Here is a 57217-nt window from a genome sequence, read left to right on the forward strand (position 1 = left end):
CTGCTGCTGACCAGCAGGGACGAATCGGGAGCGGGCCGGTGCGCGAGGTACCAGAACAGGTCCGCGCGATGGCGCAGCGCCTTGTCGCCCTGGAAGAGATCGCCTGTCGTGGCGTCGATCGGGGCCTTGTAGTAGGGCGACAGCCCCGCCCCGGCGGCGTACACATCGGGATGGTGCAGGGCGATCTTCAACGCGCAGTATCCGCCCGTGGAGTTGCCGATGATGCCCAGACCGCCCGGCTTTTCGGCCACCCTGTAGTGCGTGCGCAAGGCGTCGGGGAGATCCTTCGCGAAGAACGACTCGGTCTGCGGACCGCCCGGGATGTCGACGCACTCCGTGTCCCGGGGCGGCGCCACCGTCGGCCGCAGCATCACCAGGATCATCGGCTTCGCCCGGCCCGCCCGGGCCAGTTCCAGCGCCGTACGCGGATAGCGGAGCTTCTCCACCAGCGCCGACGCCGTGCCCGGATAGCCCGTCAGCACGACGGCCGTGGGGAAGCGGTGGGTGCGGTACCGCGGCTGGAAGTACTCCGGCGGCAGATAGACGTAGGCGGGAGAGGCGATGCGCGTCGTACGGCCCACGACGTCGATCCGCTGGATCCGGCCGCCGGTCCCCGGCAGCGCACCCCCCGACCCCGGCACCCGGCGCGAGCCGACCACCTCCAACGGGCCCCCGCCCGGCGGATGGTCGACGACGACACCCTGGTCCTTCTCCTGCCCGAACAGGTCCGCCCAGCTCGCGTAGAAGCCGAAGGACTGGTTGGCGGCGAGGCCCACCGCGGCGAACAACGCCAGCTGGGTGCCCAGCAGCAGCCCGATCCGCCCGCCCACGGCACGCAGACTCCGCCGGGCCAGCCGCGGCCACAGCCAGACCGTGCCGCTGAACAGCAGCACGGCGGACAGCACCGCCACCACCAGCACGTTGTCGCTCGTCAGACCCATGGATCGGTCACCTGTCCGCGCTCTCCGCCCCGGACCGCCCCGCGTTCACACCTTCGCGAGGGCTTGTCCCGGACTTTCCCCTGCCTTTGAAACGGCTTTGACGTGGGGAGTGAACCTCTCTCCCCGAGACACCGTCCTAGAGGGCGCAATGTCGCCGGATGCCCGAATCGGCACCGGATCCAAGGTCTCTCGCGGAACTACGGGATGCGATGTCTGTCAGGACAGATGAGGAAATGTCGGGCGGGGTTCCGCCTCGCGGCAGCGGCACGGCCCGCCCGGGCCGGCTGAGCCGGATACTGCGCGGGCCGCGCCCCGAGGCCGTCCCCGTCCTCGTCGGCAGAGCCTGCGCCCTGGTGGGCGTCCTGGACATCGCCGCGGGCGTCTTCCCCCGGTTCCGGCACAGCAGGATGCACACCCTCGCCGAGGTCCTGCCCGGCGCGCTCGGCCCGTTCGCGGCCGCCCTGTCCCTCAGCACCGGCGTGCTGTTGCTGCTGCTCGCCCACGGCCTCAAGCGCGGAAAGCGCCGGGCCTGGCGGGCCGCGGTGGCGCTCCTGCCGGCCGGGGCCGTCGCCCAGTTCACCTACCGGCACTCGCTCGTGGGCGTGCTGATCTCCCTGGCACTGCTGGCCCCCCTGCTGCGCCACCGCGACCAGTTCAACGCCCTGCCCGACCCGCGCAGCCGCTGGAAGGCCCTCGCCAACTTGGTGCTGATGAGCGCCGGTTCGCTCGCGCTCGGACTGCTCGTCGTCAACGTGCACGACGGACGCATCGTCGGCGACCCCAGCCTCGCCGACCGCATCACCCACGTCATCTACGGCCTGTTCGGCTTCGAGGGCCCGGTCGACTACCGGGGCGACACCTCCTGGACCGTCGCCTTCTCGCTCGGCGCCCTCGGCCTGCTCACCGCCGTCACCACCGTCTACCTGGCATTCCGCCCCGAGCACCCGGCCGCACGGCTCACCGAGGAGGACGAGGCCCGGCTGCGTGCCCTGCTGGACAAGCACGGGCGCCGCGACTCCCTCGGCCACTTCGCGCTGCGCCGCGACAAGGCGGTCGTCTTCTCCCCCAGCGGCAAGGCGGCGGTGACCTACCGGGTCGTCTCCGGCGTGATGCTCGCCAGCGGAGACCCGATCGGCGACGTCGAGGCCTGGCCCGGCGCCATCGAACGGTTCATGGACGAGGCCAGGGCCCACTCCTGGACCCCCGCCGTCATGGGCTGCTCCGAGACCGGCGGCGAGGTGTGGACCCGCGAGACCGGTCTCGACGCCCTCGAACTGGGCGACGAGGCGGTGGTGGACGTCGCGGATTTCTCCCTCGCCGGCCGCGCGATGCGCAACGTGCGCCAGATGGTCAAGCGCATCGAGCGGGCCGGTTACCAAACCCGGGTACGACGGGTCCGTGACCTCGGCGAGGCCGAGCTGGAGCGTATCCGCCGGGCCGCCGACGACTGGCGCGGCACCGACACCGAGCGCGGCTTCTCCATGGCCCTCGGCCGCGTCGGCGACCCCGCCGACGGCGACTGCCTCATCGCCACCGCCCACAAACAGGACGAGCACCCCGGCCCCTACGGCGACCTGAAGGCGATCCTGCACTTCGTGCCCTGGGGCACCGACGGCGCCTCCCTGGACCTCATGCGCCGCGACCGCTCCGCCGACCCCGGCATGAACGAACTGCTCATCGTGGCCGCCCTCCAGGCCGCGCCCCGCTTCGGCATCGCCCGGGTCTCCCTCAACTTCGCGATGTTCCGCGCGGCCCTGGCCCGCGGCGAGAAGATCGGCGCCGGCCCGGTGCTGCGCGCCTGGCGCGGCCTGCTGGTCTTCCTCTCGCGCTGGTTCCAGATCGAGTCCCTGTACAAGTTCAACGCCAAGTTCCAGCCGCGCTGGGAGCCGCGCTTCGTCGTCTACCGCGCCTCCGCCGACCTGCCCCGCATCGGCATCGCCGCCATGCAGGCCGAAGGTTTCGTCACCCTCGCCCTGCCCCTGCCGCGGTTCCTGCGCGGCCGCCGCACGGCCGCCCCGCGCCCCTGCGCCCACCGCACCACGGCCGAACGCGACGTCCGGGCGGCGTGACCCCCGCCCGCACGGGCCCGCCCGCCCGGGCCCGTCGCCCGGGCCCGTCGCCCGGGCCGCAGCGCCTGACGGCCCCCGCCGGGGCCTACGCTGAACATATGAGCAACCAGAGCGGACGCGGGCGCGTGGCGGGCCTACCGGAACGGGACCGCTGCGCGGTCATGGGAGTCGTGAACGTCACCCCCGACTCCTTCTCCGACGGCGGCCGCTTCTTCGACACCACCGCCGCCGTCAAACGCGGCCTCGGCCTGGTCACTGAGGGCGCGGACCTGGTCGACGTCGGCGGCGAGTCCACCCGCCCCGGCGCCACCCGGGTCGACGAGGACGAGGAACTGCGGCGCGTCGTCCCCGTCGTGCGCGGCCTGGCCTCCGAGGGCGTCACGGTCTCCGTCGACACCATGCGCGCCTCCGTCGCCGAACGGGCCCTCGCGGCCGGCGCCGCCCTCGTCAACGACGTCAGCGGCGGCCTCGCCGACCCCCGCATGATCCCGGCCGTCGCCGACGCCGGCGCCCCCTTCGTCGTCATGCACTGGCGTGGCTTCCTCCAGGGCGGCAACGTCAGGGGCGAGTACGCCGACGTCGTCACCGAGGTCGTCGACGAACTGCACGCGCGCGTGGAGGCGGTCCTGGCCGGCGGCATCGCCCCCGACCGCGTCATCGTCGACCCCGGCCTGGGCTTCTCCAAGGACGCCGAACACGACCTCGCCCTCCTCGCGAGCCTCGACCGCGTCCTCGACCTCGGCCACCCGCTGCTCGTCGCCGCCTCCCGCAAACGCTTCCTCGGCCGGGTCCTCGCCGGCCCCGACGGCCCCCCGCCGCCCGCCCGCGAACGGGACGCGGCCACCGCCGCCGTCTCCGCGCTCGCCGCGCACGCCGGCGCGTGGGCGGTGCGCGTCCACGAGGTGCGCGCCACGGCCGACGCCGTCCGCGTCGTCCGCGCCATCGCGGGCGCCCGCCCGGCCGGAACCAGCGCAGAGGGAGCCCGGTGACCGCCCCGCACACCGACGTCGAACAGGTCGAGGCCGCCAACACCGCCTTCTACGAGGCACTCGAGCAGGGCGACTTCGAGGAACTGGCGTCGCTCTGGCTGACCCCCTCCGACCTGGGCGTCGACGAGTCCTACCACGACCCGGCCGACACCGGCGTGGTCTCCTGCGTCCACCCCGGCTGGCCCGTGCTCACCGGCCGCGGCGAGGTCCTCAGGTCGTACGCGCTGATCATGGCCAACACCGACTACATCCAGTTCTTCCTGACCGACGTGCACGTCTCCGTCACCGGCGACACCGCCCTGGTGAACTGCACCGAGAACATTCTGAGCGGCGGCCCCGCCCCCGAGGGCGCCGGCGAGGAGCTCGGCCCGCTCGTCGGGCAGCTCGTGGTCGCCACCAACGTGTTCCGGCGCACGCCCCAGGGGTGGAAACTCTGGTCGCACCACGCTTCCCCCGTCCTGGCCGAAACCGACGACGACGAGGACGACGACACCCCCGCCTGAGTGGGTAGGCGCCAGGAAGTGGTTGGAATCACCTACGCCCGGGTAAGGGCGGCTACCAGCCTGTGCACCGACGGATTCCCCAGGGGAAACGCTGGATGAATCCTGCCGGGCCCGGCCGCGGCCGCCGCCCCGTGGCCCGGGCCCGTCCGCGCTCGCAGGTAGATTCGACCGAGGCCGGTGTGCCGACCGCACACGGCACCGACCGGCCCTGACCGACGATTGCAGGAGTGATTCGCGTGGATCGTGTCGCGCTGCGCGGCCTCAAGGCCCGCGGGCACCACGGTGTGTTCCCCGAGGAACGCGCAGAGGGCCAGACCTTCGTCGTGGACCTCGTCCTCGGCCTGGACACCCGACCGGCCGCGGCCGACGACGACCTGGCGAAGACGGTGCACTACGGCATCGTGGCGGAGGAGGTCGTGGCCGTCGTCCAGGGCGAGCCCGTCGACCTCATCGAGACGCTCGCCGAGCGCATCGCCCAGGCCTGTCTGCGCCACGAGGGAGTACAGGAGGTCGAGGTCTGCGTCCACAAACCGAAAGCCCCGATCACCGTCCCCTTCGACGACGTGACCGTCACCATCACCCGGAGCCGAGCATGACCGCGCCCTTCATCAAGGGTCCGACCGACCCGACCGTCCAGCCGGTGCCCGCCTCCGTCGTCGAGAAGGTCGACGCCGCCGACACGACCCTGTCCAACCCCAAACGGGCCGTGGTCGCCCTCGGCTCCAACCTCGGCAACCGGCTGGAGACCCTCCAGGGAGCCATCGACGCCCTGGAGGACACGCCCGGCGTCCGCGTCAAAGGCGTCTCCCCCGTCTACGAGACCGAGCCCTGGGGCGTCGACCCCGGCAGTCAGCCCGCCTACTTCAACGCCGTCGTGGTCCTCAAGACCACCCTCCCGCCGTCCTCGCTCCTGGAGCGCGCACACGCGGTCGAGGAGGCCTTCCACCGCGTCCGGGACGAGCGCTGGGGCCCCCGCACCCTCGACGTCGACATCGTCTCCTACGCCGATGTCGTCTCCGACGACCCGCGGCTCACGCTCCCCCACCCCCGCGCCCACGAGCGTGCCTTCGTCCTGGCCCCCTGGCACGACCTGGATCCCGAGGCGCAGCTGCCCGGCCGCGGCCCCGTCGCCGGTCTCCTCGACGCCGTCACCCGGGACGGGGTGGCGGCCCGCGCCGACCTGGAACTCCGGCTGCCCGAATAGCCGTTAAGGTCAAGACGGCCGCGAACCGGGCCGCCAGAGCCGGGGGAACCGAAGGGACACCGTGAGAGAGCTGCGTATCCGGGTGCTGGCCGGCGTGTTCGTCGTGGCCGGAGTCCTGTCCTGGGCGGGCGCCCGCCTGTGGAACTCGGTCGGAACCCTCCCGAGCGTCCCGCTGGCCGCCCCCATCGTCCTGGCCGTGATCGCCGTGGTCCTGCTGGCCACGGCGCTCTCGATCCGCGCCCGGCTCAAGGCCCAGCGCGAGCGCCGTCCCGAGGCGAAGGGCGTCGACCCCCTCATGGCGGCCCGCGCGGTCGTCTTCGGCCACGCCAGCGCCCTGGTCGCCGCCCTCGTCGCCGGCATGTACGGCGGCACCGGCGTCTTCCTGCTGGAGTCCCTGGACATCCCCGCCCGCCGCGACCAGGCCATCTACGCCGGCCTCTCCGTCCTCGCGGGCATCGGTGTCATAGCGGCCGCCATGTTCCTGGAGCGCGTCTGCAAGCTCCCGGAAGACGACGAGAACGACGGCACGGGCGTGGCCCCGACGGTCTGACGCCGGGGGTCAGCGCGCCATGATGAGGCTCATCGCCTCGTTCCGCGTCGCCATGTCCCGCAGCTGACCGCGCACGGCCGAGGTCAGCGTCTTGGCGCCCGGCTTGCGTATCCCCCGCATCGACATGCACATGTGCTCGCACTCCACGACGACGATGACGCCGCGCGGCTCCAGGATGTCCATCAGGGAGTCGGCGATCTGCGTGGTGAGGCGTTCCTGCACCTGCGGACGACGGGCGTAGACGTCCACGAGCCGGGCCAGCTTGGACAGTCCGGTGATCTTTCCGCTGGTCGACGGGATGTAACCGACGTGAGCGACGCCCCGGAACGGCACCAGATGATGCTCACAGGTGGAGTACACCTCGATGTCCTTCACCAGGACCATCTCGTCGTGCCCCAGATCGAACGTCGTCGTCAGCACGTCCCCGGGCTGCTGCCACAGCCCCGCGAATATCTCCTTGTACGCCCGCGCCACGCGCGCCGGTGTCTCCCGGAGGCCCTCGCGGTCCGGGTCCTCGCCGACCGCGATCAGAAGCTCGCGTACGGCGTTCTCGGCGCGCTTCTCGTCGAACTCGCCGATCTGGCCGTCGCCGTCGAGCGATACGGGGTCGGTCATCTGCTGCCTCGTTCCTGTGTCCGTCACGGGGCGGCCTGCACAGATGGCGAAAAGCCGCGCCCCCCAGGCTAAAACCTGGGGGGCGCGGCATCCATTCCGGGGCGGTGGCCGCCGGGAGAGCCCGGTCAGCTCTCGGGGCGGTCCTCCGGGGTCCGCTCGGGCGCCGGGGCGGGCTCCGCCGCGGTGCTCTTCGCGGTGGAGATGGCCGGCGTCGCGCCGTTCGCACCGTTCGTCAGGGCCAGCTCCTTGGGAGAGAGGACCGGCGGACGGGTCGACGGCGTGCGGCGGGAGGAGCCGGTCCAGGCGGGCCTGGGCGGACGCTTGACGATCGGGGCGAAGATCTCGGCGATCTCCTCCTTGCCCAGCGTCTCCTTCTCCAGCAGCTGCAGCACGAGGTTGTCGAGGACGTCGCGGTTCTCGACGAGGATCTCCCACGCCTCGTTGTGCGCCGTCTCGATGAGCTTCTTGACCTCTTCGTCCACGAGCGCGGCGACCTCTTCCGAGTAGTCGCGCTGGTGAGACATCTCACGGCCGAGGAACGGCTCGGTGTTGTCGCCACCGAACTTGATCGCGCCGAGACGCTCGGTCATGCCGTACTGCGTGACCATCGCGCGGGCCAGGCCCGTGGCCTTCTCGATGTCGTTGGCGGCACCCGTGGTCGGGTCGTGGAAGACGAGCTCCTCGGCCGCGCGGCCGCCCAGCATGTAGGCCAGCTGGTCGAGCATCTCGTTGCGCGTGGTCGAGTACTTGTCCTCGTCCGGCAGCACCATCGTGTAGCCGAGGGCGCGGCCTCTCGACAGGATCGTGATCTTGTGGACGGGGTCGGAGTTGGGCGAGGCCGCCGCGACCAGGGCGTGTCCGCCCTCGTGGTACGCGGTGATCTTCTTCTCCTTGTCCGACATGATCCGGGTCCGCTTCTGCGGGCCCGCGACCACACGGTCGATCGCCTCGTCCAGCATGTGGTTGTCGATCAGCTTCTGGTCGCTGCGGGCCGTCAGCAGGGCGGCCTCGTTCAGCACGTTGGCCAGATCGGCACCCGTCATGCCGGGCGTACGGCGGGCGACGGCCGACAGGTCGACGTCCGGCGCGACCGGCTTGCCCTTCTGGTGAACCTTGAGGATCTCCAGACGGCCCTGCATGTCCGGGCGGTCGACGGCGATCTGCCGGTCGAAGCGGCCGGGGCGCAGCAGCGCCGGGTCGAGGATGTCGGGCCGGTTCGTCGCGGCGATGAGGATCACGCCGCCCTTGACGTCGAAGCCGTCCATCTCGACGAGGAGCTGGTTCAGGGTCTGCTCGCGCTCGTCGTGACCACCGCCGAGGCCGGCGCCGCGGTGGCGGCCGACCGCGTCGATCTCGTCGACGAAGACGATCGCCGGGGCGTTCGCCTTGGCCTGCTCGAACAGGTCACGGACACGGGAGGCACCGACACCGACGAACATCTCGACGAAGTCGGAACCGGAGATCGAGTAGAAGGGGACGCCGGCCTCGCCCGCGACGGCACGCGCGAGCAGGGTCTTGCCGGTGCCGGGAGGCCCGTAGAGCAGGACGCCCTTGGGGATCTTGGCACCGACGGCCTGGAACTTGGCCGGCTCCTGGAGGAACTCCTTGATCTCGTGGAGCTCCTCGACGGCCTCGTCCGATCCGGCGACGTCGGAGAAGGTGGTCTTGGGGGTGTCCTTGGTGATGAGCTTGGCCTTGGACTTCCCGAAGTTCATGACCCGGGAGCCGCCGCCCTGCATCTGGTTCATCAGGAACAGGAACACGACCACGATCAGCACGAAGGGCAGCAGGGAGAGCAGGATGCCGACGAACGGGTTCTGCTTGGACGGCGAGACCGTGTAGCCGTCCGGGATCTGCTTGTCCTGGTACTTGTTCTGCAGCGTGTTGGCGATGTCCACGCCCTGGTCGCCGATGTAGCTCGCCTGGATCTTCGAGCTGCCCTCGACCTTCACGCCGTCCTTGAGCGTGGCCTTGATGGTCTGCTCGTCACCGGTGGTGAGCTTGGCCGACTCCACCTTGTTCTGGTTGATCGCCTGGACGACCTGGCCGGTGTCCACCGTCTTGTAGCCGCCGGACGAGCCGACGACCTGCATCAAAACGACCACGGCGAGGACGGCCAGCACGATCCACATGACCGGCCCACGGAAGTATCGCTTCACGTCCATCCATACGGAGCGGTGCCGCCCCGTCCCTCCTGCCATAGTGAGTTTGATAAAGACTGTTCTTCGGACGGTACCCCAGCATTGTCACCTGAAGCCGCGTGGGACGGCTGGCGATCCGCCTACGCCTGCTCCAACGGCGGGACGCCCGCTGGGGTTCCCGATCACCGTGACGGCACTCCGGCCGGGGTGTCAGCCGCCGTACACGTGAGGCGCGAGCGTACCGACGAACGGGAGGTTCCGGTACTTCTCGGCGTAGTCGAGTCCGTATCCCACGACGAATTCGTTGGGGATGTCGAAGCCGACCCATTCCACGTCGATGGCCACCTTCGCGGCCTCGGGCTTGCGCAGCAGCGTGCACACCTTGAGGGAGGCGGGCTCGCGCGAGCCGAGGTTGGAGAGCAGCCAGGACAGGGTCAGGCCGGAGTCGATGATGTCCTCGACGATCAGGACGTGCCTGCCCTTGATGTCGGTGTCGAGGTCCTTGAGGATCCGCACCACACCGGAGGACTGGGTACCGGCCCCGTACGAGGATACGGCCATCCAGTCCATGGTGACGGGGGTGGACAGCGCCCTCGCGAGGTCGGCCATGACCATGACCGCGCCCTTGAGGACTCCGACGATCAGCAGGTCCTTGCCCGCGTACTCCGCGTCGATCTTCGCGGCCAGTTCGGCCAGCTTGGCGTCGATCTCTTCCTTGGTGATGAGCACCTTCTCGAGGTCGGCACCCATGTCTTTCGCGTCCACCCGCATCACTTTCGGTCGTCCCACCGGCCGAGCGGCCCCTCCGCCGGCTGCGGGGAGGGGTCGTGCTTCAGCCTTGCCGAATCACCAGTCTGCCACCCTGGCGGCGGGCCACGACCTTGCCGGGGAGGTTGATGGCTCCCTGACCGCGCCAGCCGGTGATCAGCCGGTCGACTTCCTCGATGTGGCGGGCGAACAGCGAGCCGGCGGGCGCACCGGCCGCGACGGCGGCCCGGCGCAGGACGCGGCGGCGTACGGCGGGCGGCAGAGCGTAGAGCTTGGCGCACTCCAGCTGCCCCGTGGCGTCGCGGACCGTGGCCTCGGCCTGGCCGGCCCAGGAGTCGAGGGCGTCGGCGTCGTCGCGGGAGAGCTGGGCCGTCCGGGCGAGGGCCTCGACGACGCCTTTGCCGAGGGCCTTCTCCAGGGCGGGCAGGCCCTCGTGGCGCAGCCGGGAGCGGGTGTAGGCGGGGTCGGCGTTGTGGGGGTCGTCCCACACGGGCAGGGACTGGACCATGCAGGCCTTGCGGGCGGTCTGCCGGTCGAGCCCCAGGAAGGGGCGCCGGTAGCGGCCGCCGGCCCCCGAGACCGCGGCCATTCCGGACAGGGAGCGGATGCCGGAGCCCCGGGCGAGGCCGAGGAGGACGGTTTCGGCCTGGTCGTCGCGGGTGTGGCCGAGCAGGACGGCGGCGGCGCCGTGGCGTTCGGCGGCGGTGTCGAGCGCGGCGTAGCGGGCGTCGCGGGCGGCGGCTTCGGGCCCGCCGGTGCGGCCGACGGTGACGGCGACGGAGTCGACGGGGTCGAGGCCGAGTTCGCGCAGGCGCTGGACGACTTCCGCGGCGCGGGCGTCGGAGCCCGTCTGGAGGCCGTGGTCGACGGTGACGCCGCCGGCCCTGACGCCGAGCTTGGGGGCTTCGAAGGCGAGGGCGGAGGCGAGGGCCATCGAGTCGGCGCCACCGGAGCACGCCACGAGCACGAGCGGCGGGGGCTCGTGCGAGAGGGCGTGCGGGACCGCGGCGGGGGCGCGGTGGTGTTCGGTGAGGAGGTCGTGGAGGACGCGGCGTACTGCCAGACGTATCGCCGCGACCGCAGGATGGGGACCCATGTCCGGTTCCCTTCATGAAGTTTTCGGGGGGTGAGCCCGCGTGTCGGTCACGCAGAGTGTGTAGATGGTGACAGAACCGGGCCGTTCCCCGAGCATTGCACGCCTACCCCTGCCTCACGGTCCCTCGGACGGGTGATTGGAGGGGCGTTCGCCTGCCGTCGGCCTGTTTCCCTTCACGACCTTCCCGTGATGTTCACTACTCGGCCCTGCGGTGCACCCGCGCGACCCAGTCCGCCGGTTTGGCGATCTCCGACTTGGTGGGAAGGGTGTTGGGCGAGGTCCACACGCGGTTGAAGCCGTCCATGCCGACCTCGTCGACGACGGCCCGCACGAAGCGTTCGCCGTCCCGGTACTGGCGGAGCTTGGCGTCCAGGCCGAGCAGCTTGCGCAGGGCGAGGTCGAGGCGGGAGGCGCCCTTGGCGCGGCGCTGCTGGAACTTCTCGCGGATCTCCCCGACGGTCGGCACGACGGACGGGCCGACGCCGTCCATCACGTAGTCGGCGTGGCCCTCCAGCAGGGACATCACCGCGGTGAGGCGGCCGAGGATCTCGCGCTGGGCGGGGGTCTGGACGATCTCGACGAGGGAGCGGCCGCCGTCGTCCTCCTCGGCCTCGGGGCGGCCCCCGGCGAGGCTCTGGGCGGCTTCCCGCACGCGTTCCAGGACGGTCATGGGGTCGACGTCGGTCTCCTGGAGGAACGACTGGATTTCACCCTCGAGGTGGTCCCGCAGCCAGGGCACGGCGGTGAACTGGGTGCGGTGCGTCTCCTCGTGCAGGCAGACCCACAGCCTGAAGTCGTGGGGGTCGACATCGAGTTCGCGCTCGACGTGGACGATGTTCGGGGCGACGAGCAGGAGCCTGCCGCCGCCCGGGGCGTCGGAGGAGCCGCCGGAAGGGAGGTCGCCGGTGGCGGGGGCGAAGGTCTCGTACTGGCCGAGGACGCGGGAGGCCAGGAAGGACAGCAGCATGCCGACCTCGACGCCGGTGACCTTGCCGCCGACCGCGCTCATGACGGCGCCGCCCGGGCCGGTGCCGCGCCGTTCCTGCATCTTGTCGAGCAGGGGTCGCAGGATCTCCCGGAACCCGGCGACGTTCGCCCGGATCCAGCCCGGGCGGTCGACGACGAGGACGGGGGTGTCGTGCCCCTCCTCGGTGCCCAGCCGGGTGAATCCGCGGACGTGTTCCTCCGAGGCCTTGGCGTGCCGGCGCAGCTCCGCCACGACGGCCCGGGCCTCGTCGCGACTGACCTCGGGGCCCGGCCTCACGAGCCGGGTCGCGGTCGCCACCGCGAGGTTCCAGTCGACCATGCCGGTTGAAGCACCACCGATGCTCGTCATGCGTCAACCGTACGTGAGGGCCGCCCGCGCGGGCAGGGCGGCGACGGCCGGGCACCGCTCCGCCCGGCCACGGACGGCTCCCCGCCCGTCACGTGCACCCGCACGCCGCGAGGGCGCTGGCGACCCGGTCCAGAGCCGCGGAACGGACCGCGCCCGTCACCTGCACCCGCACGCCGCGAGGGCGCCGGCCGCCCGGTCCGGAGGCCGCGGAACAGTCCCCGTCCGTCACCTGCACCCGCACGCCGCGAGGGCGTCGGCCACCCGGTCCGGAGGCCACGGAGCGGTCCCCGTCCGTCACCTGCACCCGCACGCCACCGGGGCGGTGGCGCCCCGGGCCAGAGCCGCGGAGCGGTCCCCGTCCGTCACCTGCACCCGCACGCCGCGAGGGCGGTGGCCACCCGGTCCAGGGCCTGCTGGGACTCCGTCGGTCTGCCGGGGTCCGTGCCGGAGGCCATGAACGCGAAGGCCAGCAGGCGGCCGTCCTCGTCGACCAGGGTGCCCGCGAGGGCGTGGACGCCCGACAGGGTGCCGGTCTTGGCGCGGACGACGCCGGCCGCCCCGTCCGTGTAGCGGCTGGTCAGGGTGCCGGTGAAGCCGGCGACGGGCAGGCCGGTGAGGGCCGGGCGGAACTCGGGGTGGGCGGGGTCGGCCGCCTTGGCGAGCAGCGCCGTGAGCAGGTCGGGGGTCAGCCGGTCGGCGCGGTTCAGGCCGCTGCCGTCCTTGAAGGCGGCGCCCTTGAGGGGGAGGCCGAGCTTGCCGAGCCGGGAGCCGATGGCCTTGCCGACCCCGGCGAAGTCGGCCCGCTCGCCGGTGGCGATCGCGGTCTGGCGGGCGAGGGCCTCGGCGATGTCGTTGTCGCTGTTGGTCAGCATGCGCTCGACGAGGGCGGACAGCGGCGGCGAGGAGACGGCCGCGAGGGTCTCGGCCCGGGTGGTGGCCTTGGACGGGCCGGGGCTGCTGGTCTTGACGCCGTGCGAGGTCAGGAGGTCCCCGAACCGGCGGGCGGCGTCGGCCGCCGGATCCTTCACGCGCTCGGCCGGGCCGCTCGCCGAGTCGTTCTTGCGGCCTTCGTCAGCCATCAGGGGGCTGACGAGGGCGAGGTTGGGGTTGTCCCCGATCGGGTGTTTTTCGTCGCCGGCGTAGAGCGTCGTGTCGTAGGAGAGGGTCACCTCGCGCAGGCCCCGGTCGGCGAGCGCGGCGGCCGTCCGGGCGGCGAGGGTGCGCAGGCTCGCCGCACCCCCGGTCTTCTCCCGGGCGGTGAGCGTGGGGTCGCCGCCGCCGACCAGGACGACCTCCTTGGTGTCGGGTTCCAGGGCGGCGCGGGTGGTGAGGCGGTGCTCCGGTCCCATCGCGGACAGCGCGGCGACGGCCGTGGCGATCTTCGTCGTGGAGGCCGGGGTGAGCGCGGTGTCCGCGCCGGAGCCGAACAGGCGCCGTCCGGTGGTCACGTCCAGGACCGCCCCGGCGGGCCGCGGGCCGAGCGCCGGGTCCTTGAGCAGGGGGCCGAGGGCGTCCGCGAGCATCTTGCCGTCCGGGGCGGACTTGACGGTGCTGACGCCGCCGAGGCCGGTCAGCACGGGTCCGGCGCTGGGGGCGGGCCGGGGGCGGCCGGGCGCGCCGGGGGCACTGCCGTGATCTGTGCCACCCGCGCGGCCCAGGGCCACTGCCCGGTCCCGCTCGGCCGTACGCTGACCCGTGGAGTCCCAGGGACCGGTGGCGGTCACCACACCGGCCGCCAGTGCGAGCCCGGCGGTGGCGGCGCCCGCGGTGTACTGCCAGGTCTTCGGCGGCATCACATGCGTGAGCTGCGGTTTCCCGGCTCGGGCGAGCCGCGCGAGCCGTGGTTTCGCGGCCGTCGCGGCCCGGGCCAGGCGCGGTCGTACGGCTTCCGCGAGCCGCACCACGTGCGGTTTCGCGGCCTGCCAAGGCCTCAGCTCTGGCACGACCACCAGCCCCTTTCGCGATCACACACCTGCGTGAGGGACACTTAATCACCAGAACTATGTGTTGATCATGGAGGAGCCACCGGTGGAGTTCGACGTCACGATCGAGATTCCGAAGGGTTCGCGCAACAAGTACGAGGTGGACCACGAGACCGGTCGTATCCGCCTGGACCGGCGACTCTTCACCTCGACCGCCTACCCGACCGACTACGGCTTCGTCGAGAACACCCTCGGCGAGGACGGCGACCCGCTGGACGCGCTGGTCATCCTCGACGAGCCGACGTTCCCGGGCTGCCTGATCCGCTGCCGCGCGATCGGCATGTTCCGCATGACGGACGAGGCCGGCGGCGACGACAAGCTGCTGTGCGTGCCGTCGACGGACCCGCGCGTGGAGCACCTGCGGGACATCCACCACGTGTCGGAGTTCGACCGTCTGGAGATCCAGCACTTCTTCGAGGTCTACAAGGACCTGGAGCCCGGCAAGTCGGTCGAGGGTGCCGACTGGGTGGGCCGCACCGAGGCCGAGGCCGAGATCGAGCGGTCCTACAAGCGTTTCAAGGACCAGGGCGGTCACTGACCTCCCGTTCCTGATGCCGACGGGCCGCACGCCTGCGCGTGCGGCCCGTTCGTCCGTCTGTGCGCATACTGAGGCTGTGGGGGGTACGAGGCGGACGTGTCGTACAGGGAGCGCCAGGCAGTGACGGACGCGGAGGACCGCAAACCGAAGTCGGACGAGGCAAGGAGCGCCTTCCTGCCTCCGGCCGGGTCCGGCGTCGACGGGGACATGTCGACGACGTCGGAGTTCGCGATCCCCGAAGGGCTGGCCCTCCACAGATCGGCCGGCGCGGAGTCCGAGACGACGTCCGAGTTCGCCGTGCCGCAAGGCCTCGACGTCCACGCGGCGCCCGCGGGGGAGCAGGAGGGGTCGGCGTTCACCCCGCCGAGCACCTACAGCTCGAAGCACGCGCCGACGGCCTTCACGCCGCCGAGCGGGATCCCCGTGGTCAGCCTGACGAAGGACGTGCCCTGGCAGGACCGGATGCGCACGATGCTGCGCATGCCGGTGGCGGAGCGGCCCGCTCCGGAGATCAGCCACCGCGGCACCGACGAGAGCGGGCCCGCGGTGCCCCGTGTGCTCGACCTGACGCTGCGTATCGGCGAGTTGCTGCTGGCGGGCGGCGAGGGCGCCGAGGACGTGGAGGCGGCGATGTTCGCCGTGTGCCGGTCCTACGGCCTGGACCGCTGCGAGCCCAACGTCACGTTCACGCTGCTGGCGATCTCCTACCAGCCGTCCCTGGTCGACGACCCGGTCACGGCGTCGCGGACCGTGCGGCGCCGGGGTACGGACTACACGCGGCTGGCGGCCGTGTACCAGCTGGTGGACGACCTCAGCGACCACGAGGCGGCGGTCTCCCTGGAGGAGGCCTACCGGCGGCTGGCGGAGATCCGCCGTAACCGGCACCCCTACCCCGGCTGGGCGCTGACCGGGGCGAGCGGCCTGCTGGCCGGTGCGGCCTCGGTGCTGGTGGGCGGCGACCTGATCGTGTTCGTGGCCGCGGCGCTGGGCGCGATGCTCGGTGACCGGCTGGCGTGGCTGTGCGCGGGGCGCGGGCTGCCGGAGTTCTACCAGTTCACCGTGGCCGCGATGCCGCCGGCCGCGATCGGGGTCGCGCTGACGCTCGGTCACGTGGACGTGAAGGCCTCCGCGGTCATCACCGGTGGGCTGTTCGCGCTGCTGCCCGGGCGGGCGTTGGTGGCGGGGGTGCAGGACGGTCTGACGGGCTTCTACATCACCGCGTCCGCGCGCCTGCTGGAGGTCATGTACTTCTTCGTCGGCATCGTCGCGGGTGTGCTGCTGGTGCTGTACTTCGGCGTGCAGCTGGGCGCGCGGCTCAACCCCGACCAGGCGCTCGGCGCCTCCGACGACCCGGTGATGATGATCGCGGCGTCGATGCTGCTGTCCCTGGCGTTCGCGGTGCTGCTCCAGCAGGATCGTTCCACCGTGATGTGGGTGACGCTGAACGGCGGGGTCGCGTGGGTCGTCTACGGGGCGATGCACTACGTCGGGGACATCTCGCCGGTGGCGTCCACGGCGGCGGCCGCGGGGCTGGTGGGGCTGTTCGGGCAGTTGCTGTCCCGGTACCGGTTCGCCTCCGCCCTGCCCTACACGACCGCGGCGATCGGGCCCCTGCTGCCCGGTTCCGCGACGTACTTCGGACTGCTGGCGATCGCGCAGAGCGAGGTGGACGAGGGGCTCGTGTCGCTGTCGAAGGCGGTGGCGCTCGCCATGGCCATCGCCATCGGGGTGAACCTCGGGTCCGAGATCTCCCGGATGTTCCTGAGGATCGGCTCGGCGGAGAAGCGGCGGGCCGCCAAGCGCACCAGGGGTTTCTAGCGCCGAGTGCCTATGGCGTCGGGGCGGTGGGTACGTCGGCGGCCGCGGGCCGGTGGGGGTTTTCGCGCGGTTCCCCGCGCCCCCGGGACGGTCGGCTCAGTAGCCGTTGTTGTGAGGCCCCTGCTGCGTGCCGTACGGCTGTTGCGGGGTGCCGTAGGGCTGCTGCTGGGTGCCGTAGGGGTGCTGCGGGTGCTGCGGGTGCGGCTGTCGGCCGTAGCCCGGGTCCTGCGGGTACTGGCCGTAGTACTGCTGGTCGTCGTAGCCGTTGTGGTCGCCGTACGGGGGCTGCTGCGGCTGCCGGCGGGGCGGCTGGTCGTCGGGGGTGATGCGGCGCAGCTGGGTCGTCGCGTCGTCCATCGCGGGGGGCTGCTGCCCGTGCTGCCCGGGGGTCTCGGCCGCGGCGCGCTTCTTCTTCGAGCGGTCGCGCAGGTACTCGATGAGGATCGGCACGACGGAGATCAGGACGATGAGGACGAGGATCGCCTCGACGTTCTTCTTGATGAAGCCGATCTGGCCCAGCCAGTAACCCGCGAGGGTGACACCGGTGCCCCAGGCGACGCCGCCGATGACGTTGTACGTGAGGAACGTGCGGTACTTCATGCGGCCGGCGCCGGCCACGATGGGTGCGAAGGTGCGCACGATGGGCACGAAGCGGGCCAGGACGATCGCCTTGGGGCCGTGCTTCTCCATGAACTCGTGGGCCTTGTCCAGGTTCTCCTGCTTGAAGAGCTTGGAGTTGGGACGGCTGAAGAGCTTCGGGCCCAGGAACTTGCCGATCATGTAGCCCACTTGGTCACCGAGGACGGCGGCGAGCACGATCAGGGCGCAGACCAGCCACAGCGGCTGGCTGATGTAGGTGCCCTCGGCCACGAAGAGCCCGGCCGTGAACAGCAGGGAGTCGCCGGGCAGGAACGCGAAGAGACCGGACTCCGCGAAGACGATGAGCAGGATGCCGGGCAGGCTGAACGTCGAGATCAGGTAGTCCGGGCTGAGCCACTCGGGGCCGAGCGCAAGCGTGGTCACGGGGATGTGGCTCCTGCTGCTGGGGGGACGGGCGGAGGCTGGCTGCCCCAAAGTATCAACGCAGCCGTTCCGGCCCAGGTTCCATGGGCGTACTCAGGATGCACTGTGCGCGGTCCCGGTCAAAGCTGTGAACCATGGGCATCGACGAATACGGCGGCGGACAGGGCCCGGAGCCCGAGGTTCTCGTCGTCACCACGAACGACGTTCCCGGCTACCACGTGCGGGAGGTGATCGGCGAGGTCTTCGGCCTGACCGTGCGCTCCCGCCACGTGGGGAGCCAGATCGGCGCCGGGCTGAAGTCGATGGTCGGCGGCGAGCTGCGCGGGCTCACCAAGACGCTGGTGCAGACCCGCAACCAGGCCATGGAGCGGCTCGTCGAGCAGGCACGCACGCGTGGCGCCAACGGCATCCTCGCGTTCCGCTTCGACGTGACGGAGGCGGCGGACGTCGGCACCGAGGTGTGCGCGTACGGGACGGCGGTGGTCCTGACCCGGGAGTGAGGCACTCCCGGGCCGGGGATCAGGCGGTGTGACGTGCCGCGTTCGCAACGATCGCGTCCCTCAGGTGCTCGGCGAGGCCCGGGCGCATGGAGTCGTAGAACGCCTTGAAGCGCTCGTCGGCGACGTACATCTCGCCGAGGCCCCGGTGGAGCTCGTACGAGCACTCGTAGAACCATCCGCAGATGTGCTGCCGGTGCTCCTCGGCCATGCCCATGGCCGCCTCGCCGGCCGGTGATTCGCCGGCGGTCATCAGGGCGGCGTAGCGCTCACCCCAGTCGGCCACCTCGGCCTGCATGCGCTTCCAGTCCTCCTTGGTGTAGCTCGCGGCGCGGCGCTGTGACTCGGCGTACGCCTCGGTGCCGCCCCAGCGCCGCTCCGCCTCCTCGGCGTACTGCTCCGGGTCCTTGTCGCCGAACACCTCGAACTTCTCCTCGGGCGTCAGGTTGATCCCCATCGTGCGTGCCTCCATGGCGTGCTCCACGGCCGCCGCCATCTTCCGCAGCTTCTCGATCCGGGCGGTCAGCAGTTCGTGCTGGCGGCGCAGGTGCGCGCGCGGGTCCGCGTCCGGGTCGTCGAGCAGGGCGGCGACCTCCTCGAGCGGGAAGCCGAGCTCGCGGTAGAACAGGATCTGCTGCAGCCGGTCGAGGTCGGCGTCGCTGTAGCGCCGGTGGCCCGCGTGGCTGCGCTCGCTGGGCACGAGCAGGCCGATGTCGTCGTAGTGGTGCAGGGTGCGCACCGTCACACCGGCGAAACCGGCGACCTGTCCCACGGAGTAGCTCACTTCCGCTCCTTTCTTCTTCCGCGCTCCACGGTCGGTCCTCACGCCACGTGAGGTGCAAGCGTGTTGCCCGCCTATCCCGTTTATGCCGTTTGATCCGTTTATCGTGTGCCCGTGGTCCAGGACTCCGAAGACCAGGCATCCTCCGTCCGTCCGTCGACGCCCGCTCGGGCCCTGCTGCCCTCGATCGTGCCCGCCGTGGCCGTGGGCGTGCTCTGCAGCCTGATCCTGGTGGGGGTGGAGGTCGCCGCCGAGCAGCTCCAGGACGTGCTCTGGCAGACCGTGCCGGACGCGCTCGGGGTCGGCCGGTACTCCGTGGCGTGGATGTTCGTCGTGCTCATCGCGACCGGCATCGCGGTCGGGCTGGTGGTGTGGAAGGCGCCGGGGCACGCGGGCCCCGATCCCGCCACCGTCGGTCTCGACGCCCCCGTCCTGCCGCCCGTGGTGCTGCCGGGGCTGCTGCTGGTGACCGCGCTGATGCTGGCCGGGGGACCCAGCCTCGGCCCCGAGAACCCGATCATCACGGTGAACGTGGCCCTCGCGGTCTGGCTGGGCAGCCGGCTGATCCCCCGGGCCCCCGGACGGATCTGGCCGGCGCTGGCGGAGGCGGCCACCATCGGCGCGCTGTTCGGCACCCCGGTCGCGGCCGCCCTGGCGATCTCCGAACTGCTGGCCACGAAGGAGACCCGCGGCATGCTGTGGGACAACCTCTTCGCGCCGCTGACCGCCGCGGCCGCCGGCTCCCTGACCGTCACCCTCCTCGACCACCCGAGCTTCGACCTGGGCCTGCCGTCCTTCGGCCGGCCGGGGTGGTCCGACCTGCTGGCGTCGGTGGTGGTCGCCATGGTGGGCGCGCTGCTCACCCTGTGCGCCGTGCGGGCCTTCCCGTACGTCCACGCGGCGTTCCAGTGGCTGCGGCACCCGATGCTGATGCTCCCGGCGGGCGGGGCCGTGCTCGGTTGTCTCGCTGCTGTGGGCGGCCATCTGACGCTCTTCAAGGGGCTCGACGAGATCGCCACGCTGGCGCACGACCCGGACGGCTGGTCCGCCGGGGAGTTCGCCGTCATGACGGTGGTGAAGCTGGCCGCGCTGGTGGTAGCCGCGTCCTGCGGTTTCCGCGGCGGGCGCATCTTCCCCGCCGTGTTCGTCGGCACCGCCCTCGGCCTGTGCGCGCACGCCCTGGTGTCCGGAGTGCATCCCTCGGTGGGCGTGTCCGCCGGTGTGCTCGGGGTGCTGCTGGCGATCACGCGGCAAGGCTGGCTCAGCCTGTTCGTCGCCGCGGTGCTGATCGCCGAACCGATGGTCATCTCCCTGCTCTGCATCGCGTCACTGCCGGCCTGGCTGCTGGTGACGGGCCGGCCGCAGATGCAGCTGCGCGCGGACGGCACATCCGTCCGCTGACGCCTTGTCCTCCCCCACTCGAACCCATGCCTGGAGACCCCATGCCGTACAGCGAAGGCACCCCCCGGACCGCCGAACGCCGCCTGTCCGTCAACCCCTTCTACGGCCCCGCCAACCCGCTCGGCGACATGATGGAGGCCCCGCCGACCCACCGCCTCCCCGACCAGCCGATGGCCCCGACGACCGCCCACCGGCTGGTGCGCGACGAGCTGATGCTCGACGGCAACGCCCGGCTGAACCTCGCCACCTTCGTCACCACCTGGATGGAACCCGAGGCGGGGATCCTGATGGCGGAGTGCCGCGACAAGAACATGATCGACAAGGACGAGTACCCGCGCACCGCCGAGCTGGAGCGGCGCTGCGTGGCGATGCTCGCCGACCTGTGGAACGTCCCCGACCCGGCGACCGCCGTGGGGTGTTCGACGACCGGGTCGAGCGAGGCGTGCATGCTCGCCGGGATGGCGCTGAAGCGGCGCTGGGCCAAGCGCAACGCCGACCGCTACCCCGGGGCCCGGCCCAACCTGGTGATGGGCGTGAACGTGCAGGTCTGCTGGGAGAAGTTCTGCAACTTCTGGGAGGTGGAGGCCCGGCTGGTGCCCATGGAGGGCGAGCGCTTCCACCTGGACCCGCAGGCCGCCGCCGAGCTGTGCGACGAGAACACCATCGGCGTCGTCGGGATCCTGGGCTCGACCTTCGACGGGTCCTACGAGCCGATCGCGGACCTGTGCGCGGCGCTGGACGGCTTGCAGGAACGGACCGGGCTGGACGTCCCGGTGCATGTGGACGGGGCGTCCGGGGCCATGGTCGCGCCGTTCCTCGACGAGGACCTGGTGTGGGACTTCCGGCTGCCGAGGGTGACGTCGATCAACACCTCGGGGCACAAGTACGGACTGGTCTACCCGGGTGTCGGCTGGGCGTTGTGGCGGGACTCGGAGGCCCTGCCGGAGGAGCTGGTGTTCCGGGTGAACTACCTGGGCGGCGACATGCCGACGTTCGCGCTCAACTTCTCCCGCCCGGGCGCGCAGGTCGTCGCGCAGTACTACACGTTCCTGCGGCTGGGGCGTCAGGGCTACCGGGCCGTGCAGCAGGCCGCGCGGGACGTGGCCACGGAGCTGGCCGGGCGTATCGAGGCGCTCGGCGACTTCCGGCTGCTGACCCGGGGCGACGAGCTGCCGGTGTTCGCCTTCACGACCGCGCCGGAGGTGACGGCGTACGACGTCTTCGACGTCTCCCGGCGGCTGCGCGAGCACGGCTGGCTGGTGCCCGCCTACACCTTCCCGGCCAACCGCGAGGACCTGTCGGTGCTGCGGGTGGTGTGCCGCAACGGCTTCTCCGCCGACCTCGCCGACCTGCTCGCGCAGGACCTGGAGCGGCTGCTGCCGGAGCTGCGCCGGCAGCCGCGCCCGCTGACCGAGGACAGGGGCGCGGCGACCAGCTTCCACCACTAGGGACGTGACGGAGGTCAGCGGCTGAGCCGGCCGAACCGTCGTACTGCCAGCGGGAAGAAGACCGCCAGCAGGGCCAGGGGCCAGACGATCGCGGCCCACGCGTGCCCGGACTCCGTGCCGGGCACGCCGAACAGGTCCCGGACGGCCGTGGCCGTGTGGGACATGGGGTTCCACTCGACGACCGTGCCCAGCCAGCCGGGCATCGAGCCGGGGACGGCCAGCGCGTTGGAGAGGAAGCCGACCGGCCAGACCAGGATCTGCACCGCCTGGACCATCTCCGGCTTGCCCGCCACCAGGGCCAGGTGGATGCCGATCCACAGCATCGCGAACCGGAACAGGAGCAGCAGCCCCACGGCGGCGAGAAGGGCCACCGGACCGCCCCCGGGCCGCCAGCCGAGCGCGACGCCCACGCCGATCAGCACCAGCAGGGCCATCCCCGACTGGAGCATGTCGGCGGCCGAACGGCCCACCAGGACCGCCCCGTTGGCCATGGGCATCGAGCGGAAGCGGTCGATCACGCCCTTGTTGAGGTCCTGCGTGACGGCGAGCATCGTGCCCTCCAGGCCGAAGGCCATGGTGAGGGCGAGCATCCCGGGGATCAGGTAGTCGCGGTACTCACCGCTCACCCCGCGGCCGCCGCCGATGAGGTAGCCGAACATCAGCAGCAGCATCACCGGGAAGACCAGGTTGACGGCCAGCTGGACCGGCTGCCGCCCCCAACGGGCCAGCTCCCGGAGGGTCATGGTCCACGAGTCGGTCAGGGCGTGCGCGCTCACGCGGCCTCCTTCACCCGGTGGCCGTCCCCGGTGAGATGCAGGAACACCTCGTCCAGCGTCGGGCGGCGCAGGGCGACGTCCTCCGCCTCGATCCCGGCCTCCCGCAGGGCCCGTACGACCCCGGAGAGCGCCTCCATGCGGTCGGTCACCGGCGCGCTCAGCAGCCGCCGGTCGGCGTCGACGCTGATCCCGCTGAGGGGCAGCAGGGCGACGGCGGCCCCCAGTTCGCCGGCGTGACGCAGGACCACGTCGATGCGGTCGCCGCCGGTCTCGGCCTTCAGTTCGTCCGCGGTGCCCTCGGCGACGACCCGGCCGGCGTCGACGACGGAGATGCGGTCGGCGAGCTGGTCGGCCTCCTCCAGGTACTGGGTGGTGAGCAGGACCGTCGTGCCGCCTCCGACCAGGGAGCGGACGGAGGACCACACCTCCGCGCGGCCGCGCGGGTCCAGGCCGGTGGTGGGCTCGTCGAGGAACAGCACCTCCGGCTCGGTGATCAGGGACGCGGCCAGGTCCAGGCGGCGCCGCATGCCGCCGCTGTACTGGCGGACCGCCTTGCGGCCGGTGTCGGCCAGGCCGAAACGCTCCAGCAGTTCGTCCGCACGCGCGCGTGCGCCCCGCGCGCCCAAGTGGTGCAGCCGGCCGAACAGCTCCAGGTTCTGCCGGCCCCCGAGTTCCTCGTCGAGCGCGGCGTGCTGGCCGAGCAAACCGATGCGCAGCCGCACGGCGTAGGCCTCGCGCACCACGTCGTGTCCCGCCACCTCGATCCGTCCCGCGTCGGGCCGCAGCAGGGTGGACAGGACCCGCACCAGGGTGGTCTTGCCCGCGCCGTTCGGTCCGAGCACCCCGTGCACCGTGCCGCGCGCGACCGTGAGGTCGAGCCCGTCCAGTGCCTTCTTCTCGCCGTACGTCTTCCGGGCGCCTTCGACGGTGATCGCCGGATCGGCCACTGAGTCTCCCTCGCTAGTCAAACTTGACTACAGACTCAAGCTAAACCCGCCCGAGCTATTCGTCAAACTTGATTAGTGGGCGTCCCCGGGGTGCCGCTCCCCCGTCGCGTAGGGGTTCTCCTCGTCCTCGGCCAGGACGCCGACGAACGGGTCACCCTCGTCGGCGAAGGTGTAGGCGCCGCCCTCGATGCGCCCGATGAGGCCGCGGGTCCACTCGGCCTCGGAGTCGGCCGTGTGGACCCACATGTTCATGATCTCGCCGATGTGCCCGAGCTGCCCGGGCCCCTCCTCGGGCACGTAGTGCTCCAGGACGGCGGCCCGCCACTGCTCGATCCTGAGGGTCCGTTCCTTCAGCAGCGCGACCGCCTCGGCCCGCGGCAGGTCGACGACGAAGCCGACGGCGGCCGTCTTCATGTCCCCGCGCTGGTCGTAGGTGACCAGCGCCTCCCGCAGCAGCCGGAAGTACTCCTCGGTGCCCAGCCCGGTGAGCTCGTACTCGGTGCGCGGCGGGCCGCCCGCCGTGGACGGCGCGATCTCGTGCGCGTGCAGCAGCCCCTGCTTGGCCATCTGCTTCAGCGCGTGGTAGATCGAGCCGGGCTTGGCGGTGGACCACTCGTGCGCGCCCCAGTACTCCAGGTCGTTGCGCACCTGGTAGCCGTGGGCCCGCCCGTGCATACGGACCGCGCCGAGCACGAGGAGGCGGATCGTCGACATGCGGCCAAGGCTATGCCTCGGCCCCCGCCCGCTGTTCCTCGGCCACCAGCTCGAAGGCGGTCCTGCCGTCCAGGGACTCGCGGATGATGTCGGCGTGACCCGCGTGCCGGGCGGTCTCGCGGATGAGGTGCAGACAGAGCCAGCGGTGGGAGACCCGGCCGTCCGGCGGGAACCAGGGCTGGGCCGGCAGCGCGAAGGTGTCGTCGAGACTCGGCACCGAGCGGATGTACGCCTCCGTCTCGGCGGCGACCTTCTCCCAGTACGCCAGCTGCGAGGCGACGGTCTCGCCCTCGACCAGCCGGAAGCACTCGTGCCAGTTGCTCTGGTCCCGCACCACCGCCGGCGGCTCGCCCTTGGCCAGGGAGACCCACATCTGCTCGACCTCGGCCACGTGCTTGACCAGCCCGGCGAGGGACAGCTCACTGGCGCTGGGACGCGAGCCGGCCTGCTCGTCGGTCAGTCCGAGCACCGCCCGGCGGATTCCGCCGCGCTGCTCGGCGATGAAGGACAGAAGCGCTCCGCGCTCGTCGCCGTGTGCCTCCGCCGGAACGTGAGTGACCATGACCGCCGCCTTTCGCCAGACCTGGGGGCCTCTCCCCCCGACACCGGCAAAGCTACGGACCCTTGCGGTCAGGTTCTGTCCGCAAGGGCCCGGGCGCGCGAGGCTTTCGGCCGGATGCCGAGAACGTCTAGAACGGGAACCGGCTCCGGCCGTGCTGTACGGAGATCCACTTGGTCGTGGTGAACGAGTCCAGCATCGTGTCGCCGTTGAGCCGGCCGATGCCCGAGTGCTTCTCCCCGCCGAACGGGACGATCGGCTCGTCGTGCACGGTGCCGTCGTTCACGTGGAACATGCCCGTGTCGATCTGCTGGGCGAAGGCGACGCCCCGCTCGACGTTCCCGGTGTGCACGGCACCGCTCAGCCCGTAGGGCGTGGCGTTGACGAGCCGTACGGCCTCCTCCTCGCCGTCGAACGGCACGAGGAACGCGACCGGCCCGAAGACCTCCTGCCGCAGCAGCGCCGAGTCGGCGGGGACGTCCGTCAGCACCGACGGCTCGACGAGGTTGTCGGTCCGCCCGCCGCGCACCAGGGCCGTGGCGCCCTCGGCGAGGGCCTGCTCGACCACGCCGGAGACGGCGTCCGCCTGCGAGGAGTTGATGACCGGGCCGATGACGGTCTCCGGGTCGCGCGGGTCGCCCGCCTTGAGGGTCTTCACCTTGGCGACGAACTTCTCGGTGAACTCGTCCGCGACCGACCGGTCCACGAGGATGCGGTTGGCGGCCATGCAGACCTGGCCCTGGTGGACGTAACGGCTGAAGACCGCCGCGTCGACGGCGTAGTCGAGGTCGGCGTCGTCGAGGACCACCAGCGCGCTGTTGCCGCCCAGTTCGAGCACGGAGCGCTTGAACAGCCGCGCGCAGACGGTCGCCACGTGCCGGCCGACCGCGTCGGAACCGGTGAAGGAGATGACCTTGGGGACGGGGTGCTCGATGAAGGCGTCGCCGATCTCGGCGATGTCGGTGATGACGACGTTCAGCAGCCCGCCGGGCAGCCCCGCGTCCTCGAAGAGCTTCGCGACCAGGGAACCGCCGACGATCGGGGTGTTCTGGTGCGGCTTGAGCACCACGGCGTTGCCCAGCGCCAGCGCCGGGGCGACGGACTTGATCGACAGCAGGAAGGGGAAGTTGAAGGGGCTGATCACGCCCACCACACCGACCGGCACGCGGTAGACGCGGTTCTCCTTGCCGTCCACCGGCGAGGGGAGGATCCGGCCCTCCGGGGCCAGCGCCAAGTGGACCGCCTCGCGCAGGAACTCCTTGGCGAGGTGCAGCTCGAACGCGGCCTTCAGACGCGTGCCGCCGAGCTCGGCGATGATGGCCTCGGAGATCTCCGCCTCGCGCTCCTCGATCAGGCGCAGCGCCTTCTCGAAGACCGCCCGGCGGGCGTAGGGGTTGGTCGCGGCCCACTGCTTCTGGGCGCGGGCGGCCGCCCGGTACGCCTGATCGACCTCGTCGACCGTGGCTATGGTGATCGACGCGAGTTTCTCGTCGTCGTACGGGTTGAAGTCGATGATGTCCCAGGAACCGGTGCCCGGGCGCCACTCACCGTCGATGTACTGCTGTGCAAGGTCGGTGAAGCAGGACGACGACAATGTGATCCCTCGATCCCTAAGCAGACCCCTGACCGCGCCTTCACGATCTGATCACACGTCATCGTACTGATGTTTAAGGCGAGTTGAAGGCCCACTTCAGGAGAGCTGGAGGAGACCTCGCAGAAGGTCCCGGCTCTCCGAAGGTCCGGGGCTGTCGCTCTGCAGCTCCTTGAGCGCCTTCTCGTACTGGGCGACGTCCTCGGCCTTGTCCAGGTACAGCGCGCTGGTGAGCTGCTCCAGGTAGACCACGTCCGACAGATCGGACTCCGGGAAGCTGAGGATCGTGAACGCGCCGCTCTCGCCGGAGTGGCCGCCGAGACTGAACGGCACCACCTGGAGCCGTACGTTGGGCCGCTCCGAGATCTCGATGAGGTGCTGGAGCTGCCCCCGCATCACCTCGCGGTCGCCGTAGGGGCGACGCAGGGCGGCCTCGTCGAGGATGATGTGGAAGTCGGGCGCGCGCTCGTCGACCAGGTACTTCTGCCGCTCCAGGCGCAGGGCCACACGGCGCTCGACGTCGGCCTCGCTCGCGCCCTGCATGCCACGCCGGACCACCGCGTGCGCGTACGCCTCGGTCTGCAGCAGGCCGTGCACGAACTGCACCTCGTAGGCCCGGATCAGCGAGGCGGCGCCCTCCAGGCCGACATAGGTCGGGAACCAGCTGGGCAGCACGTCCGAGTAACTGTGCCACCAGCCCGCGACGTTGGCCTCCTTGGCCAGGGACAGCAGGGAGGCGCGCTCCTGCTCGTCCGTGATGCCGTACAGGGTCAGCAGGTCCTCGACGTCTCTGGTCTTGAAGCTCACCCGGCCCAACTCCATCCGGCTGATCTTCGACTCGGAGGCGCGGATCGAATAGCCCGCCGCCTCGCGCGTGATCCCCCGCGCCTCACGCAGTCGCCTGAGTTGTGATCCGAGCAGCATGCGCCGCACCACCGATCCCGGCTCTCCCGCGCTCACGTTCGCCAGCCTCCCCAACGTCTTCAGGGGCCGCAGTCTGCCACTAAAACACTTCGAGCAGTACTCGTCCGGTTACGGAAACGGAATCGAGACGATCGACGCTCGCGCGCGGAAGCAAGAAGAAGGCAAGTGAACGGCCGGAGAGCGACATGAAGATGACGGAAAAATTGGCCAACAAGCGGTACGGGACAGCTCATTCCGGTCACGTGCACGTGCATCTGCCCTTGCATCTGCTGTACGCATCCGAAACCATGGTGCCGCACCACCGCTGCATCGCACCGACCGCGAATTCCCGGGAGTGCCTCGCATGGGGACGAATGGATCGACCATGCTCGAGCCGTTACGGCAGGGCCTTCCGCCGCTGGATCCCGCGGCCGTGTCCGACGCCGCCTCCTGTGCCCTTCCCGCCCGTTACGAAGCGGTGCGCGAGGCACGGCGATTCACCCGCAGAACCCTCGACCAGTGGGACATGGGCGAGCGGTTCGACGACGTCTGTCTGGTGGTCTCGGAGCTCGTCACCAACGCGCTGCGGCACGGCCTGCCGGCGAGCGGCGCGTGCGGCGACCGCGAACCCCCGGTGCGCCTGCACCTGATGCGGTGGACCGAGCGGCTGGTGTGCGCGGTGCGCGATCCCAGCCACGACAGTCCGGTCACCCGGGAGACCGACGACTTCTCGGCCGAGTCGGGCCGCGGGCTGTTCCTGGTCGACTCCTTCAGTGACAGCTGGGGCTGGCACCCGCTCGCGGGCGCGCTCAACGGCAAGGTGGTGTGGGCGCTGTTCCGGCTGCCGCACACCGGCGCACGGCAGAACGGGGAATGAGAAGACCGCGGCGCATCATCGCGCCGCGGTTCTACGCGCGTCACCGCACATCAGGGGCACAGCGCCCGTCAGAGCTTCACCGGGCACGCGGTCCGGCGCTCCGCCGGGGCCGCCGGAGCGTCAGCCGCCGACCAGGTGGTCGAACTCGCCGTCCTTGACCCCCAGCAGCATGGCCTCGATCTCCGCACGGGTGTAGACCAGTGCGGGGCCGTCCGGGAAGCGCGAGTTGCGCACGGCCACGTCACCGCCGGGCAATCGGGCGAACTCCACGCATGAGCCCTGCGAATTGCTGTGCCGGCTCTTCTGCCAGGCCACACCGCGCAGCCCGGCGGCCGCCATCCCGTTGTACACGTCGTACACGTCGTGGTCCACAGGTCGCTCCCCGGTGGTGCACTGGCTGGTGTGGCCATTGGTGCAGTGGTCAACTGACCCGGATCATAGCCCTGTTCATGTGCAGGTGCATGGGCAGATGCACGTGCACGCGGGGTGGTCCCGTGGTTACAGCCTTGACGACCGCTTGACCCGATCTCTCCTCTGTCTGACGCCCCGCCCCCACCTCTCGTTCCCTGCGGCCTGCGGTGAAGTCGGGGGGTTCGGGGAGGTCCGGTGGAGGCGGAACATCCGCTCGGCGGCGGAGAGCGGCGACCGAGAAGGTGCCGCACCGGAGAAGCGTGAGCTAGACGCACGACCCTGCGAAGGGCGTTCGACGGACCGACCAGTATCCGGAAGACGCCCGTGGCCTGCGGGGACGGCGAGAAATAGGCCGGTCGCAGGAGGCCGGGGTCGTCCTCGTGACCGGTGTCCCCCTCGGACCATCGCCGGACCCGCGCTCGCCGCCGGGTCACATCGCCCCGGTCGGCCGCGTGGCGGCGGCACAGCGGGTTCCCCAGCCGTCAAGCGTGGGGAACCTCACTCGGTCCGGATGGGGTCAGCGCGCGGAATACGGCAGGAGCGCCATCTCACGGGCGTTCTTGATCGCCTTGGCCAGCTGCCGCTGCTGCTGGGAGGACACCCGGGTGACACGGCGGCTGCGGATCTTGCCGCGGTCGGAGATGAACTTCCGCAGCAGCTCGGTGTCCTTGTAGTCGATGTAGGTGATCCCGGCCCGGTCCAGGGGGTTGGGCCGGTTCTTGGCGGGCGTGCGGTCGTGCTTGCGGGGCATCGGGGGTCAGACCTCCAGAAGGGTGTCGAAGGCGTGCGGCAGCCGCTGCCAGGCGTCGGGGCCCGCGGCGTACTCGGCGTCGGTCAGCAGGCAGGACTCCAGCAGCCGCTCCAGGCCGTCCCGGTCGAGGCCGGGCGAGGTGAAGACCAGGTGCTGACCGCGGTCGCCGTGCTCGGGGTGCCAGTCCAGCGCGGCGGCGGCGCGGCGCACCGGCGGGACCATCTCCCAGGCGGCGTCCGGGAGGGAGGCCAGCCACGGGCCCGCCCCCTCCACGCACAGGGCGCCGCCCGCCGCGTCCCAGTGGAACAGCGTGTCGGGCTTGTCGGCGAGCCAGAACCGGCCCCGGCTGCGGGCGGCCGCGCAGGTCAGGTCCTCCAGTGCGGCGTACAGCCGCTCCGGGTGGAACGGGCGGCGCCGGTGCCACACCAGGGTGGAGACGCCGTGCGCGTCGGCCTCGGCGGGGAGCAGCGCGCACGCCGGGTGCTGGGCGGCGGCCGCCGCCTCGACGTCGAAACCGGCCAGGGCCGCCTCGGCCAGCGGAGAGAGCGGAGCCCTGCGGGGGGTCGGCACGGTGAGGCCGTCGCCGGCCCGGTCCACGGGGGCGCCTTCCCCGATCGGGGCACGGCGGGCCGTCGGGTGCAGTTGCGCGAGCAGCTCGCGGTCCTCCTCGTCGGCCTCCGGGGAGTCCGCGACGGCCAGGGCGGGGGCGTACTCCAGCTGGCGCGCGAAGGTGTCGGCGATGGTGCGCTGGTCGGTGGCGGCGGCAGCGAGACCGGCGTCGGCCAGGTCGTCGCCGTTGCCGAGGTAGGGCAGGACCAGGGCCGGGTCGACGGCGGTGATCACACCGGTGACGGTGAGCCCGCCCGCCGTGACGACCTCGGCCATGGCCTTGGGCTCCACCGAATCCCACAGCTCGACGACGGCCAGCCGGGTGGCCCCGGCGTCGCGCAGCCGCTCCAGCTCCGGCACCAGGTCCTCGCGCAGGGCGCAGCACGCGCAGTCGTTGACGAGCGGTGCCTCCCCCGCGTCGAGGACTCCGGAGGCGTCCCTGACGGTCCGTACGACGGTGCCCGCGGCGGCCGTCGACAGGTCGTGGTGGAGGACGACGCTGCCGGGCACGTCGGCGAGAAGGCGCGCGACGGCCGCCCTGCGGGCGTCGGCGTGCAGCCCGCCGACGATCACGACGGGGAGACCGGGAGGGACAGCCACGGGGTCAGCCCTTCTTTCCGTACCGGCGCTCGAAGCGCTCCACGCGCCCGGCGGTGTCCAGGACGCGGGCGGTACCGGTGTAGAAGGGGTGGCTCACGTCGGAGATCTCGACGTCGACGACCGGGTAGGTGAGGCCGTCCTCCCACTCGATCGTCTTCCCGCCCGCGGTGGCGGAGAGGGTCGAGCGGGTGAGGAAGGCGTAGTTCGCGGCACGGTCACGGAAGACGACGGGGCCGTACTCCGGGTGGATTCCCTGGCGCATGATCAGCGCTCCTCTCGGAAGTCGACGTGGCGGCCGGCGACCGGATCGAACTTGCGCAGGGTCAAGCGGTCCGGGTCGTTGCGGCGGTTCTTGCGGGTGACATAGGTGAAGCCGGTCCCGGCGGTGGACCGGAGCTTGATGACCGGACGGAGTTCGTTGCGTGCCATGCCGCTATGATACTGAAAATGAAATCCATTTCCACAGGCTGAGCAGAGAGGTACGTCACCACCCATGTCCGCGCACTGCATGCTGACCGGCACACAGCCGGGCTTCGGCAACCGCATCTCCCACTCCCACCGGCGCACGTCACGCCGGTTCGACCCCAACATCCAGGCCAAGCGCTACTGGCTGCCGAGCGAGGGCCGGTACGTCCGGCTCCGGCTCAGCGCCAGGGGGATCAAGACCGTCGACACGATCGGGATCGAGGCGGCCGTCGCCCGGATCCGCGCCCGGGGAGTGAGGGTCTGATGGCGAAGAAGAGCAAGATCGCGAAGAACGACCGGCGACAGGAGGTCGTCGCGCGGTACGCCGCCCGGCGGGCCGAGCTGAAGGAGATCATCCGGCGGCCGTCGTCGACGGAGGCCGAACGGCTCGCCGCCCAGGCGGAGCTGCGCAGGCAGCCGCGGGACGCGAGCGCCACGCGCGTGCGCAACCGCGACCAGGTGGACGGCCGGCCGCGCGGTTACTTCCGGGCGTTCGGGCTGTCCCGGGTGAGTCTGCGGGAGCAGGCGCACGCGGGGTATCTGCCCGGGGTGCGCAAGTCGTCCTGGTAGGAGGCGTTTCGCAGGGCCCTTGACGGGCCCTGGTAGCTTGCTGCGGTCGTTCCGGCCAGGAGGCCGGCCGGTGCCGTCCGGACCGGTCGGCCGGCTACAGCTTGGGGGCTTGCAGTGACTTCGGTGATCTTCTCGCGCCGTTCCGGCGCCGTGCGTGTCGCGGCGGCGGCCGCGGGGCTGACGGGCGTGCTCGTGCTGAGCGCGTGCAGCAGCGACGGCGACTCGGGCGACGACTCCGCCCCCAGCCCGGCCCCGTCCGCCTCGTCGTCCGCCGGCGCGGGCGACTCCGGGTCCGGTTCCGGGTCCGGGGAGCCGGCCGGTGGCGAACTGGAGGGCAGCTGGCTCGCGACGACCGACGGCAAGGCCGTGGCCCTGGTGATCACCGGCAAGCAGGCCGCGCTGTTCGGCACCGGCGGGAGCGTCTGCAGCGGCACCGCGGGCGAGGAGTCCGGGATGCGGATGATCCGCCTGAAGTGCACGGACGGCTCCAAGGACCGGGCGACCGGCATGGTCGACTCCGTGAACGCCGGCAGCCTGAAGGTCACCTGGGAGGGCGGCCTCGGAGCGGAGACCTACAGGAAGGCCGAGGGCGGCAAGCTGCCGACGGGCCTGCCGACGGCCGGCCTCGGCTGAGGCGGGCATCCGCCGGCCGGCATCGGCTCGGTCGGCTGACACGGGCATCGGCTCGGTCGGCTGACACCGGCATCGGCTCGGTCGGCTGACACCGGCATCGGCTCGGTCGGCTGACACCGGCATCGGCTCGGTCGGCTGAACACCGGCATCGGCTCGGTCGGCTGACACCGGCATCTGTGCGGACGGGCCGCGGATCGCCTGAGGGCACCGCGGTCCGTCCGGCGTTCGGGGGAATCGGAGGGGGCGCGTGAGCGGGCGGTGCGCGCGTGCGTGATGATCCAGGGGTCCGTTGCCGCTTTCGTTCGACACGTCCAGAGGACCTCATGCGCACCTACCCCCTCGCCCTGGCCGCCGCCCTCGCCGCGACGGTCCTGCTGACCGGCTGCAGCGACGACACGTCCGGCGGCGACGACGTCAAGAACGCGGACCGGCCCAGTGAATCGGCCTGTGCGCTCGGCGACATGGGCGTCGAGGTCGGCGCCGCCGCCGCCCCGGCCGCGGGGGACACCGGCACCGTCACCGTCAGCCTCACCAACAAGGGTGAGCAGTGCGCGCTGAAGGGCTTCCCCGGCGTGGACCTGCTGGCCGACGACAAGACCACGTCCGTCTCACCGGTCGAGGGTGCGAAGGCCCAGTCGCTGACCCTCGGGAAGGGCGCCACCACGTCCTTCACCCTCACCTACGTCCGGGGCGAGGCGGGCTCCGCGGAGAGTCTCGACGTCCACGCGGCGTCCTTCACCCTGCCCGGCGACACCAGGACGGCGCACGAGCTGAAGTGGTCGTACGGCGAGGTCTCCTGGGCGGGGGACGAGAAGGCCTCGGTGAGCGGCTTCGAGACGTCGGGCGACTGACGGCGGGAATCGACGGCACAGACGGTGCCGGGGCACAGACCGTGCCGGGGCACTGACGGTGCCGGGGCACAGTCTGCGCCGGTAGCACTGCCGGTGCCGGGGCACCGACGGCGTCAGGGCACAGGCTGCGCTGGGAGCACTGCCCGGGCCCGGAGCACTGCCGGGGCCCAGAGCACTGCCCGGGCCCAGAGCACTGCCCGGGCCCAGAGCACTGCCCGGGCCCAGAGCACTGCCCGGGCCCAGAGCACTGCCCGGGCCCAGAGCACTGCCGGGGCCCGGAGCACTGGCGGGGCCCGGAGCGCTGTCAGGGCCGACGGCGGGTCAGCGCGGCGGCGAGCACAGGTCAGCGCAGCGGTGGGCGGTGCCGGACCTGGGCGCGGTCCGCCGCCTGCGCGCCCTGCGTCCAGCCCGCCGCGTCCCGCACCCCGCGCAGCCGGGTCGTGGTCGTCTCCGGGAACATCCGGTCCAGCCGCCCGGCGACGGCGACCTCGCGGGAGGCGAGGACCGGGAGCAGGTCGTCGGTCACCTGGGTGTCGGCGGCCGCGGCCAGCCGGGTGCCGATGCGGTGGGCGTAGGCCGCGAGGAAGGACTGCCGGAACGTCTTGGTGCGTTTGCGGCCACCGGCCCTCTGCGCCGCCTCGGCCTTGGTCATGGCGGTCGTGGCCTGCACCAGGAGTGAGGTGTAGAGGAGCTCGACCGCCTCCAGGTCGGCCTCGAAGCCGACGACGGTGGAGAAGCCGAGGGGTTCGTTCCACACCGCGCGGCAGTGGTTGGCGCCGGCGACGGCGTCCAGCAGCACCGCCTTGGCCTGCTCGTACGGCGGCTCGACCCCGATCCGGCAGGCCCCGGGCGTGTCCGGCGAGGGTGCCTGCGCCGCGAGCAGCGCCTCGTCGACGCTGTGTCGGGCCATCAGCTCCTGCGCCTTGGCGCTGAGCGCCTCCGCCTCCTCGGGGAACCCGGTCGCCTCGGCCTTGGCCAGCAGGGCGCGGATGCGGGTGAGCATGCGCGACTCGGGCCTCGCCGGGCCGGGTGCCGCTCGGGGCGTCTCGTCGAGGGACTCCAGGGACGGCAGCCGCAGCAGCAGGCGGTACAGCTCCAGCACGGCCGTGGCGTGCGAGAAGCGGTCGGTGCGGGGCGGGGCGTCGGTGGGGAGCTCCGCGAGCTGCGCGTCCCAGCGGCGGCCCCGGGGCACGTCGGCGGGTGCCTGGGCGCGGATCAGCGCCGCCACGAGGAGCACGTGCACGTCGTCCAGCTCGCGCCGCACGATCCGTACGACATCGGCCGGCTGCCAGCCGCGCCGCCAGGCCGCCGCGGCGAACTCCTGGCCGCGCCGGTCGAGTTCGGCGTCCGACGCCGGGTCGGAGGCGAGCAGGGAGGCGCCGGTGTCGAGGGCCCTCTCGCCGGTCTCGTAGAGGGCCGCCGCGAACGCGCGGTCGACGGTGCTGGACGTACTCACGGGCCGATGGTGCCACGCCGGGGCGGCGGGCCCGGAACACCCGATCGAGTGTCAACTCGCGGTTGACGCCCCTGGGGGCGCAACCTACGGTTGACACATGACGAACCCCGAGACCACCTCGTCCATCCGTCTCGACGACCTCATCGCGGCCATCAAGAAGGTGCACGCCGAGCCGCTCGACCAGCTCCAGGACGCGGTGATCGCCGCTGACCACCTGGGCGACGTGGCCGACCACCTGATCGGCCACTTCGTCGACCAGGCCCGCCGCTCCGGCGCGTCCTGGACCGACATCGGCAAGAGCATGGGCGTCACCCGGCAGGCCGCGCAGAAGCGGTTCGTGCCGAAGGAGTCGGCCGACCTCGACCCGAGCCAGGGCTTCAGCCGCTACACCGTGCGCGCGCGGAACGTGGTCATGACCGCCCACAGCGAGTCCAGGGCCGCGCGCAACGCCGAGGGCGTGCCCGCACACCTCGTCCTCGGGCTGCTCGCCGAGCCCGAGGGCCTCGCCGCGAAGGCCATCGTCGAGCAGGGCGTCGCGCTCGACACGGTCCGCGAGGCGGCCACGGCGGCGCTCCCGCCCGCCGTCGACGAGGCCCCGGAGCTGGTGCCGTACGGCCAGGCCGCCAAGAAGGTCCTGGAACTCACCTTCCGCGAGGCCCTGCGCCTCGGCCACAACTACATCGGCACCGAGCACATCCTGCTCGCCCTGCTGGAGCACGAGAACGGCGAAGGCGTCCTCAGCGGCCTCGGCATCGGCAAGGAGCAGACCGAGCGGTACGTCGCCGCGACCCTGGAGAAGATCGTGCAGGCGCAGAAGGAGGCGCTGGACGAGTCCTGACGCCGGCCCGCGCCGGCAGGGCTTTGTCAGACCCCCCTGGCAGACTCGCCGCATGGCCGACCGGTGGGCGCTCGCACCGGCCGAGGACGGTGGCGTGGACGTCGCCCCCCTCGGCCCGGACGGGCTGCCCTGCGGCCCGGTGCGGCGGGAGTCCGCTCCCGCCGAGGCCGTGCGGAGCCGTCCCGGCGTCACGCGGTGGGTGTGGCGGTCCACCGCCGAGGTCTACCCGCGACTGCTCGCCACGGGGGTGCGAGTCGAGCGGTGCTACGACATCGAGGCCGCCGAGACGCTCCTCCTCGGCCACGAGGGGCGGTACGGGGAACCACGCTCGGCCGCGGCCGCCCTGGCCCGGCTGCGCGGCGGCCCCGTACCGCCCGACCCGCCGCAGCGGTCGGCTCAGCCGGGCGCCCAGTCCTCCCTGTTCGAGCCGCAGGGCGTCCGCCTCCCCCTGTCCGACCTCCTCACGGTCTACGCCGAGCAGCAGCGGCGGCACGCGAGCGCCGAGCACCCCGATCGCATGCGGCTGCTGACGGCCGCCGAGTCCGCGGGCATGCTGGTGGCGGCCGAGATGAACCGGTCCGGGCTGCCCTGGAGCGCCGAGGTGCACCGCGCGCTGCTGCACGACCTGCTGGGCGAGCGGTACGCGGGCGGCGGTGAGCCGCGCCGGCTGGCCGAGCTGGCCGAGGAGGTCTCCGCCGCGTTCGGCCACCGGGTCCGCCCCGACCTGCCCGCCGACGTGGTCAAGGCCTTCGCGCGGGCCGGCATCAAGGTCGCCTCGACCCGCAAGTGGGAGATCGGGACGGTCGACCACCCGGCCGTGAAACCCCTGCTGGAGTACAAGAGGTTGTACCGCATCTGGGTCGCCCACGGCTGGTCCTGGCTCCAGGACTGGGTCCGCGAGGGCCGCTTCCGACCCGAGTTCCTCGCGGGCGGGACGGTGACCGGCCGCTGGGTGACCAACGGCGGGGGCGGCCTGCAGATCCCCAAGGTGATCCGGCGGGCCGTGGTCGCCGACCCCGGCTGGCGGCTGGTCGTCGCCGACGCCGACCAGATGGAACCGCGCGTCCTCGCCGCCATCTCCCGCGACCCCGGCCTGATGGAGGTGGCCGGGCGGGAGACCGACCTGTACCAGTCCGTGTCCGACCGCGCCTTCTCCGGCGACCGCGCCCAGGCCAAACTCGCCGTGCTCGGCGCGGTCTACGGCCAGACCTCCGGTGACGGCCTGAAGAACCTCGCCGCCCTCAGACGCCGCTTCCCCCGCGCCGTGGCGTACGTCGACGACGCGGCCCGGGCCGGAGAGGAGGGCCGGCTCGTACGGACCTGGCTCGGCAGGACCTGCCCGCCCGCCGCCCGGGGGACGGACGACGCGACCGAGGAGGCCGGCATCCCGCCCGCCGACCCGGACCAGCCCGAGGACGGCGCCGCCTGGGTGCCGGGCTACGCCTCCACCAACGCCCGTGCCCGGGGCCGTTTCGCCCGCAACTTCGTCGTCCAGGGCAGCGCCGCCGACTGGGCGTTGCTGCTGCTCGCCGCGCTGCGCCGGACCTGCGCGGAGCTCGCGGCCGAACTGGTCTTCTTCCAGCACGACGAGGTGATCGTGCACTGCCCCGAGGAGGAGGCCGAGACGGTCGTGGCGGCCATCCGCGAGGCGGCGGACCTGGCCGGACGGCTGACCTTCGGGGAGACACCGGTGCGGTTCCCGTTCACGACGGCGGTGGTGGAGTGCTACGCGGACGCCAAGTGATCAGCACAGGGCCGGCCGCGTCGCCCTGCGGCTGACCCCTGCCCGGGGAGTGCGTGCGCGGACGCCGAGTGATCGACCCGCAGACCCGCGTGAACGCCACGCGATCAGGCCGGGGCTACGCGAGACGTCAGGTGATCAGTCGCCCACTGAACGGTCCGGGGATGCCAGGAGTTGGCGCAGCTCCGTGATCACCGCCCACTCGTCCGTCCCCTCCAGGGCCGCGAGCGCCGAGTCCCACTCCTCGTGCGCCGCACCGGCCGCCCCCCGCTCCCGCAGCAGCAGCCCGTGCTGGTGGCGGGCGAGTCCGGCGGTGTGGCGGTCGTCGCGGGCTTCGGCCCGGCCGAGCAGCTCGGCGCACTCGCGGGCGGCCCGTCGGCCGCACCCCAGCAGACGCAGGGCGCGGACCAGGCCGAGCCGGGTCCGGGACTCGCCGTACCAGTCGCCGTGCCCGCCGAGGATGCGCAGGCTCTCCTCGAAGTGCGGTACGGCGTCGGCCGGTTGCCCCAGCCGCAGATGGGCGTACCCGATGTTGCGGTGCGCGGCGTGCCGCACGATGACGGCTCCGATCTCGTCCCCGAGGGCGAGCGAACGCCGGTGCTGCTCGATGGCCGCCCGGGGGTCGGTGGGCTCGACGAGGTTGCCGAGGTGGCTGTGGGTGATGGCCTCGCCGTAGGGGTCGTTCAGCCGCCGCGCGTACTGAAGGCTCCGCGTCAGCGCCTCGCCCGCCTCCGTGCGCCGTCCGAGCCCGTCCAGCAGCAGGCCCCGGTTGTTCAGGCAGCGGCGGATCCACGAGGTGTGGCCCAGCCGCCGCCAGAGGGTGAGTGCGCGGTCGTTGAGGGCCAGGGCGTCACTGTGCCGGCCGGTCAGGAAGTGCAGCCCGCCGAGGTCGACCAGGGCGTACGCCTCCGCCGCCGTGTCCCCGAGCCGCCGGGCGACCCGGAGTCCGGCCTGCCCGAGGACCTCCATCTCGGCGAGGCGGCCCCGGCGGTGCGCGTACGGGGAGATCAGCCGGACGAGCGCGCAGACCAGGCCCGCGCGACGCTCCGAGGGGGCGTCCGCGTGCCGCTCGACCAGGGCGACGACGTTCTCCAGCTCGCCGTCCGCCCAGGCGAAGGCCTCCTCCGGGCCTGCGAAGGGCGTGACGGTGGCGACGTGGGCCGCGTGGCCGGTGGGCTGACTCGCGGTGGGCCGGAGCCGGTCCTCCCGGTCGAGGCCGGGTTCCACGATCGCGCCGAGGACGCGCTCGGCGACGGCGGCGTACCAGTGCAGCGCCGTGTCGGCGAGGTCCACGGCACCGGCGTCGGCGGTGGCGAGGGCGCCGTGCTCTCCGGCCCGCTCGCGGGCGACGTCACGCACCAGGCCGTGGGGCGCGTAGCGGCCGTACGTCGTCTCCTCCAGCAGGGCCACGTCGAGGAGACGGTCCAGGGCGGCCTCGGTGCGGGGTTCGCCGAGGCCGGTGAGACGGGCGAGAAGGCGAGCGCCGTACGTGGGCAGGTCGAGCGCGCCGATGGCACGCAGGGTGCGGGCCGCGTCCCGGTCGGCCTCGCGCTCGGAGCCCGCGAGCGCGTCGTAGGCGACGGCCAGGGAGCGGCCCACGCTCAGGTCGTCGTACTCCAGGTGACGCAACCGCCCCTCGGCGGCGGCGAGCTGACCGGCCAGCGTCTCGGGGGTCAGGGCCCTACGGGCGGCGAGCCGCGCGGCGACGACCCGCAGGGCCAGCGGGAGCCGGCCGGTGAGTGCGACGAGGAGCCGGGCGGCGTCCGTGCCGTCCAGGCCCTCCCGGCCCGAGGCGCTGCGCAGGAGTTCGGCGCTCTCCTCGTCCGACAGCGGGGCGAGCGGGAAGCGGGCCGCGCCGTCGAGGGCGGTCAGCGGTGAACGGCTGGTGACGATCACCGCGCATCCGGCGCCGCCCGGCAGCAGCGGCCGTACCTGCGCGGCGCTCGCGGCGTCGTCCAGCACGAGCAGGGTGCGGGCCGGTGCGAGCAGTGACCGCAGCAACGCGGCTGCGGCGTCCGGCTGTTCCGGGATGCGGCAGGGCTCGACGCCGAGGTCGCGCAGCAGGGAGGTGAGCGCCTGAGCAGGGGTGAGAGGAGCCATGCCCGGGGTGGTGCCGTGCAGGTCGAGGTGGAGCTGCCCGTCGGGGAAACGTTCCGCCAACTGGTGGCCGACGCACAGGGCGAGCGCGCTCTTGCCGACACCGGCCATGCCGCTGATGACGGCGACGCGGTGGGCAGCGGGTGCGGTGAGCACGCGGTGCAGGGCGTCGCGGACGGTGTCGCGGCCGATGAAAGGTGATGGAGGCGGCGGAAGTTGAGCGGGAGCGGGCACCGGCGTCGTCACACTCGTTTCGCTGTGCGAGAGCCTGCGGACCGCCTTGAGCGAACGGGTCGGCATCACGTCGGCCGCACTGGTCGAAGAGCTGCCGGCCGGGCCGGTAGGCACACCGTCGGCCGGACCGGTGGGAACACCGCCGGCCGGACGGGTAGGCACACCGTCGGCCGGACGGATAGGCACACCGTCGGCCGGACCGGTGGAAGCGCTGTCGGCCGGGCCGGTCGAAGAGCTGCCGACCGGGCGGGGCGGTCCTCCGCCGGCCTGGTCGGCGGACCCGCCCCGGAGCGTACCGCTCGAACCACCGTCGGCCGGGCCGGTGAACGCGCCGCCTGCCCGACCGGGCGGCAGCCCTTCGCCGTCCCCCGGCCCCTCCCCCGCACCCGCGTCTCCCAGAGCCCCCCGCAGCACCTCCAGGTGTGCCTCCCGTACCCCCGCCCCCGGTTCGATGCCGAGTTGGCCGACGAGGCGGGCGCGCAGGTCCCGGTGGACGGCCAGGGCCTCGGCCGGGCGGCCGGTGCGGTGCAGGGCGAGCATCAGCTGGCGGTGGTACACCTCGCGCAGCGGATACGCCCCGGTCAGTGCCACCAGCTCCGGCACCAGCTCCTGCAGCCGCGGACCGCCCAGGGCCAGCTCGGCGTCGTGGCGCCACTCCAGGAGCAGCAGCCGGGCCTCGCACAGCCGCTGCGCGAAGGCGTACCCGCCGACCTCGGGCGGCAGCCCGGCGAGCGGCGCGCCCCGCCACAGCGCGAGCGCGGCCGCGGATTCGCGCACGACCCGCTCCCAGTCCCGGCCGGCGTGCGCGGTCCGCGCGGCGGCGACATGGCCGTCGAAGACGTGGACGTCCAGCTCACCCTCGTCGAGCCGCAGCACGTACCCGGACGGTACGGTGCGCAGCCGTCGGGGATCGTCGAGCAACCGCCGCAGTCGGGCGATGTGATTGTGCAGCGAGGCCTGGGCGGAAACGGGCGGCGCCTCGCTCCACAGCACGTCCTTGAGCGCCTCCACGGAGACGACCCGCCCGGCGTCGAGGAGCAACGCAACCAGCAGCGCTCGGGACTTGGGGCTGGCGACGGCCGTGGCCTCACGCCGGGAGCCGTCCTGCCCGTCGTGGAACAGCACCGGCGGCCCCAGCAGCCCGAACCGCATCATCGTGCCACTACCCCCGTGCACCGCCTTGACGAGTTTCGACCCCCGGACGGCGTGTTCCCGCCATCTGGCTCTCACCTGCCGCGCCGCGATCAGCCGGTGTACTGGCCGTCCTTGATCTTGGTTCGGCGACTTCCGGCCAATCGCCGGATGACGCAACGGCGAGGCGTTGGCCATATGTTAGCGATCCGTTGGCAAAGCCTGATGTGATCACTACATCGGATCTGGCCCGGCGGCGCGCGCGTCTGGACGCGCAACTCGGGGGAGTGTCGCCGCCGCGGCCGGGTCCGGGTCCCGGTCGGCGGAGGTGAACGGCCGGGGCCCTCTCCCTCTCCTCGGCGGTCCGCACCATGGCCCGCACACCACGGCCCGCAGACCACGGCCCGCACACCACGGCCCGCAGACCACGGCCCGCACTCCACGGCCCGCACTCCACGGCCCGCAGACCACGGCCCGCCGCACCGCGAGACGCCCGTACGTCTCAGATGACAGGCGGCCGCCCCAGCCGGGTGAGCCGCCACACCGTCCGCCACCGCATGGGCCGCCGCTCCCCCGCGGGCTCCCGTACGCCTTCCACGAAACCGCCGAACCACGCGCGCAGCCCGGCACCGGACCGGTTCCGGGCGAGGGTGAGCAGCACCCAGACGCCCAGGTGGACGGGGACGAGCGGGAGCGGCAGCCGACGGCGGGCCAGCCAGACCCGGTTGCGGGCGTTCACCCGGTAGTAGATGGCGTGCCGGGCGGGCGAGGTCTTGGGATGCCGCAGCAGCAACTCCGGCGCGTACAGGATCCGCCACCCGGCATCCACGGCGCGCCAGGCGAGGTCGGTCTCCTCGTGCGCGAAGAAGAACTCGGCGGGCCAGTCGCCGATCTCGTCGAGCATCGTCATCCGCAGGGCGTGCCCGCCCCCGAGGAAGCCGGTGACGTAACCGCCGCGGCGGGGATCGGAGTTGCCGATCCGGGGGACGTGCCGCTGCTGCGTCTGGCCGAGCTCGTCGGCGATCCGGAAGCCGACGATGCCGAGCCGCTCGTCGGCGGCGTACAGATCCCGCACGCGGCGCAGCACATCGGGGTCGACGAGCAGACCGTCGTCGTCCAGATCCACCACGACGTCGACGTCGCCGAACTCCCGCAGCTGTTCCAGGGCCGCGTTGCGCCCGCCGGGGCAGCCGAGGTTCTCGTCGAGTTCGACGGTGGTGACCTCGCCGGGCAGCGACAGCCGCTGGGCGAAGTCGGGCAGCGGGCATCCGTTGCCGACGACGACGATCCGCTCGGGGGGCACGTCCTGCTTGGCCACGGACTCCAGCAGGGCGTCCACCTCGTCGGGCCGGTTGCCCATCGTCACGACGGCGACGGCGATCCTGGGTGCCCCCACGTCCTCACCTCATCCGGGTCGGTGGTCGGCAACTGACTGATTGACGGGCGATGCTAGCCGTTCACGGTAGGGACACCGTGAGGACGCCTGCCGGACGGCGGTTTCCCCAGGCCGTTCGACCACCCCGTTCGACCACCCCGTTCGACTGCTCCGTTCGACCACGCCGTTCGACCGCTCTGTTTCGCCCGCTCTGTTTCGCCCGCTCTGTTTCGCCCGCTCTCTTCGGCCGCGCCGTTCGGCCACGCCGTTCGGCCACGCCCCTCTGCGGCGCAGACGGCACCCGACCGGAACGGGCACAGGATGTCGGGTGCGGCAGGGCAGGCACTGCCTAGCGTGACGGCACGAAAGGAAGGAGACCGGACGTGCTGGACCGGCTCAACCAGGCGATGGACCGCATCGAACAGGACCTCGGCCACACCGTCGACGTCGCGGATCTGGCGCGTACGGCGTGCACCTCGGAGTACCACCTGCGCCGCATGTTCTCCGCCCTGGCCGGCATGCCGCTGTCGGAGTACCTCCGCCGGCGGCGTCTGACGGTCGCGGGCGCGGAGGTGCTGTCCGGGGAGGCGACGCTCCTGGAGATCGCAGTCCGCTACGGCTACGGCTCGGGCGAGGCGTTCGCGCGGGCGTTCCGCGCGATGCACGGCGTGGGCCCGGGCGAGGCCCGGCGCACCGGCGCCGCGCTCGTCTCCCAGCCCCGGTTGACCTTCCGCCTCACCGTCGAAGGGAGCAGCAGCATGCAGTACCGCGTCCTGGACCGCCCGGCCTTCACCGTCACGGGCTTCAAGACCCGGATCCCCCTGATCCACTCCGGCCCGAACCAGGCGATCATCGACTTCGTCCGCGGCCTGGACAAGTCAGCCGTGGACCAGCTGGCGAAACTGTCCGACCAGGAGCCGCAGGGCCTGGTCGCCGTGTGCGACGACATCGATCCGAGCCGCGCGGAGGGCACGGAACTCGACTACTACCACGCGGTGATCACCTCGCCCCCGACGGCATCTCAGCCACCGGCCCAGGAACAGGCACAGTCATCGGCACCGGCATCCGCAGCCGCACCGGCACCGGCACCGGCACCGGCACCGGCACCGACACCTGAGGGCACCACCGTCCTCCCGGTCCCGCCGGGCACCTGGGCGGTCTTCACCACCTCGGGACCCGCCCCGCAGGCCATCCAGCGACTCTGGCACGACGTGTACACCGAGTGGTTCCCGTCCAACCCCTACCGCACCCGCCCCGGCCCGGAAATCCTCCGCACCCGCCTGTCCCCGTCCGGCACGGAGGCGGACGCGGAACTCTGGCTCCCGATCGAACGGGAAAGCGGCCACTGAACAGGCACCGACCCCGGGCCGGTTTCCGGCCGGCCCGGGGTCGGTCAGGAGGCCAGTACGCCACCGAAGACGGGAAGGTTGCGGAGCACGGTCCACACGAGCAGCACACCGAGCACGGCCCAGGCCCACCACACCGGTCGTGCGCGTTGCCGGGACCTCCCGGTGACGACGCGCAGCCACACCCAGACGCCGACCGGCAGAAAGACCAGCAGCAGGGCGTTGTAGTCCGCTGCGGCCACCACCTGACCGTGGGTGAGTTCGTGCAGGGCGCGCAGGCTCCCGCAGCCGGGGCAGTCCAGTCCGGTGACGGCGTGGAACGGGCAGGACGGGAACGGGCCGGGCCGCGAGGGGTCCGCACATGCCGTGGCGACGACGACAGCCGTCAGGACGAGCGCGCCCAGCCACGCTTCGAGCGTGGCCCCCCGGCGCGCCGAGCCGCGCCTCACGGCCATGGCGCGGGCACGGACTCGGTGGCGGCGTGGGCCCCGGACGTGCTGGCGGCGATGATGATGATCAACCAGAACAGGACAGCGATGCCGACGCTCACGAGGATGAGGATCCGCGCATTGCGGGATGCCTGGGCGGCTCCTTCGTAGTCGCCCGCGGTCGCCTTCGCCGACACCTGTGAGGCGAAGACGATGGCGGCGATCCCGGTGGGCAGGAAGCACAGGAGTGTGACGAGGATGGCGGGCGTCATGTAGGACTCGGGGACCGGCCTGTGCGGCGCGACGTTCTGTGCCCACTGCTGCTGTTCCGGCTGCGATCCCCCGGTGTGGGGTTCCGAGTGCGCCGACTCGGAACCGTCCTGCCACATCGTGCGATCGCCCCAGTCCTCGTGGCCGGATGGCGGTACTTGGTGTTTGTCTGCCATGGTGTGCGCCCTCCTTCCGGGTGCTCTGTCTCAATTGGGGACCCACATGGCGGCCCGTGAGTCCCAGGTCCAGCGCTGATCGCGGACGTCCAGCCCGACGGCCTGTTGGTATGCGCCCGGCGGGAGGCCAGGGGTGAAGGTGACCCGGCCACCCGCGGGTGTCTCGAAGACCACACCCTCCGGTGCCGGTGCCTCGTGTCCGGACGATGCGAACAGCCGGTCGGTGAAGGCCTTCAGCCCTTTGTGCGCGTCTTCGGCGACCTTCTGGAACAGGGTGCGCAGGAACGGGTCCAGAACCGCTGTCATCACCAGCACCATCACCACCTCGGCCGCTCCCCGGCGGGTCGGCAGCAGCATGCATCTGGTCTCCACTCCGGCCTCGCGCAGCAGTTCCTGTCCCTCTTCGGCCGGATCGGAGGGCAAGGACGAAGGCCAGAGGATCTCTACGGCGGGGACTGTCATGGTCGGGTTCCCTCCTCGGCCGGCCGGTCCGGCAACTCCCAGCACTGGATCGAGCCCTCGTGGCAGGCGGTGAGGAGTCCCTCGTCGCCCTCGAGAAACGCGAGCCCCACGGGCCGGCTCGCCAGGCTCGTCACGAGCGAGGGGGCTCCGGAGTGCGCGTCGCGGACGGCCACCTCACCGCTCTGGTCGGCGATCGCCATCGCCGTGTGTTCGTCGGCGAACGCCAGGTGGTGTGCGGCGGGGCCGGGGTGTGTACGCCACAGGAGCCGCCCCTCCCAGGACCACAGGCGCACCCGGCCGTCCGAACAGCCGGTGGCGAGGAGGTCCTCCGTGACGGCGAGGGACCGGACGGGCTGGGGGTGACGCCAGGTCATGACGGCCATGCCGTGGACGTTCAGCTGCCGTACGGCGCCGTCCCCGCAGGCCAGGACCAGGCATCGGTCTCCGGGGGCGAAGGCGAGAGGTCCGAGCGGGTCCTCCTGACCCGACGGCCATGCCCCGGCCTCCTGCGGCGGAGCGACGACCAGGTCCCGCACGCGGGCGCCGCGCGGGTCGTAGACGTGGACGCGATTCTCCACGGTCAGTGCGAGCCAGTGGCCGTCCGAGCTGAAGGCGAGTTCGGAACCGGGCTCCCCGACGGAGATGACGCGTGCGGGCATCTCGCTCTCGAGGTCCCAGATGACGACGGTGCCGTCCTGGTGCCGGCTCGCCACGTGACGGCGCCACGGAGTCCAGGCCAGGCGCACCGGCTCCTCGCGCTGCACGGGCATGCACTGGGCGGCCAGTGTTCCGCGCACCGCGTCGAAGACCCTGACGACCCCGTCCTCGCAGGCGACGGCCGCGAGGTTCGCGGGGCCGAGCGCCATGTGTCCGCAGGGGCCGGTCTGGGCCACCAGGCGGGACTTCGCCGGTGCCGGTGCCGGCGGGGCGCCGTCGTGCGGCGTCGGCGGGTTCCCGGCGTGCGGCGCAGGAGGGGTCTCGTCGTGCGGCGCCGGCTCGGTCCGCGGATCGTCCGGCGGCGGCTTGGCCGGTGGCTCGTCCGTGGGCTTCAGGTGCGCGGGCTGCTTGGCGAAGATCTGTGCCGTCTCCGACGCGAGGAACAGCACCGGGGTGGCCCACTCCAAACTGCCCAGGCGCACCTTCACCTCTTCGCGGGCGAGGGTCACCGCCCGGTCCACCGGAACTCCCTCGGCGATCCACTCGTAGAAGGCGGAGGCGAAGGTGAAGGCGGCCCGGTCGGTGATCTCGTACTGCATCGCCACCACGGCCGGCACCCCGGCTTCCACGAGTGAGGCGGCGGTACTCGTGAAGACATTCTGTGATCCGCTCACCGCGGATTCGCATGCGTTCAGCACCACGAGCCGCAGTTGCGGGCTCCGCTCGATCAGCCGGCGGAAATCGCGCGCATGGAATCGCATGGCCGCACCGTCGTCGCCGGACAGTTGAATGTATCCCTCGTCACCCTCCTCATCGAAACCGCCGTGGCAGACGCAGTGGAGCACGTGCCACGTGTCCCTGCCCAGCGCTCTCGCGAGATCCTTCCAGCGGTCTCCGGGCAGCCAGTGCACATCCACTTTCTCGGAACTGTCCTGTTGCAGGACCTCGGCGATCCTCTCCCTCTCCTGCTGCGCCTGCAACGGGGGAAGGTCGTCGGGCAGAGCCGAGATGCCCAGGACCCGCAGCGGCAGTGCCAGGGGCATCGGTGAGATCGGGTCCATGAGCCGCAGGTCCCGCACAATGGGCACGCGAAGGGCGAGGTAGTCGGCGCTGGCCGGGTCGGCCGGGTCGATCATGTACTCCCACGGAATGCGCGAGACCTGCGGACCGTCCGGCCGCAGCAGGACACGCAGCGACTTGCCCTGCTCCTTGGCACGGATCCGGCACCGGTCGAACTGCGCGAATATCTGATTCTGCAAAATTGTCCCGGTCAACAACTTGCCGAATTCGCGGACCGATTTCTCCGGCGCCGAAGCACCGCGCACCATACCCAGGCTGTACGACCTGATCAAGGAATTCTGCACACCTTGCAGGGCGGACTGCATTTTTTCCCCGGAGCACGGCGGCGGGACCCTCATGCTCGCTTCGCCGAACTCCGATGAACACTCGACGAACCAGTCGGTGCCGGATTCAATAATTTTGATCCGAAACGGCAGACTTTCCATTGCTGCCACCTCCGACGCCCTAATTCCAGTCCACACCCGATATCCCGGTGCGTCCACTTGGCCACATGCGGCGTTCACGAGGGCGGCCGTGCCCTTGCCCGCGAACGCATCCGGCGCACGAGCACGGCACCCTCGCCACACGCAAGGAACGACGAAACCCCCAGGCCGGAGAGATCCGGCCTGGGGGTTTCACTGGAGCCGCCTTCGGGATTCGAACCCGAGACCTACGCATTACGAGTGCGTTGCTCTGGCCATCTGAGCTAAGGCGGCGCGCTGTCCGCACTATGGTGCGATCAGCAACGACGCTAAGTCTACACAGTTTCCGAGGGTGCTCCGTACCAGCCCGGGCGGTGGGCCCTCCGGCACCGGGAACAGGGCTATGAGCAGCGCTTTCCGTCCGTGGGCGGGGTGCCGCGGACCAGGTAGGCGTTGATCGTCCGGTCGATGCAGGAGCTGCCGCGGCCGTAGGCGGTGTGGCCGTCGCCCTCGTAGGTCAGCAGGCGCGCCGAGGACAGCTGGCCGGCCAGGGCCTGGGCCCAGCGGTAGGGGGTGGCCGGGTCCCGGGTCGTGCCGACCACGACGATGGGCGCCGCGCCCTTCGCCTCGATGCGGTGCGGCTCGCCCGTGGCCTGCACGGGCCAGTACGCACAGTTCAGAGCGGCCCACGCGAGCCCCTCACCGAACACCGGCGAAGCCTTGCGGAACTCGGGCAGGGCGCTGCGCACCTGGTCGGGGGTGTCGAAGGCGGCCGGCAGGTCCAGGCAGTTCACCGCCGCGTTGGCGAACATCAGGTTGCTGTAGGCGCCGTCGGCGTCCCGCTCGTAGTAGCCGTCCGACAGGACGAGGAGGCCGGAGCCGTCGTTCTCCTTCATCGCGGACGTCAGCGCCTCGCGCAGCTGCTCCCAGGCACCCTCGTCGTACATGGCCGCGATCACACCGGTCGTGGCGAGCGACTCGGTGAGCGTCCGGCCGTCGGCGTCACCGGTGGGGACGGGCCGCGCGTCCAGCTTCGCGAAGAACGCCTTGAGGTTCTCGCCCACCCGCTCGGGCGAGGTGCCCCTGCCGCCCAGCGGGCAGTCGGCCTGGCGTACGCAGTCCTTCGCGAACGACCGGAACGCGGTCTCGAAGCCCGCCGTCTGTTCCAGGTTCAGCCGCCGGGCCGGCAGCGACGGGTCCATCGCTCCGTCCAGCACCAGCCGGCCCGCCCGGTCCGGGAACAGCCCGGCGTACGTCGCCCCGAGGAACGTGCCGTACGAGGCCCCGACGTAGTTCAGCTTCTGGTCGCCGAGCGCGGCCCGCACGATGTCCATGTCCCGGGCCGCCTCCACGGTGGACACGTGGCGCAGCAGCCGGGGCGCGTCCGCGCCGCAGCCCTCGGCGAACGTCCGGTACGCCGTGACCAGCCCGTCCGTCTCCCGCCCGTCGTCGGGGGTGGCGTCCGTGCGCGTGTACTTGTCCATCCCGGGCCCGTCCAGACACTCCACGGGCTCGCTGCCCGCCACGCCGCGCGGATCGACCGCCACCATGTCGTAGCGGGCACGCACCTCGGCCGGGTAGCCGATGCCCGCGTACGCCTGCACGTAGCCGATCGCCGAGCCGCCCGGCCCGCCCGGGTTCACCAGCAGCGAGCCGAGCCTCTTGCCCGGGCCGGTGGCCTTCTTGCGGGTGAGGGCGAGCCGCACATCGCCGGCGGACGGCTCGGCGTAGTCGAGCGGTGCCCTGAGGGTGGCGCACTCGAAACCGGAGACTCCGCACGTGCGCCACGCCGGCTTCTGCCCGTAGTACGTCGCGAGCGCCGCGGGCGTGGCCTGCGGCAGCGCGGCCAGTGCCGCCTCCTGCGCGGCGGAGGCGGCGGACGTCGTCGCGCTCCCGGAGGAGCAGGCGGAGACGAGCAGCGCGGCCGTGGCGAGGAGACCGGCGGCGGTCCTGGCCCGGCTGCGTGGCCTGCGGTGGAGACCCCGGGAGCCGGAGGAGGAGGCAAACGCGGAGGCGGAGCGGGGGGTGCGCCGTGTGTCCATTCAGCGAGCGTAACTCTGGGCGACGGTTCGGGTGCCGAGCGTGCGCGTCGTGCCTCGTACGAGTTACGGAGTCAACCGCGTGTCCGTCCCGGTTGTCCGTCCGTCCCACGTGTCTGGGCGGCTGTCCGTCCCCTGTGTCCGTCCCCTGTGCCGGTCCCTTGCGCCTGTCCGGCTGTCTGTACCTGACGCCCGTCGCGGGTGCTCGATTCACGCTTCCGCCTCAGGCGTCCGTCGCAAGCGTCCGTCGCAGGCGTCCGTCGCAGGCCGTCCGTCCCGGGCAACCGTCAGGGGCACCTGTCCAGGCGTCCGCCCCCGTGTGCTGCCGGGCCTCAGCCCGCTCTCAGTGCCATCGTCATCGCCTCCACCGCCAGCAGCGGCGCCACGTTGCGGTCGAGGGCGTCTCGGCAGGCCGCGATCGCCTCGATGCGGCGGAGGGTGGACTCCGGGGAACTGCCGCGGGCGAGGCGCTCCAAGGCGTCCTCGGCGTCCGCGTTGGCGATGGCCACGCGCGAGCCGAGCTGAAGGGCGAGGACGTCGCGGTAGAAGGCCGTCAGGTCGGTCAGGGCGAGGTCGAGGCTGTCGCGCTGCGTGCGGGTTCTGCGGCGTTTCTGCTTGTCCTCGAGGTCCTTCATCACGCCCGCGGTGCCGCGCGGCATGCGGCCGCCCTGGGCGGCGCCGAGAGCGGCCTTCAGCTCTTCGGTCTCCTTGGCGTCGGTCTCCTCCGCGAGCTGCTTGGCGTCCTCGGCAGCCGCGTCGACGAGTTCCTGGGCGGCCCTCAGCGCCCCGCCGATCTCCTCGACGCGCAGCGGCAGCCTGAGCACGGCGGCTCGGCGTTCGCGTGCGGCCGGGTCCGTGGCGAGGCGGCGGGCCCGGTCGACATGGCCCTGGGTCGCGCGGGCCGCCGCGGCGGCGACGTCCGGCTCGATGCCCTCGCGGCGTACGAGCATGTCGGCGACGGCGTCGACCCTCGGCGTGCTCAGATTCAGGTGGCGGCAGCGGGAGCGGATGGTCGGCAGGACGTCCTCGATGGAGGGGGCGCACAGCAGCCAGACCGTACGCGGGGCGGGCTCCTCCACCGCCTTGAGGACGGCGTTGGCCGACTTCTCGTTCAGCCGCTCGGCGTCCTCGACGAGAATGATCTGCCAGCGGCCGTTGGCCGGCGAGGTGAACGACTTGCGGACCGTGTCGCGCATGTCGTCGGCGAGGATCTGGGTGCCGACGGCGGCTACGGTGGTGACGTCGGCGTGCGTACCGACGAGCGCGGTGTGACATCCGTCGCAGAAGCCGCAGCCCGGGGAGCCGCCCAGGGCGCGGTCGGGGCTGACGCACTGCAGCGCCGCCGCGAACGCGCGCGCCGCCTGGTTCCGCCCGGCCCCGGGCGGGCCCGTGAACAGCCACGCGTGCGTCATCTTCGACGCCTCGGGCGGCGGGGCGTCGGTGGTGGCCGCGGTGACCAGCGCGTCGGCGTCCCGGGCGGCGGCGGCCAGCTGCTCGCTCACCCTCTCCTGCCCGACGAGGTCGTCCCACACGGTCATGGGTCACGCCGCCCTTCCGTCACGTTCCGCGTTGCCGGATCCATTGTGGGGGCGCCCACTGACAACGCCCGCCCGCCGGTCCCCTCCGGTGCACGGCGCCCGGACCGTCCGGTCGGCCCTTCTCATCCGAGGCCCGCCCGGAGACCGGCCCCGCACCTCGGCCCGCCGGAGGCGTCAGCGCCCCCGGCCGCCCCTGCCCCGGCGTCCGCGGCCCTGGTCCGGCTCGTCGTCGTGCGGTCCGAGGAGTTCGTCCGCGAGGGAGGGCAGGTCGTCCAGCGGTGTCTCCTCGGCCCAGTCGGACCGGCGGCGGCGCGGCGTCCCCTCGTCGTCGACCTGGGGCATCTCCCGCGTACGGTCCTCGGTGCCGTCGGGCCGGGCGGCGGGGGCGTCCTCGCGGAAGTAACCGGGCGGCACCCGGTCCGCCGGTTCGTCCCCACGCACCGGCGGAAGCACGGCCGTCTCCTCGGCGTCCCCCGGCCGGACCGGAGGCAGCACCGCTGTCTCCTCGGCCTCCCCGGGCCGCACCGGAGGCAGCACCGCCGTCTCGTCGGCAGCGCCCGGGGCGTCCCGGTCGGGCACCTGCGGCAGCACCTCGGTCTCGTCCCCCGCGCGAGGCGAGAAGGGCGGCAGGGCGTCGGTCTCGTCCCCGGCCGCCGGCGGCACGGGCGGCTTCGGCAGCTGGGCCGTCACCTCCGCCTCGGACTCACCGGGGGCCCGGCCGCCGTCCGAGCGCTGTTCCTCGTCCCGCACCGGGCGCAGCACGGTCGTGTCCTCACCGGCACCACCCGGTGTCACCACCGGCGTGGGCACGGTCGCCGCGTCCTGGGCGGCCGCGGGACCCGCCGCGCTCTTGCGAGCGGAGTTCTGCGGGGCGGCGTTCTTCGGCCCGGCCTCGGCCGCCGCGGCAGCCGCCTCCGCGAGCCGCCGGGCTTCCTCGGCCCGCAGCAGCGCCGCCTCGGCCTTGCGCTGCTTCTCCAGGCGGAGCGCCTCGGCCTCGGCACGCAGGCGTGCCTCCTCCTCGGCCTGCTTGCGGCGCCGCTCCTCCTCCGCCTTGCGGCGGGCCTCCTCCTCGGCGCGTGCCTTCTCCTCCGCGAGGAGCCGGGCCCGCTCCTCCTCGGCCTTCCTGCGCGCTTCCTCGGCCCGGCGGCGGGCCTCCTCGGCCTGCCGTTCGGCCTCGCGGCGCTGCGCCTCCTCCAGCTCGCGGCGCTTGCGCTCCTCCTCCTCGGCGCGCAGCTTGGCGAGCTGCTCCTGGCGCTCGCGCTCCAGGCGCTCCTCCTCGGCCTTGCGGGCGGCCTCCTCCTCGGCCTTGCGGCGGGCCTCCTCCTCGGCCTTCCTGCGCGCCTCCTCCTGGGCCTTGATCTCGGCCTCGGACAACGGCAGCACCTGGTCGAGGCGGTGCCGGATGACGGTCGTGACCGCCTCGGGCTCCTGGCCGGCGTCCACCACCAGGTACCGCCCGGCGTCGGCCGCCGCCAGGGTGAGGAAACCGGCCCGCACACGCGCGTGGAACTCGGCGGGCTCCGATTCCAGCCGGTCCGGCGCCTCGGTGAACCGCTCGCGCGCGGTCTCCGGCGCGACGTCCAGCAGCACGGTCAGATGCGGCACCAGTCCGTTCGTCGCCCAGCGGTTGATCCGGGCGATCTCGGTGGGCGAGAGGTCACGGCCGGCGCCCTGGTAGGCGACGGACGAGTCGATGTACCGGTCGGAGATGACGACGGCGCCGCGCTCCAGGGCGGGCCGTACGACGGTGTCGATGTGCTCGGCCCGGTCGGCCGCGTACAGCAGTGCCTCCGCGCGGTGCGACAGGCCCGCGCTCGACACGTCCAGCAGGATCGACCGCAGCCGCTTGCCCACCGGCGTGGCCCCGGGCTCGCGCGTCAGCACGACCTCGTGGCCCTTGGCGCGGATCCACTCGGCGAGCGCCTCGGCCTGCGTGGACTTGCCGGCTCCGTCGCCGCCCTCCAGGGCGATGAAGAAGCCGGTGGCGGCGGCGCCCTGCTCCGGGTCGTCACCGCCGAGCAGCGCGTCCTTCAGGTCCTGTCGCAGCGGCACACCGGACCGGTCGTCGACCTTGGCCAGCACCAGCGCGGCGACGGGCAGCAGCAGGGCGCCGGTCAGCATGAGTGTGAAGGCCGCGCCGCCGTGCGCGAAGACGAACTTGCCGCTCTCCAGCCGGTGCGGCCCGATCGCCGCGGCCACCAGGGGGGCGATCACGGCGCCGAGCGCCACGCAGACCCGGACGACCGCGTGCAGGTGTTCCGTCGTGCGGGGGCGCCGGTTCTCCTCGGTCTCCTGGTCGAGCAGGGTGTGCCCGATGTTCGCGGACAGGCCCGCGCCGACGCCGGCGAGCGCGAGGATCAGCAGCACGGTGGTGACGTCCGGGACCAGCCCGGCGGCCAGCAGGGCGACACCGGTGAAGGCGATCGTCAGCGCGAGCAGCCGGCGGCGCGACAGGGAGGGCACGAGGGCGGGCGCCGTACGGATGCCGACGACCACGCCGCCGGTCAGCGCGGCCACGAAGAGGCCGTAGAGCACGGGGCCGCCGCCCAGGTCCTTGGCGTGCAGCACGGCCACGGCGACGGCGGACGACACCGCCGCCGCAACGGCGGCGCAGGACAGGACCAGCAGCGGCATCGCGCCGGTGCGGCCCCTGTCGGGGCCCGAGGTGGTCTTCGGACGGCGCAGCCCCTCGAGCGGCGACCGCGCGCGCGGGGTGCGCGTGCCCGGCAGCTCCAGGAAGGTCAGCACGGACAGGGACGCCGCGAACAGTCCGGCGGCCACATAGGAGGCGAGGGCCGCCTGGTGCTGGCCGAACCAGTCGATGCCGGCGCCGAGCAGGTTGTTGAACAGGGACGCGATGATCAGCGCGAGGGCCGCGAGGGGGATCGCCGCGAAGCCGGTGCGCAGCGACAGCCGGCGCAGGGCGTCCATGTGGTCGGGCAGCGGCCGGACCGTCGCGCCCTCCGGCGGCGGCGCGGGGAGCAGTGCGGGGGCCGCGCTCTCGCGGCACACGGTCCAGAACCGCTCGGCGACCCCGGTGACGAAGGCCGTGACGAGGAGCACCGCGAGCGCGTTCTCCGGCGTCCAGTCGATCCACAGGGGCGCGACGATGAGCAGTGCCGCGCGCAGCCCGTCGGCGCCGACCATGGTCCAGCGGCGGTCGAGCGGGCCGTCCTGCGAGGTGAGCGCGGAGAGCGGGCCGAGCAGCACGGCGCCGAACAGCAGCGTCGCGAGGATGCGCACCCCGAAAACGGTCGCCACTGCGAACGCCACGCCCCGGTAGCCGCCCCCGAACGAGGCCTCCGCGACGGCCGCCTGGACCGCCAGCAGGACCAGCACGAGGAGGGCCAGGGTGTCCCCCACACCACCCACGAGCTGTGCGCTCCACAACCGCTTCAGCTGCGGTCGTCGCAGCAGGGCGCGGACGGCACGCTCGCGGGAATCCGCGACCAGGGCGTCGTCGGGGGCGGGCTGAGGGGCCGTTGGGTGGTCGGCTCGCGTCATGCGTTCAGCCTATCCGGAGCCACCGACACCCCGGAGGGCGCGGGCTGGCATGCGCACGCCCCGACACCGAAGTGTTGCCGGGGCGTTCGCTTTCCGAACCCTGGGCGAAGAACCGGACGCGACGGTCCGGTTTCCGGACAGAGCCCGAACGACCTCGTCCCTCCGCGGACTTGAAGGCACATCGGCCGCCCGGTGCGGCGCCGCACAGTGCCGCGCGGACCTGGAGACGCATCCGCCGCACGGTGCGCCGCCCAGTCCTCCACGGACCTGGAGGCGCACCCGCCGCACGGTGCGCCGCTCAGACCTGCACGGGCCTGGAGGCACATCCGCCGCACGGTAAGCCGCTCAGACCTGCACGAGCCTGGAGGCGCATCCGCCGCACGGTGCGCCGCTCAGTCCTCCGCGGGCTTCGTGGCGGTCGCCGTCTTGGCGGCCGTCTTCTTCGCGGTGGTGGCCTTCTTGGCCGTCGTCTTCTTCGCGGTGGTGGTCTTCTTCGCCGCGGTCTTCTTGGCCGTCGTCGTCTTCTTGGCCGGCGTCTTCTTGGCCGCCTTCTTCGCGGTCTTCTTCGCCGGCCCCTTGGCACGCTTCTCGGCGAGCAGCTCGAAACCGCGCTCCGGGGTGATCTCCTCGACGCTGTCGCCGGAGCGCAGGGTCGCGTTGGTCTCCCCGTCGGTGACGTACGGGCCGAAGCGGCCGTCCTTGACCACGACCGGCTTCTCACTGACCGGGTCGGTGCCCAGCTCCTTCAGCGGCGGCTTCGCCGCGGCCCGGCCACGCTGCTTGGGCTGGGCGTAGATCGCCAGCGCCTCCTCCAGCGTGATCGTGAAGAGCTGCTCCTCGTCCTGCAGCGAGCGCGAGTCCGTGCCCTTCTTCAGGTACGGGCCGTAGCGGCCGTTCTGCGCGGTGATTTCCTGGCCCTCGGCGTCCGTACCGACGACCCGCGGCAGCGACATCAGCTTCAGGGCGTCGTCGAGGGTGACCGTGTCCAGGGACATCGTCTTGAACAGGGACGCCGTGCGCGGCTTGACCGCGTTCTTGCCCGTCTTCGGGGTGCCCTCGGGGAGGACCTCCGTCACGTACGGGCCGTAGCGGCCGTCCTTGGCGACGATCGTGTGGCCGGTGGCCGGGTCCGTGCCCAGCTCGTAGTCGCCGCTCGGCTTGGCGAGCAGCTCCTCCGCGAGATCGACGGTGAGCTCGTCGGGCGCCAGGTCGTCGGGGATGTCGGCGCGCTGGTGCTGCTCGGTGTCCTTCTCGCCGCGCTCGATGTACGGCCCGTAGCGACCGACCCGCAGCACGATGTCGTTGCCCACCGGGAACGACGACACCTCGCGCGCGTCGATCGCGCCCAGGTCGGTCACCAGCTCCTTGAGGCCACCGAGGTGGTCCCCGTCGCCGTTGCCGGCTTCCGCCGCGCCGCCGATGCCGTTGGCCTCGCCGAAGTAGAAGCGCTTCAGCCACGGCACGGCCTGCGCCTCACCGCGGGCGATGCGGTCGAGGTCGTCCTCCATCTTGGCGGTGAAGTCGTAGTCGACGAGCCGCCCGAAGTGCTTCTCCAGGAGGTTGACCACGGCGAAGGACAGGAAGGACGGCACCAGGGCCGTGCCCTTCTTGAACACGTAGCCGCGGTCGAGGATCGTGCCGATGATCGACGCGTACGTCGACGGCCGGCCGATCTCGCGCTCTTCCAGCTCCTTGACCAGGGAGGCCTCGGTGTAGCGGGCCGGGGGCTTGGTGGCGTGCCCGTCGACCGTGATCTCCTCGGCGCTCAGGGCGTCACCCTCGGAGACCTGCGGGAGCCGGCGCTCGCGGTCGTCCAGCTCGGCGTTCGGGTCGTCGGCGCCCTCGACGTAGGCCTTCAGGAAGCCGTGGAAGGTGATCGTCTTGCCGGACGCGCTGAACTCGACGTCCCGGCCGTCGGCCGCCGTGCCGCCGATCTTCACCGTGACGCTGTTGCCGGTGGCGTCCTTCATCTGGGAGGCGACGGTCCGCTTCCAGATCAGCTCGTACAGCTTGAACTGGTCACCGGTCAGCCCGGTCTCGGCGGGAGTGCGGAAACGATCACCCGAGGGACGGATCGCCTCGTGGGCCTCCTGCGCGTTCTTGACCTTCCCGGCGTACGTCCTCGGCTGCGGCGGCAGGTAGTCGGCGCCGTACAGCTGTGTGACCTGGGCGCGGGCGGCGGAGACCGCCGTGTCGCTCAGGGTCGTGGAGTCCGTACGCATGTAGGTGATGTAGCCGTTCTCGTACAGCTTCTGCGCGACCTGCATGGTGGCCTTCGCGCCGAAGCCGAGCTTGCGGCTGGCCTCCTGCTGCATCGTCGTCGTACGGAACGGGGCGTACGGCGAGCGGCGGTACGGCTTGGACTCGACGGAGCGCACGGCGAACCGCGTCTGCTCCAGGGCGGCGGCCAGAGCGCGGGCGTTCGCCTCGTCGAGGTGGAGGGTGTTCGCGCTCTTCAGTTGCCCCAGGGAGTCGAAGTCGCGGCCCTGCGCGACCCGCCTGCCGTCGACGGTCTGCAGGCGCGCGACCAGCGACGACGGGTCCGACGAGTCTCCGGCGCGGCCGGTCGCGAAGGTGCCCGTCAGGTCCCAGTACTCAGCCGAACGAAAGGCGATGCGCTCGCGTTCCCGCTCCACCACGAGCCGGGTGGCGACGGACTGGACACGACCCGCGGACAGCCGCGGCATGACCTTCTTCCACAGGACCGGCGAGACCTCGTAGCCGTAGAGGCGGTCGAGGATGCGGCGGGTCTCCTGGGCGTCGACGAGCCTCTGGTTGAGCTGGCGCGGGTTGGCCACGGCGGCCTGGATCGCGGCCTTGGTGATCTCGTGGAAGACCATCCGCTTGACCGGGACCTTGGGCTTGAGCACCTCCTGGAGGTGCCAGGCGATGGCCTCGCCCTCGCGGTCCTCATCGGTGGCGAGGAAGAGTTCGTCGGACTCCTTCAGCAGGTCCTTGAGCTTCTTGACCTGCGCCTTCTTGTCGGCGTTGACCACATAGATCGGCTGGAAGTCGTGTTCGACGTCCACACCGAGGCGGCGGACCTCGCCGGTGTACTTCTCGGGCACCTCGGCGGCGCCGTTGGGAAGGTCGCGGATGTGCCCGACGCTCGCCTCGACGATGTAGCCGGGGCCGAGATAGCCCTTGATCGTCTTCGCCTTGGCAGGCGACTCGACGATGACGAGTCGGCGGCCGCCCTTCGCGGTCTCGCTGGTCGGGGACAACTTCGCTCTTCTCTCCGGTCGACGCTGGGGCCTCCCCGGAGTCGCTTACCGGGGCTGGGTACGTGGTGACGCTGCGGAGTGTGACGGTACATCCCGCCCCCGTGTCAAACGGGAAAAGCCCGCAACGGCCACTCGAACGGTAACCCGACTACCACCAATCCTGCCGCCCGGAGTACCGGGAGCGGGAGCCGTCCTGCGCGGAGCGCTATCCCTCGGTTACCGGCAGGCGCGCCGCCCGAGCGGGCGTCAGAGGCGGGTGAAAC

The 57217-nt window shown here is 72.2% G+C and carries 51 protein-coding genes and 1 tRNA gene (2 of these 52 cut by a window edge); 19 read left to right on the plus strand and 33 right to left on the minus strand.

Annotation, left to right across the window (positions count from 1 at the left end):
• Positions 1-941 carry the 5' portion of an alpha/beta hydrolase gene (locus tag ACFV20_RS16455; protein ID WP_385657005.1) on the minus strand. The gene continues 178 nt to the left of window position 1, outside the view, so only the first 941 of its 1119 coding nucleotides appear in the window; it begins with the start codon at positions 939-941; its stop codon lies beyond the left edge, outside the window.
• Between the two features lie 233 nt (positions 942-1174).
• On the opposite strand from ACFV20_RS16455, the gene ACFV20_RS16460 reads away from it, so the two are divergent.
• From ACFV20_RS16460 to ACFV20_RS16485, 6 genes are all read left to right on the plus strand, one after another.
• Positions 1175-3010 carry a phosphatidylglycerol lysyltransferase domain-containing protein gene (locus tag ACFV20_RS16460; RefSeq protein ID WP_385657008.1) on the plus strand — a complete coding sequence of 612 codons (1836 nt, stop codon included), beginning with the start codon at positions 1175-1177 and terminating at the stop codon, positions 3008-3010.
• 98 nt (positions 3011-3108) lie between these two features.
• Positions 3109-3999 (plus strand): dihydropteroate synthase, encoded by an 891-nt coding sequence (gene folP / locus ACFV20_RS16465; RefSeq protein ID WP_385657011.1) that lies wholly within the window; start codon positions 3109-3111, stop codon positions 3997-3999.
• The gene (locus ACFV20_RS16470; RefSeq protein ID WP_385657014.1) at positions 3996-4502 is read left to right on the plus strand and encodes a nuclear transport factor 2 family protein; all 507 of its coding nucleotides are present in this window, start codon (positions 3996-3998) and stop codon (positions 4500-4502) included. The genes folP and ACFV20_RS16470 overlap by 4 nt, the downstream gene beginning before the upstream one ends.
• A 236-nt stretch (positions 4503-4738) precedes the next feature.
• Positions 4739-5098: a dihydroneopterin aldolase gene (folB, locus tag ACFV20_RS16475; RefSeq protein ID WP_385657016.1), complete on the plus strand. Its 360-nt coding sequence runs from the start codon at positions 4739-4741 to the stop codon at positions 5096-5098.
• Positions 5095-5706, plus strand: a complete 612-nt coding sequence (gene folK / locus ACFV20_RS16480) for a 2-amino-4-hydroxy-6-hydroxymethyldihydropteridine diphosphokinase (protein ID WP_385657019.1) — start codon at positions 5095-5097, stop codon at positions 5704-5706. Before folB ends, folK begins: the two co-directional genes overlap by 4 nt.
• Before the next feature lie 61 nt (positions 5707-5767).
• Positions 5768-6256 (plus strand): DUF3180 domain-containing protein, encoded by a 489-nt coding sequence (locus ACFV20_RS16485; RefSeq protein ID WP_385657021.1) that lies wholly within the window; start codon positions 5768-5770, stop codon positions 6254-6256.
• Positions 6257-6265: 9 nt separating this feature from the next.
• Here the strand turns inward: ACFV20_RS16485 and folE are convergent, their stop codons facing one another.
• The 6 genes from folE to dacB all read right to left on the minus strand — a co-directional run bounded on the left by folE (position 6266) and on the right by dacB (position 14161).
• Positions 6266-6871, minus strand: a complete 606-nt coding sequence (gene folE / locus ACFV20_RS16490; RefSeq protein ID WP_385657023.1) for a GTP cyclohydrolase I FolE — start codon at positions 6869-6871, stop codon at positions 6266-6268.
• A 125-nt stretch (positions 6872-6996) separates the two neighbouring features.
• A complete protein-coding gene (gene ftsH / locus ACFV20_RS16495; RefSeq protein ID WP_053669746.1) occupies positions 6997-9036 on the minus strand; it encodes an ATP-dependent zinc metalloprotease FtsH in 2040 nt (679 codons plus the stop codon).
• A 186-nt stretch (positions 9037-9222) separates the two neighbouring features.
• Positions 9223-9783, minus strand: coding sequence for a hypoxanthine phosphoribosyltransferase (gene hpt, locus ACFV20_RS16500; protein ID WP_053669745.1), 561 nt, complete (start codon positions 9781-9783; stop codon positions 9223-9225).
• A 61-nt stretch (positions 9784-9844) separates the two neighbouring features.
• Positions 9845-10876, minus strand: coding sequence for a tRNA lysidine(34) synthetase TilS (gene tilS / locus ACFV20_RS16505; protein WP_385657026.1), 1032 nt, complete (start codon positions 10874-10876; stop codon positions 9845-9847).
• A gap of 196 nt (positions 10877-11072) precedes the next feature.
• The gene (locus tag ACFV20_RS16510; protein ID WP_385657029.1) at positions 11073-12212 is read right to left on the minus strand and encodes a zinc-dependent metalloprotease; all 1140 of its coding nucleotides are present in this window, start codon (positions 12210-12212) and stop codon (positions 11073-11075) included.
• A 362-nt stretch (positions 12213-12574) separates the two neighbouring features.
• On the minus strand, positions 12575-14161 hold the full coding sequence (gene dacB, locus ACFV20_RS16515; protein WP_385657032.1) for a D-alanyl-D-alanine carboxypeptidase/D-alanyl-D-alanine-endopeptidase: 1587 nt from the start codon (positions 14159-14161) through the stop codon (positions 12575-12577).
• Positions 14162-14240: 79 nt separating this feature from the next.
• Between dacB and ACFV20_RS16520 the strand changes: the two genes are divergently transcribed.
• Together ACFV20_RS16520 and ACFV20_RS16525 are read left to right on the plus strand one after the other, a co-directional pair.
• Entirely contained in the window at positions 14241-14732 is a 492-nt protein-coding gene (locus ACFV20_RS16520) for an inorganic diphosphatase (RefSeq protein WP_003975424.1), read from the plus strand.
• A gap of 120 nt (positions 14733-14852) precedes the next feature.
• Entirely contained in the window at positions 14853-16550 is a 1698-nt protein-coding gene (locus ACFV20_RS16525; RefSeq protein WP_385657035.1) for a threonine/serine exporter ThrE family protein, read from the plus strand.
• A gap of 96 nt (positions 16551-16646) precedes the next feature.
• On the opposite strand, the gene ACFV20_RS16530 is transcribed toward ACFV20_RS16525, so the two are convergent.
• The gene (locus ACFV20_RS16530; protein WP_385657038.1) at positions 16647-17573 is read right to left on the minus strand and encodes a DedA family protein; all 927 of its coding nucleotides are present in this window, start codon (positions 17571-17573) and stop codon (positions 16647-16649) included.
• Between the two features lie 134 nt (positions 17574-17707).
• Here ACFV20_RS16530 and ACFV20_RS16535 point away from each other — a divergent pair, with 134 nt between their 5' ends.
• Entirely contained in the window at positions 17708-18073 is a 366-nt protein-coding gene (locus ACFV20_RS16535; protein ID WP_191846876.1) for a YbjQ family protein, read from the plus strand.
• A 19-nt stretch (positions 18074-18092) separates the two neighbouring features.
• Here ACFV20_RS16535 and ACFV20_RS16540 read toward each other — a convergent pair whose 3' ends face one another.
• On the minus strand, positions 18093-18854 hold the full coding sequence (locus ACFV20_RS16540; protein ID WP_385657041.1) for a MerR family transcriptional regulator: 762 nt from the start codon (positions 18852-18854) through the stop codon (positions 18093-18095).
• Between the two features lie 105 nt (positions 18855-18959).
• On the opposite strand from ACFV20_RS16540, the gene ACFV20_RS16545 reads away from it, so the two are divergent.
• A complete protein-coding gene (locus tag ACFV20_RS16545; RefSeq protein ID WP_385657043.1) occupies positions 18960-20252 on the plus strand; it encodes an ion channel protein in 1293 nt (430 codons plus the stop codon).
• A gap of 41 nt (positions 20253-20293) precedes the next feature.
• Entirely contained in the window at positions 20294-21700 is a 1407-nt protein-coding gene (locus ACFV20_RS16550) for a glutamate decarboxylase (RefSeq protein WP_385657046.1), read from the plus strand.
• A 14-nt stretch (positions 21701-21714) separates the two neighbouring features.
• Here the strand turns inward: ACFV20_RS16550 and ACFV20_RS16555 are convergent, their stop codons facing one another.
• The 6 genes from ACFV20_RS16555 to ACFV20_RS16580 form a co-directional block, all read right to left on the minus strand.
• Entirely contained in the window at positions 21715-22476 is a 762-nt protein-coding gene (locus tag ACFV20_RS16555; RefSeq protein ID WP_385657048.1) for an ABC transporter permease, read from the minus strand.
• Positions 22473-23423 (minus strand): ATP-binding cassette domain-containing protein, encoded by a 951-nt coding sequence (locus tag ACFV20_RS16560; protein ID WP_385657052.1) that lies wholly within the window; start codon positions 23421-23423, stop codon positions 22473-22475. The genes ACFV20_RS16555 and ACFV20_RS16560 overlap by 4 nt, the downstream gene beginning before the upstream one ends.
• 72 nt (positions 23424-23495) lie before the next feature.
• Positions 23496-24137, minus strand: coding sequence for a PadR family transcriptional regulator (locus ACFV20_RS16565; RefSeq protein WP_385657055.1), 642 nt, complete (start codon positions 24135-24137; stop codon positions 23496-23498).
• A 10-nt stretch (positions 24138-24147) separates the two neighbouring features.
• Positions 24148-24699, minus strand: a complete 552-nt coding sequence (locus tag ACFV20_RS16570; RefSeq protein ID WP_385657058.1) for a DinB family protein — start codon at positions 24697-24699, stop codon at positions 24148-24150.
• A gap of 127 nt (positions 24700-24826) precedes the next feature.
• Complete coding sequence (locus tag ACFV20_RS16575; protein WP_385657061.1) at positions 24827-26290, minus strand: aldehyde dehydrogenase family protein; 1464 nt, start codon at positions 26288-26290, stop codon at positions 24827-24829.
• A gap of 96 nt (positions 26291-26386) precedes the next feature.
• Positions 26387-27211, minus strand: coding sequence for a helix-turn-helix transcriptional regulator (locus tag ACFV20_RS16580; RefSeq protein WP_051715698.1), 825 nt, complete (start codon positions 27209-27211; stop codon positions 26387-26389).
• 364 nt (positions 27212-27575) lie between these two features.
• On the opposite strand from ACFV20_RS16580, the gene ACFV20_RS16585 reads away from it, so the two are divergent.
• Positions 27576-28067 carry an ATP-binding protein gene (locus ACFV20_RS16585; RefSeq protein WP_385657064.1) on the plus strand — a complete coding sequence of 164 codons (492 nt, stop codon included), beginning with the start codon at positions 27576-27578 and terminating at the stop codon, positions 28065-28067.
• A gap of 120 nt (positions 28068-28187) precedes the next feature.
• Here the strand turns inward: ACFV20_RS16585 and ACFV20_RS16590 are convergent, their stop codons facing one another.
• From ACFV20_RS16590 to rpmG, 5 genes are all read right to left on the minus strand, one after another.
• Entirely contained in the window at positions 28188-28439 is a 252-nt protein-coding gene (locus ACFV20_RS16590) for a DUF397 domain-containing protein (protein ID WP_366708993.1), read from the minus strand.
• Between the two features lie 556 nt (positions 28440-28995).
• Positions 28996-29229 (minus strand): 30S ribosomal protein S18, encoded by a 234-nt coding sequence (gene rpsR / locus ACFV20_RS16595; protein WP_385657066.1) that lies wholly within the window; start codon positions 29227-29229, stop codon positions 28996-28998.
• 6 nt (positions 29230-29235) lie between these two features.
• Positions 29236-30438: a CobW family GTP-binding protein gene (locus tag ACFV20_RS16600; RefSeq protein ID WP_385657069.1), complete on the minus strand. Its 1203-nt coding sequence runs from the start codon at positions 30436-30438 to the stop codon at positions 29236-29238.
• A 4-nt stretch (positions 30439-30442) separates the two neighbouring features.
• Positions 30443-30700 carry a type B 50S ribosomal protein L31 gene (locus ACFV20_RS16605; protein ID WP_385657072.1) on the minus strand — a complete coding sequence of 86 codons (258 nt, stop codon included), beginning with the start codon at positions 30698-30700 and terminating at the stop codon, positions 30443-30445.
• 2 nt (positions 30701-30702) lie between these two features.
• Entirely contained in the window at positions 30703-30867 is a 165-nt protein-coding gene (gene rpmG / locus ACFV20_RS16610; RefSeq protein WP_003991959.1) for a 50S ribosomal protein L33, read from the minus strand.
• Between the two features lie 64 nt (positions 30868-30931).
• Between rpmG and rpmB the strand changes: the two genes are divergently transcribed.
• The 4 genes from rpmB to ACFV20_RS16630 all read left to right on the plus strand — a co-directional run bounded on the left by rpmB (position 30932) and on the right by ACFV20_RS16630 (position 32957).
• A complete protein-coding gene (rpmB, locus tag ACFV20_RS16615; RefSeq protein WP_385657073.1) occupies positions 30932-31168 on the plus strand; it encodes a 50S ribosomal protein L28 in 237 nt (78 codons plus the stop codon).
• Positions 31168-31473, plus strand: coding sequence for a 30S ribosomal protein S14 (rpsN, locus tag ACFV20_RS16620; protein ID WP_062928325.1), 306 nt, complete (start codon positions 31168-31170; stop codon positions 31471-31473). Before rpmB ends, rpsN begins: the two co-directional genes overlap by 1 nt.
• Before the next feature lie 114 nt (positions 31474-31587).
• Positions 31588-32106 carry a hypothetical protein gene (locus ACFV20_RS16625; protein WP_385657077.1) on the plus strand — a complete coding sequence of 173 codons (519 nt, stop codon included), beginning with the start codon at positions 31588-31590 and terminating at the stop codon, positions 32104-32106.
• A 323-nt stretch (positions 32107-32429) separates the two neighbouring features.
• Positions 32430-32957: a DUF4232 domain-containing protein gene (locus tag ACFV20_RS16630; RefSeq protein WP_385657079.1), complete on the plus strand. Its 528-nt coding sequence runs from the start codon at positions 32430-32432 to the stop codon at positions 32955-32957.
• A 343-nt stretch (positions 32958-33300) separates the two neighbouring features.
• Here ACFV20_RS16630 and ACFV20_RS16635 read toward each other — a convergent pair whose 3' ends face one another.
• Complete coding sequence (locus tag ACFV20_RS16635; RefSeq protein ID WP_385657081.1) at positions 33301-34413, minus strand: DUF2786 domain-containing protein; 1113 nt, start codon at positions 34411-34413, stop codon at positions 33301-33303.
• A 97-nt stretch (positions 34414-34510) separates the two neighbouring features.
• Between ACFV20_RS16635 and ACFV20_RS16640 the strand changes: the two genes are divergently transcribed.
• Positions 34511-35251 carry a Clp protease N-terminal domain-containing protein gene (locus ACFV20_RS16640; RefSeq protein WP_385657084.1) on the plus strand — a complete coding sequence of 247 codons (741 nt, stop codon included), beginning with the start codon at positions 34511-34513 and terminating at the stop codon, positions 35249-35251.
• A gap of 52 nt (positions 35252-35303) precedes the next feature.
• A complete protein-coding gene (locus ACFV20_RS16645) occupies positions 35304-36995 on the plus strand; it encodes a bifunctional 3'-5' exonuclease/DNA polymerase (protein WP_385657086.1) in 1692 nt (563 codons plus the stop codon).
• A 135-nt stretch (positions 36996-37130) separates the two neighbouring features.
• Here the strand turns inward: ACFV20_RS16645 and ACFV20_RS16650 are convergent, their stop codons facing one another.
• Together ACFV20_RS16650 and ACFV20_RS16655 are read right to left on the minus strand one after the other, a co-directional pair.
• Positions 37131-40475: a BTAD domain-containing putative transcriptional regulator gene (locus ACFV20_RS16650; RefSeq protein WP_385657273.1), complete on the minus strand. Its 3345-nt coding sequence runs from the start codon at positions 40473-40475 to the stop codon at positions 37131-37133.
• A 481-nt stretch (positions 40476-40956) separates the two neighbouring features.
• A complete protein-coding gene (locus ACFV20_RS16655) occupies positions 40957-41850 on the minus strand; it encodes a glycosyltransferase family 2 protein (RefSeq protein WP_385657088.1) in 894 nt (297 codons plus the stop codon).
• Between the two features lie 362 nt (positions 41851-42212).
• Between ACFV20_RS16655 and ACFV20_RS16660 the strand changes: the two genes are divergently transcribed.
• On the plus strand, positions 42213-43178 hold the full coding sequence (locus tag ACFV20_RS16660) for a helix-turn-helix domain-containing protein (protein WP_385657091.1): 966 nt from the start codon (positions 42213-42215) through the stop codon (positions 43176-43178).
• Between the two features lie 44 nt (positions 43179-43222).
• Here ACFV20_RS16660 and ACFV20_RS16665 read toward each other — a convergent pair whose 3' ends face one another.
• The 10 genes from ACFV20_RS16665 to ACFV20_RS16710 form a co-directional block, all read right to left on the minus strand.
• A complete protein-coding gene (locus tag ACFV20_RS16665) occupies positions 43223-43630 on the minus strand; it encodes a DUF2752 domain-containing protein (protein ID WP_385657094.1) in 408 nt (135 codons plus the stop codon).
• The gene (locus ACFV20_RS16670) at positions 43621-44049 is read right to left on the minus strand and encodes a CD225/dispanin family protein (RefSeq protein ID WP_385657095.1); all 429 of its coding nucleotides are present in this window, start codon (positions 44047-44049) and stop codon (positions 43621-43623) included. The genes ACFV20_RS16665 and ACFV20_RS16670 overlap by 10 nt, the downstream gene beginning before the upstream one ends.
• A 30-nt stretch (positions 44050-44079) precedes the next feature.
• The gene (locus ACFV20_RS16675) at positions 44080-44511 is read right to left on the minus strand and encodes a hypothetical protein (protein WP_385657098.1); all 432 of its coding nucleotides are present in this window, start codon (positions 44509-44511) and stop codon (positions 44080-44082) included.
• Positions 44508-46673, minus strand: coding sequence for a CHAT domain-containing protein (locus ACFV20_RS16680; RefSeq protein WP_385657100.1), 2166 nt, complete (start codon positions 46671-46673; stop codon positions 44508-44510). Before ACFV20_RS16680 ends, ACFV20_RS16675 begins: the two co-directional genes overlap by 4 nt.
• A 193-nt stretch (positions 46674-46866) precedes the next feature.
• Positions 46867-46943 (minus strand) — tRNA-Thr (locus ACFV20_RS16685).
• A 107-nt stretch (positions 46944-47050) separates the two neighbouring features.
• Entirely contained in the window at positions 47051-48691 is a 1641-nt protein-coding gene (locus ACFV20_RS16690; RefSeq protein ID WP_385657102.1) for an alpha/beta hydrolase, read from the minus strand.
• 329 nt (positions 48692-49020) lie between these two features.
• Positions 49021-50226 (minus strand): DNA polymerase III subunit delta', encoded by a 1206-nt coding sequence (locus tag ACFV20_RS16695; RefSeq protein ID WP_385657105.1) that lies wholly within the window; start codon positions 50224-50226, stop codon positions 49021-49023.
• A 174-nt stretch (positions 50227-50400) separates the two neighbouring features.
• Entirely contained in the window at positions 50401-53730 is a 3330-nt protein-coding gene (gene tmk / locus ACFV20_RS16700; protein ID WP_385657108.1) for a dTMP kinase, read from the minus strand.
• 392 nt (positions 53731-54122) lie between these two features.
• Positions 54123-56954 carry a type I DNA topoisomerase gene (gene topA / locus ACFV20_RS16705; protein ID WP_385657111.1) on the minus strand — a complete coding sequence of 944 codons (2832 nt, stop codon included), beginning with the start codon at positions 56952-56954 and terminating at the stop codon, positions 54123-54125.
• Between the two features lie 246 nt (positions 56955-57200).
• Positions 57201-57217: the final stretch of a hypothetical protein gene (locus tag ACFV20_RS16710; protein ID WP_385657113.1), read on the minus strand. 181 nt of this gene lie beyond the right edge of the window; the window shows 17 of its 198 coding nt (coding positions 182-198); its start codon lies beyond the right edge, outside the window; it ends in the stop codon at positions 57201-57203.

Origin of the sequence: Streptomyces sp. NPDC059696, assembly GCF_042733745.1 — a bacterium.
Taxonomy (GTDB): Bacteria; Actinomycetota; Actinomycetes; order Streptomycetales; family Streptomycetaceae; genus Streptomyces.

Bases quoted from the DNA above. Each gene is read 5' to 3' on its own strand.
- ACFV20_RS16460 (WP_385657008.1), top strand. From the start codon at position 1,175: ATGTCGGGCGGGGTTCCGCCTCGCGGCAGCGGCACGGCCCGCCCGGGC.
- folP (WP_385657011.1), top strand. From the start codon at position 3,109: ATGAGCAACCAGAGCGGACGCGGGCGCGTGGCGGGCCTACCGGAACGG.
- folK (WP_385657019.1), top strand. From the start codon at position 5,095: ATGACCGCGCCCTTCATCAAGGGTCCGACCGACCCGACCGTCCAGCCG.
- folE (WP_385657023.1), bottom strand. From the start codon at position 6,871: ATGACCGACCCCGTATCGCTCGACGGCGACGGCCAGATCGGCGAGTTC.
- ftsH (WP_053669746.1), bottom strand. From the start codon at position 9,036: ATGGACGTGAAGCGATACTTCCGTGGGCCGGTCATGTGGATCGTGCTG.
- hpt (WP_053669745.1), bottom strand. From the start codon at position 9,783: ATGCGGGTGGACGCGAAAGACATGGGTGCCGACCTCGAGAAGGTGCTC.
- tilS (WP_385657026.1), bottom strand. From the start codon at position 10,876: ATGGGTCCCCATCCTGCGGTCGCGGCGATACGTCTGGCAGTACGCCGC.
- ACFV20_RS16510 (WP_385657029.1), bottom strand. From the start codon at position 12,212: ATGACGAGCATCGGTGGTGCTTCAACCGGCATGGTCGACTGGAACCTC.
- ACFV20_RS16535 (WP_191846876.1), top strand. From the start codon at position 17,708: ATGGGCATCGACGAATACGGCGGCGGACAGGGCCCGGAGCCCGAGGTT.
- ACFV20_RS16550 (WP_385657046.1), top strand. From the start codon at position 20,294: ATGCCGTACAGCGAAGGCACCCCCCGGACCGCCGAACGCCGCCTGTCC.
- ACFV20_RS16565 (WP_385657055.1), bottom strand. From the start codon at position 24,137: ATGTCGACGATCCGCCTCCTCGTGCTCGGCGCGGTCCGTATGCACGGG.
- ACFV20_RS16570 (WP_385657058.1), bottom strand. From the start codon at position 24,699: ATGGTCACTCACGTTCCGGCGGAGGCACACGGCGACGAGCGCGGAGCG.
- ACFV20_RS16580 (WP_051715698.1), bottom strand. From the start codon at position 27,211: ATGCTGCTCGGATCACAACTCAGGCGACTGCGTGAGGCGCGGGGGATC.
- ACFV20_RS16585 (WP_385657064.1), top strand. From the start codon at position 27,576: ATGCTCGAGCCGTTACGGCAGGGCCTTCCGCCGCTGGATCCCGCGGCC.
- rpsR (WP_385657066.1), bottom strand. From the start codon at position 29,229: ATGCCCCGCAAGCACGACCGCACGCCCGCCAAGAACCGGCCCAACCCC.
- ACFV20_RS16605 (WP_385657072.1), bottom strand. From the start codon at position 30,700: ATGCGCCAGGGAATCCACCCGGAGTACGGCCCCGTCGTCTTCCGTGAC.
- rpmG (WP_003991959.1), bottom strand. From the start codon at position 30,867: ATGGCACGCAACGAACTCCGTCCGGTCATCAAGCTCCGGTCCACCGCC.
- rpmB (WP_385657073.1), top strand. From the start codon at position 30,932: ATGTCCGCGCACTGCATGCTGACCGGCACACAGCCGGGCTTCGGCAAC.
- rpsN (WP_062928325.1), top strand. From the start codon at position 31,168: ATGGCGAAGAAGAGCAAGATCGCGAAGAACGACCGGCGACAGGAGGTC.
- ACFV20_RS16630 (WP_385657079.1), top strand. From the start codon at position 32,430: ATGCGCACCTACCCCCTCGCCCTGGCCGCCGCCCTCGCCGCGACGGTC.
- ACFV20_RS16640 (WP_385657084.1), top strand. From the start codon at position 34,511: ATGACGAACCCCGAGACCACCTCGTCCATCCGTCTCGACGACCTCATC.
- ACFV20_RS16645 (WP_385657086.1), top strand. From the start codon at position 35,304: ATGGCCGACCGGTGGGCGCTCGCACCGGCCGAGGACGGTGGCGTGGAC.
- ACFV20_RS16650 (WP_385657273.1), bottom strand. From the start codon at position 40,475: ATGCGGTTCGGGCTGCTGGGGCCGCCGGTGCTGTTCCACGACGGGCAG.
- ACFV20_RS16665 (WP_385657094.1), bottom strand. From the start codon at position 43,630: ATGGCCGTGAGGCGCGGCTCGGCGCGCCGGGGGGCCACGCTCGAAGCG.
- ACFV20_RS16670 (WP_385657095.1), bottom strand. From the start codon at position 44,049: ATGGCAGACAAACACCAAGTACCGCCATCCGGCCACGAGGACTGGGGC.
- ACFV20_RS16675 (WP_385657098.1), bottom strand. From the start codon at position 44,511: ATGACAGTCCCCGCCGTAGAGATCCTCTGGCCTTCGTCCTTGCCCTCC.
- ACFV20_RS16680 (WP_385657100.1), bottom strand. From the start codon at position 46,673: ATGGAAAGTCTGCCGTTTCGGATCAAAATTATTGAATCCGGCACCGAC.
- ACFV20_RS16690 (WP_385657102.1), bottom strand. From the start codon at position 48,691: ATGGACACACGGCGCACCCCCCGCTCCGCCTCCGCGTTTGCCTCCTCC.
- ACFV20_RS16695 (WP_385657105.1), bottom strand. From the start codon at position 50,226: ATGACCGTGTGGGACGACCTCGTCGGGCAGGAGAGGGTGAGCGAGCAG.
- tmk (WP_385657108.1), bottom strand. From the start codon at position 53,730: ATGACGCGAGCCGACCACCCAACGGCCCCTCAGCCCGCCCCCGACGAC.